The organism is Mycobacterium sp. 1164985.4, from assembly GCF_001668575.1.
Taxonomy (GTDB): Bacteria; Actinomycetota; Actinomycetes; order Mycobacteriales; family Mycobacteriaceae; genus Mycobacterium.
In genome coordinates, this window is record NZ_LZMD01000070.1 from 57,672 (window position 1) to 114,309 (window position 56,638).

Here is a 56,638-nt window from a genome sequence, read left to right on the forward strand (position 1 = left end):
CCTGACACGATGACGGAGTGTCCGGCGGGGATGACCGGCGAGATTTGGGTGCATGGCGACAACGTCGCGCTCGGCTATTGGCAGAAGCCTGAGGAGACCGAAGCGACGTTCGGGGGACGGCTTGCGGACCCGCCGGCGGGCACGCCAGAGGGGCCGTGGCTTCGGACGGGGGATCAGGGCTTCATTTTCGATGACGAGTTGTTTGTCATCGGTCGCATCAAGGATCTGCTGATCGTGTACGGGCGTAACCATTCCCCCGATGACATCGAGGCAACGGTCCAAGAGATCACGCGCGGCCGGTGTGCGGCGATCGCGGTTCCGGATCGTTCGGCCGAGAAGCTTGTCGTCATCATCGAGGCCAGGAAGCGTGGGTCCGATCAGGAGGCTGCCGAGACGCTTGCCGAGGTCAGGCGTGAAGTCACCTCGGCAATATCCGAGTCGCACGGCCTGAACGTCGCCGACCTGGTGCTGGTGCCGCCCGGGTCGATACCGATCACCACGAGCGGCAAGGTCCGGCGCGCGACATGCGTCGACCAGTATCAGCAGCGTCAGTTTGCCCGTATAGACGCGTAGTCGGTCATCAGCCGCGGACGCCTGCGCCCCGATAGGGGAGTCCGGCCGAAAACCTGGGTACTCCGTATGTGCCCTGGTCAGCGGCCGCGGGAAGCCGTTGACCTCATCCATTGTTGAGGTTCTACGGTGATTTCATGAGCATGGAAACGGTCGCGCGGCAGGCGCTCTACCGGCAGTCGCATGCCCGCGGCGGTGACCTGCGGTCGCTGCTGAACTCGGCATTACTGGGCCGTATCTGGCGGTTCGCCGGCCGCCACCATCGCCGGCTGCGCGCATTCGTCGCAGTCAGCATCGTCTCCGCGCTCCTCGGCGTCGCCACTCCGGTGCTGGCCGGCAAGGTCGTCGATGCCATCACGGCCGGGTCGGCGCGCACGGTTCTGCTGTTGGCCGGCGTCATCGCAGCGGTGGCCGTCGCCGAGACCGCCGCCTCCCTGGTGACGAGGTGGCTGTCGTCGACGATCGGCGAGGGTTTGATCCTCGACCTGCGCACCGCGGTGTTCGACCACGTGCAGCGCATGCCGGTCGCCTTCTTCACCCGTACCCGCACCGGCGCGCTCGTCAGCCGGCTCGGCAACGACGTGATGGGCGCGCAACGCGCCTTCTCCGACACCCTCTCCGGCGTGGTGGCCAACCTCGTGACGCTGACGCTGACGTTGGTGGTGATGCTGTCGATCTCGTGGCAGGTGACCCTGCTCTCGCTGGTGCTCATGCCGCTGTTCATCGTTCCCGCCCGCCGGATCGGCCGCACCATGGCCCGGCTGTCCCGTGAGGCCGCCGCCCACAACGCGACCATGAACACGCAGATGACCGAACGGTTCTCGGCGCCAGGCGCCACGCTGGTCAAGCTGTTCGGCAATCCGGCGACCGAATCTCGCGAGTTCGCCGTGCGCGCCGGCCGTGTCCGCGACATCGGCGTGAAGACCGCGATGCTGCAGTCGGTCTTCATGAACTCGCTGACGTTCATGTCCGCGTTGGCGCTCGCGCTGGTCTACGGGCTCGGCGGTGCGCTGGCCATCGGCGGCCACCTGCAGGCGGGCGCGATCGTCTCGCTGGCGCTGCTGTTGACTCGTCTGTACGCACCCCTGACCGCGCTGGCCAACGCCCACGTCGAGATCGCCAGCGCGCTGGTGTCCTTCGAGCGGGTCTTCGAGGTGCTCGACCTCGAGCCGCTCATCGCCGAGAAGCCGGGCGCCGTCGCCGTGCCCGCCGGCCCGGTCGCGGTGCATTTCGAGGACGTGCGGTTCTCCTACCCGTCGGCGGACAAGGTTTCGCTGGCCTCGCTGGAGGAGGTCGCCGAACTCGACATCCGCGGCGGTGACGAAGTGCTGCACGGCATCTCGTTCACCGCGCCACCCGGAAAGATGGTGGCACTGGTCGGCTCGTCGGGCGCGGGCAAGTCGACGATCGCGTCGCTGCTCGCCCGCCTTTACGACGTCGACTCCGGTGCAGTGAGGCTCAACGGCGCAGATGTGCGCGACGTGTCGTTCGCGTCGCTCAAGGACACAGTCGGCGTGGTGACCCAGGACGGTCACCTGTTCCATGAGTCGATCCGGGCCAACTTGAAGCTCGCGTCGCCCGAGGCCACCGACGGCGAACTGTGGGACGCGCTGGACCGGGCGCGTCTCGCCGATGTGGTCGCGGAGATGCCCGACGGCCTCGACACCGTGGTCGGCGAGCGCGGTTACCGGCTGTCCGGCGGGCAGCGCCAACGGTTGACGATCGCGCGCCTGCTGCTCGGTTCATCCCGGGTCGTCGTGCTTGACGAGGCCACCGCGTCGCTGGACTCCGAGTCGGAGGCCGCCGTCCAGCAGGCGCTCACCGAGGCGCTTTCCGGCCGGACATCGATCGTGATCGCGCACCGGCTGTCCACCGTCCGCGCGGCCGATCTGATCCTGGTGGTCGAGGACGGTCGCATCGTCGAGCGGGGCACCCACTTCGAACTGCTCGCCAACCGGGGTCGGTATGCCGAACTGTACGAGACCCAGTTCGGGGCCCAGGAGACGGCGGCCGCGTGATCGGCCGTTATCCGTTTGCCCCGCATGGGAACATGGACTAAGTGGTCGCCCCCGGAACCCAGGCCCTGCGCTCAGCGCCGGCCATCGCCCCGCCACCGCAACGCCGACGAGCGAGCTCGGATCTGTGGCGGATGCTGCCGTATCTGCTGCCGTATCGGACGCGGTGGATCGCGATGGTCACCGTCGCCATCGCCAGCCTCGCGGCGACGGTGTCGATTCCGTTGATGACCAAGGCCGTCATCGACGGTCCGGTGCGGCATCAGGATCAGCTGGGACTGTGGCTGCTCGGCACCGCCGCGATGGGCGTCGGCCTCACGGAGGCGGTGTTGTGGTTCATCCGGCGTTGGTTGGCCGCGCGCGCCACCATGGGCGTCGAGGCCGACATCCGCAAGGACCTCTATGCCCGGCTACAGGTTCTGCCGATGAGTTTCCACGGACGGTGGCAGTCCGGACAGCTGCTTTCGCGGATCATGAACGACCTGAGCACAATTCGGCGTTTCATGTCCTTCGGCATGCTGTTCCTGTTGCTCAACGGCCTGCAGATCACCGTCGTCACGGCGATTCTGCTGACGATGTACTGGCCGCTGGGCGTGGTCGTGGTGGTGTCGATCGTGCCGATCACGCTGACGGTCATGCACTTCCAGCGGGAGTACACCCGCCTGTCGCGACTGGCGCAGGACCAGGCGGGCCACGTCGCCACCCACGTCGAGGAGTCCGCGCTGGGGTTGCGGGTCGTGAAGTCCTTCGGACGCGAGGACTACGTCTACGATCGGTTCGACGAACAACTCACCAATCTTTATGAGACGCAAATCGATCGCGTGTCGGTCTCGGCGAAGTTCTGGACGCTGCTCGAAGTCATCCCGAACCTGACGTTGATCGTCGTGCTCGGGTTCGGCGCATACGCCGCGGGCGAGGGCCATGTGAGCATGGGCACGCTGGTCGCGTTCATCACGATGATGTTGTCACTGGTCTGGCCGATCTCCTCGCTCGGCTTCCTCTTATCGATGACGCAGGAGTCGTTCACCGCCGCGAACCGGATCGCCGAGATCTTCGACAGTCCAATCGACATCGCCGACGGACCGGTCGACCAGACGCCGCGCGGGGGACGCCTTGAGCTGGTCGATGTCGGTTTCCGATTTCCCGACTCCGAGGATTGGGCTCTGCGCGATGTCAGTGTCACCGTCGAACCGGGGGAAACGCTTGCGCTGGTCGGTTCGACGGGCTCCGGCAAGTCCGTGTTGGCCGCGCTGGTGTCGCGTCTATACGACGTCACCGAGGGATCCATCCGTATCGACGGCCGCGACATTCGCGACTTCACGCTGCCCGCGCTGCGAGAAGCGGTCGCGACGGCCTTCGAGGACCCGACGCTGTTCTCGATGTCGGTCGCCGAAAACCTCAGGCTCGGAAGGCCCCCAGAGAATCCAGTGTCCGACGACGAGCTGGCCCAGGCCATCGACGTCGCGGCGGCGCAGTTTGTCTACGACCTACCGTTCGGGCTCGACACCCGCATCGGTGAGCAGGGCATGAGCCTGTCCGGCGGACAGCGTCAGCGCCTGTCGCTGGCCCGCGCGATCCTGGCGGCACCGCAAATCCTCGTGCTCGACGACACGTTGTCCGCTCTCGACGTGCACACCGAGGCGGTCGTCGAGGAGGCGCTGCGGCGCGTGCTGCACTCGGTCACCGGAATCGTTGTGGCGCACCGCGCATCGACGGTACTGCTCGCCGACAAGGTCGCTCTGCTGGAGAACGGCACGATCACCCACGTCGGCACGCACGCCGAACTGCTGGCTGCGGTGCCTCAGTACCGCTACCTGCTCGCCGCCGACGACGAACTCGACGACGGCACCGAGCGGGCGTGCGCATGGGAGGACGACCGGGACCGCAGCCGCCTCGACCACGCCGTCGAGGAGCAGGAGGCGCTGGAACGCGACCGCGCGCGGCGACGATACGTCACCTCGGAGGCCGAGCGCCGATGACCGCCACCGACACCTCGGACACCGCGACCGCCGAGTGGCGCGGCAAATTCGAAGAGCATCACGACGACTCGCCGATCGACGAGAGCATCGATAGGCGCCGGGAGGCGCGCTTCCTGCTCGGTGACCTGCTCCGCCCGTACCGCGTCGCCGTCGCGCTGCTCGCCCTCGTCGTCGTGGCGGAGAACGTCGCGCGCCTGTCGGTGCCGATCCTCGTTCGGCGCGGCATCGACGACGGCATCCCACCCATCATCGCGGGCGAGACGGCGCACGCGCTGCTGACGATCGTCGGCGTCCTCGCCATCGTCGTGGCGGTGCAGGCCACCAGCCGGATGTTCTTCCTTCGCCGTTCCGGGCGCATCGGTCAGAAGGTGCTTCTGGAGTTGCGCCGCAGGGTGTTTCGGCATTTTCAGCGCCTGGACATCGCGTTCCACGAGCGCTACACCTCCGGGCGGGTGGTGAGCCGGTCCACGAATGACGTCGAAGCCATCCAGGACATGCTCGAGACCGGCTTCGACAGCCTCGTGACCGCGGTGCTCACGCTGTTCGGCACCGCCATCCTGCTCGTTGTGCTCGACTGGCGGCTCGGGTTGATGTGTCTGGGCGCCTTCCCGGTGTTGATCGGGCTGGTGTGGTGGTTCCGCAACGAGTCCGCGAGGACGTATCGGCGGGTCCGCGAAAGCGCCGCGTTGGTGATCGTGCAGTTCGTCGAGACGATGACGGGAATCAAGGCCGTGCAGGCCTATCGTCGTGAGCCGCGCAACCAGCAGATCTTCGACGACATCGCCGATCGCTACAAGGCCGACAACGAGCGCACCTTCCAACTGCTGGCGATCTTCATGCCCGGCGTCAAACTCGTCGGCAACCTCACCACCGGCGTGGTGCTGCTCTACGGCGGCTACCGCGTGCTGCACGGACAGATGACCATCGGAACGCTGACCGCTTTCCTGCTCTACCTCCGCATGTTCTTCGAACCCATGCAGGAGATCTCGCAGTTCTTCAACACGTTCCAGTCGGCGGCGTCGGCGCTCGAGAAGCTGGCGGGCGTACTGGCCGAGCGGCCGGGTATCTCCGACCCCGAGCGTCCCCTCGAGCTGGCCGATGTGCGCGGCGATATCGCCTTCCACGACGTGCGATTCCACTACGTCGCCGACCGTTCGGTGCTGCCGCACCTGACGCTGACGGTGCCCGCGGGTCAGACCGTCGCCCTGGTCGGCACCACCGGCGCGGGTAAGACGACGATCGCCAAGCTGATCGCGCGGTTCTACGACCCGACGTCCGGCTCGGTGACGCTGGACGGCGTTGATCTGCGCGATCTTTCGCAGACCGAACTGCGTCGCCATGTCGTGATGGTCACCCAGGAGAATTTCATGTTCGACGGGACCATCGCCGACAACATCCGGTTCGGCCGCCCCGACGCGACCGACGCCGAGGTCGCCGCCGCGGCCGAGGCCGTCGGTGCCGACCGCTTCATCGCGGCGCTGCCCGACGGCTACGACACAGACGTGGCCAAACGCGGCGGCCGACTCTCGGCCGGACAGCGGCAACTCGTCGCGTTCGCGCGGGCGTTCCTCGCCGACCCGGCGGTGCTGGTCCTCGACGAGGCGACGTCATCGCTGGACATCCCCAGCGAACGCATGGTCCAGCGCGCGCTGGAAACGGTGCTCGCGGATCGGACCGCGCTGGTCATCGCGCACCGGCTCTCGACCGTCCAGGTCGCCGACCGGGTGCTGGTCCTCGAACACGGCCGCATCGTCGAAGACGGCACGCCCGCCGAGCTGATCACCCGCGCCGACGGCCACTACGCCGCCCTGCACCGCGCGTGGGTGGAATCGCTGGCCTGATCAAGCCTGCGCCAGCAGGGCCTCCAACTTCTCATTGATCGCCGGCAGCTCGGAGCTGAGCATCGAGATGACCCGGGCCCGCGCGCGCTCGCTGACGTTCGCCGTCACGTGGTGCAGCGCGTTGAGTCGCGCCGCGTCGGCCCATGCCATCATGTCCGGGTCGGAGAACCACTTCAATTGATTCTCGTTGAAGATCAGCATCATTCGCAGCCAGTCGACCGGCACATGCGGGTAGGGCACCGGCTTGCAGAACGAGTTGCGGGTGTCGTCGTCGGCGTACGCGGTCTCGACATGGGCGATGACGGCAGCGCTGAAGGCCGGCTGACACGTGCGCACGGTCTGCAGCGCGATGTGATCGCCGTCGAATATGGCCGTCACCGGCTCCTTGCCCAAACCGTCTGCGGTGCAATCGATGTAAAGCACCGAACTATCGACATCGCGCACACCGCCGGCGAGCGTGATGCGACCGGGCTCGAGCGCATGGACGTAACCCATCCGCACGACGTCGGTGACGCGACGCAGCTCTGCCAGCTCGGCCTGCGACAGGATCGCGCACCGATACATCGTCGGTTCGACGGACCGGTCGATGCGCTGCAGGCAACCCTTGTCCTCCAGCAGTTCGAACAGATGCGGGAGCGACTCCGCCTCGCGTACCGCCGCCAATTGGTTGCCGAAATCGCGCAACGTGTTCTTGGCGAACTGCCGACCGGGCTGGATGGCGGCCCGGTCCAGCACCCAGGACTCGCGGGGCTTGATCCACGTGACCCGCTCCGCCGCGACGCCGTGTCGCAACAGCCAGAGGCAGGAGTCCATCGCCGTCTTTCCTGCTCCCACAACCACATAGCGGTCGCGTGGTTCGCGTATGCGCGGAAGGCTGTTCGGCGGCACGACGTCGACGCCGTCGGCTATGGCGTAGTTCGGGCACCGCATCGACGGCACGACGACCTCCACCCGGGTGGTCACCACCCGCGGCGCCACCACCTCGATGTCCTCACCGCCGAACGTGCGCACCCGACCGTCGCCGAGATACTCGCTCATCGGCAGGTACGTGACGCGGCCGGTCGGCAGCAGATGCTGAGACATCACCGCGTCGAAGTACGCGCACACCTCGGCTCCGCTGGCCAGCTCGTAATAGCCTGCGTTGAGACCGAATTGGTCGACGCTGTCGCTGCCGAGCCCGCGGGAGTTCACGCCGTAGTAGGCCGACGGCTGGTGCAGTCGCACGAACGGATAAGCCGTCGTCCAGTGCCCGCCGGGCTGATCGTTTCGGTCGACCACCACGACCGTCGCATCCGACTCGTCAATCAACGTGTCGGTGAACGCGAGCCCCATCGCACCCGCACCCACCACGAGGTAGTCGGCTTCCAGCGTGCGCCCCATCTATCGCACGCTAGCGAAGAACTTCGCGACGTCGTCGACGTAGAGGTCGGGCTGCTCGAACGCCGCGAAGTGGCCGCCGCGCGGCATCGGCGTCCAGTGGGTGATGTTGTATCCCTTCTCGCACCAACTGCGCGGGGCTTGCAGGATCTCCTTGGGAAATGATGCGACCCCGGTCGGAAGCCGCACCGGTCCGCCGCCACCCCACGTGGAAAAGCTCTCCCAGTACAGCCGCGCCGAGGAGGCGCCCGACGCGGTCGCCCAGTACAGCATCACGTTGTCGAGCATCTCGTCACGGCTCAGCACGTTCTCCGGATGTCCCTCGCAGTCCATCCACGACCAGAACTTCTCGACAATCCACGCCATCTGCCCGACCGGCGAGTCGACCAACGCGTAGCCCAGCGTCTGCGGACGCGTCGACTGTTGCTTCATGTAGCCCGAATCCATCGTCCGGTAGTAGTGCAGACGCTTTAGTGCGGCCCGCTCCTCATTCGTCGGATTCTCGAGCTTGCCCGGCGGGAAACCGAGCGGCATGTTCAAGTGGATCCCCACACAGCCGCCCTCGTTGCGGCCGATCTGCGTGGTGACCGCGGCACCCCAGTCGCCGCCCTGCGCACCGAACCGCTCGTAACCGAGCCGGCCCATCAGGGTGTCCCACGCCGAGGCGATCTTCTCGATGCCCCACCCCGCCGCGGCGGGCTTTCCGGAGAACCCGTAGCCGGGCAGCGACGGGCAGACCACGTCGAAGCCGCGCTCGGTGAGCGGTTCGATCACCTTGTGGAACTCCACGATCGACCCCGGCCAGCCATGGGTGATCAACACCGGAAACGCGTCGGGCTGCGATGAGCGCTGATGGATGAAGTGGATGTCGAGGCCGTCGATCTCGGTGGTGTAGTGGTCGAAGCGGTTCAACGCCTCTTCGCGGGCCCGCCAGTCATATCCGTCGGCCCAGTACTCGGCCAGTTCGCGGGTGTAGTCCAGCGGGATGCCCTGGCTCCAGTCGTCGACACATTCGGCCTCCGGCCACCGCGTTCGGCGCAAGCGAGACTTCAGGTCGGCGAGATCGTCGTCGGGAATCGCGATTCGGAACGGGCGGATGGCTGCCATGTCCGGATCCTGTCACGGGATGAATTTCCGCGACGGCGGGAGTCGATATCTGTATGACGATGGTCGGGACAGTGGCGCGACGGGTGTGTGCCGTGCTCGCGGCGGGATCGGCCCTGCTGCACGTGGCCATGCTCGGTCACGCGCAGACCCCGTTCGCGGCGGCGCTGATGGCGTCCATGGCCACCGCATGTCTGTACTGCGCGCGCGACCTCTGGCGCGATGGGCGACAGCGCGCGTGGGCGATCGTCGCACTGATGAACCTCGCGATGATCGCCATTCATCTGCCTGCGCCCGGCCATCACCACGGCGCCGCGGCCGCCGCGCCGTCGTCGGTCATGGGGGTGGCGACCGTGGTCGCCATGATCGAGGCCGGCGCCGCCGCGGCCGTGCTCTACGTGCACAGCCGCGGCAGGGCGGTGGTGCTCAGCGGTACACCAGACCGCTGAGCCGGCGCGCCAGGCCGTAGCGCACCGCGGGCACCAGCCCGGCGAGCCGGATCGCGGTGTTGCGGATCGGCCGCGCGGCGCGGGGAAGCGTAGCCAACCGGGTGAGGCGATCAGTCATCTCGACCACCTCCTTCGCGACCGGGCGTCGCGACTGGCTGTACTCGTCGAGCCGCGTATCGGGCTCGCCCGCGAGGACTGCGGCCACCGCGTCGGCCAGTGAAACCGCGTCCTGGATGCCCAGGTTCATGCCCTGACCGCCGGCCGGGCTGTGCACGTGCGCGGCGTCACCGGCCAGCAACAACCGGCCCGCGCGGAACGCGTCCGCGACCCGGTGGTGGATCCGGAAGCGCGAACCCCAGATCACCTCGTCGACAGTCAGTGCTCCTGCTCCGATGCGGGTGTCGAGGATCTGCTGGACGAATGCGGCCGACGGTTCCTCGGGCGCCTCAGCGACGGGCGCCACGATGCGATACACGCCGCCGGGCAACGGGGCCACCACCGTCAGACCCTCCTTGGCCCAGTACAAGATGACCTCGTCTTCGGGCGCGCTGCCGGTGAGTCGGACGTCGGCCAGCGCGAACGACTCGTCGTACACGCTGCCGACGAAGCCGATGCCGGCCTGCTCGCGTACGACACTGTGGATCCCGTCGGCGCCGACGACGTAACGCGCGCGAATGGTGTCGCTGTCGTCGAACGTGGCGGTGACACCGTTCGCATTTTGTTCGACGGAGGTCAGCGTCTTCGGGCGCAGCACGGATCCGCCCAGTTCCTCCAGCCGCTCGAGCAGCAGGCGCTCGGTGGTCGCCTGGGACACCATCAACGAGTAGGGGTAGTCGGTGGGCAGGCCGCTGAAGTCGACGGGGATCAGGATGCGTCCCCGGTCACGGATGGTGAATCGCGGGGCTTGCACTCCTTCCTTGACCAGTCGCCGCGCCACGTCGAAGCCCTCGAGCACTTCGAGCGTGCGGGCGTTGACCACGGCGGCGCGCGAGGTGTTGGCCCCGGCGGCCTGGCGGTCGACGACCGTGGCCGTCACGCCGCGGGAGTGCAGCGCAACTGCCGCGGCCAACCCGGTGGGGCCTGCCCCGATGATGAGAACGTCTGTGTTCATCTCCTTCTCCTTCCGCCAGCCGTCTTTGCCAACGCTTGTTGGCATAAGTATGCAGCCGAAGGCTTCGCAATGTCAACACCCGCTGGCCTACAATTGTTGGCATGCGTAGATCCTCTGAGCAGACCAAGGCGGTGATCCTGGCGGCAGCTCGGGAACGGTTCGCCAAATCGGGGTTCGAACGGGCCACTATCCGGGCCATCGCGGCGGACGCCGGCATCGACCCGTCGATGGTGATGCGGTACTTCGGCAACAAGAACCAGCTGTTCGCGGCGGCCGCCGACTTCGACCTGCAGATCCCCGACGTGTCCGGCGTCGCTCGCGGTGAGATCGGCGCCCGCCTGGTCGCGCACTTCATGGACCGGTGGGAGCGCGACGAGGCGCTGATCGTGCTGCTGCGGTCCAGCGCGACCAACAGCGATGCGGCCCAACGGATGACCGAGATCTTCACCCGGCAGCTGCTGCCCGCCGTCGCCGCGATCAACCCGGACGCCCCGGAGCGGCGGTCCGCGCTGATCGCGACGCAGACGCTTGGTCTGGCGCTGTGCCGGTACGTGCTGCAGTTGCCGCCGATCGTCGCGCTGACCCACGAGGAGATCGTCGCGGCGATGGGGCCGACCGTGCAGCGCTACCTCGACGCCCCGCAATAATCAGCGGTGATGTGGACCCCGACGCTCATCCTGATCGCCGCCACCACGCTGACGGCCTGCGTCCTGCTCGGAGGCGGACTCTACGAAACCATCGTCGTCGACCCGGCCTGGCCGAAGCGGCCGGGCATCATTCAGGCGCACAACGGCGGAATCTCCCGACGCCGGTTCTGGATTCCGGCGCACACGGTCTTCGAGCTGCTGCTCGTCGTGTCGCTGATCGTCGGGTGGTCGGACGCCAACGTGCGCACCGCGGTGCTGGTGGCGCTGGTCAGCCATGCGCTGGTGCGGGTGTGGTCGCTGGTCGATTTCGTACCGAAGGCGGTGGCGTTCGAGAAGGCCGACCCGGCCGAGGTCGACGAGGCCGCGGCCGTGCGTTGGATTCGGCGCAGCCTCCTACGGTTGCCGCTGGACCTCGTCACCTGCATCGCAATGCTCGCCGCGCTGGCGGTCGCATAGACCGGTTGGACAGCGGGCATAGCTACGGCATGAGTGAGGACGCCGGCCGCGCGCCGCAGGAGAATCCGCAGAAGGACCGCTCAGACTGGGTCACCGGTGACGAGCCGATGACGGGTCCGCAGCGCAGCTATTTGAGGACGCCGGCGCAGGAGTCAGGTGAACAGGTTCCCGACGACCTCACCAAGGCGCAAGCTTCCGAGATGATCGACCGGCTGCAACAACAGACAGGACGGAATTCATCATGATCTCGACCGAGGATGTACGCACGCTCCTGCAGTCCGAGGAGAAGAACGCCGTGCTGGTCGTGGTCGAGGGCCGTGTAGACGTGATCGGCGCGGGCAGGCTGGCTTCGGCCGACTATCGCGGCGCGCTCGAGGTGGTGTCGCGCGAGGACCTGGTGAACCGCATCGGCGAGACGCCGTCCGATCGCGAAATCGAAGAGCAGGCAGCGCAACTCGACACCGCGGTCACCGAACTGGGCGGCTGAATTCGGCTCAGGCCTCGATCTCGCCGACGATCTTGCGTTCGATGCTCGCCCGGGTAGTCGCCGGCAAGGCGATGAGACCGTCGAGTTCTCTCTGCGCGCGGGCATAGGCGGCCTTGCGCTCCTCAGATGTCGCGGCCTCGTCGGAGGCCAGGCGCAACAGGTGCTGAGCTCGATCGATGCGCGCCTGGTCCTCGGCCGAGAAGTCGCTTCGGCGGCGGCGAATCGCATCGGCCTCGGCGACGTCGAACGCCGCGACGTACTCGTGCACGGCGTCGCGGTAGTCGACCTGCGCGGCACGGTCGCCGACAATGTCGTCGACGGATTCCGGGCGCAGCAGATCCGCATGCCTCTTGGCTTTGTGGAAGGCGATGGTCAACGGTGCGCGCATGTCGGTCATCAGCGGAAAGTCCAGCAGCTTGGCGACATCGATCTCGTAGTCGAGCCAACGGGCGTCGGTCTCGGCATGGCGTTGCATGACCTTGGCCAACTCGCGCCGATTAGCCGCCTCGTTGGTGTGGGCCCGCCGCGATGCCTCCGCGAGCGCCACCTTGGTCTCCTGCTTGATGCGGTACCGCTCGAGGCGACGTTGGGCACGACGCTCGTTGGCCGCCGCCACCGCACGCACCGTTCCGCCGATCGCGCCACCCAGCGGGAAGATCAGCCACCAGAAATTTCCGGCGAAATGGAGCAGTGCTTCCATTCAACCCAGCATGCCACCGGACGGTGGCCGGGCATCACAGGCCGATCCTCCGGTAGCGCGCCAGTCGTGCCTGCAGTCGTTCCTCGCCGACCGCCGAACGCAGTGAATGCAGTTCGTTGGCGATCACCGCCGACAACCGCTGCGTGAACTGCATCGGTTCGTCGGCGGCATCGGGGTCCTCGGGAACCACCACGTCGACGATGCCGTTGCGCAACAGATCCGCAGACCGAATACCCTGTGCCACAGCCAGTTCCGGGGCGTGGTCCAGATCCCTGAACACGATCGCGCTCGCTCCTTCTGGTGGAAGTGGCGCGAGCCAGCCGTGCAGCGCGGCCAACACCCGATCGGCGGGCACCATGGCCAGCGCGGGCCCGCCGCTGCCCTGACCCAACAGCACCGACACCGTCGGCGTGTCCAGCGTGACCAGTTCGGCCAGGCAGCGCGCGATCTCGCCGGCCAATCCGCCCTGCTCGGCCTCGACGGTCAAAGCGGGTCCGGCCGTGTCGATCACGAGCACGAGCGGCAGTTGCAGACCCTCGGCCAATGCCATGCCCCGGCGCGCCTCGCGGAGCGCCGCGGGCCCGACCATGCCGCCGACGACGCGCTGTTGTCCGAGCACCACCGCCGGTTGACCGCCGAAGCGCGCCAGCGCCAGCAGCGTCGTCGCCGCCTCGCCCTGTCCCGTTCCCGACAGCAGCACCCGGTCGGTCGTCCCGTGCCGCAGCAGGTATCCCACACCCGGGCGGTCCGGCCGCCGCGACGCCTCCACCGAATCCCAAGCGGGCACGTCGGGCAGCGGTCCCATCTCGGGCGGTTCAGGCGGCGGGTCCGGGGGATCGGCGACGACGGTCAGCGTCCGGTTCAGCGTGGCGCGCAGCGCCTCGAGCGGCACCACACCGTCGATGACGCCGTGCCGGTGCAGGTTCTCGGCGGTCTGGATGCCCTCGGGGAACGGCTCACCGTAGAGGTGTTCGTACACCCGCGGCCCGAGAAATCCGATCAGCGCTCCCGGCTCGGCGCCGGTCACATGCCCCAAAGATCCCCATGACGCGAACACCCCGCCGGTCGTGGGGTGCCGCAGATAGACGAGATAGGGCAGATGCGCGCGCTTGTGCAACTCGACGGCCGCGGCGATCTTGACCATCTGCAGGAATGCGACGGTGCCCTCCTGCATCCGCGTGCCGCCCGAACTCGGCGACGCCAGTAACGGCAGCCGCTCGGCCGTCGCCCGCTGCACCGCCGCGGTGATCCGCTCGGCCGCCGCCACCCCGATCGATCCGGCCAGGAAGTCGAACTCGCAGAGCACCAGCGCGACTCGACGGCCGAATACCGTGCCCTCGCCGGTCACCACCGACTCGTCGAGGCCCGTCTTCGCCGCCGCGGCGTCCAATGCCCGTCGGTAATCGGCGCCGGCGCCGACGTCGCGCGGAGGCCCGTCCCAACTGCGAAACGATCCGTCATCGAGCACGGCATCGCGCACCTCGAGGGCACCGATCCGGCTCATCAGGCGAGCCTATATAGGCTGGCGACATGATTGGTGTGACCCGCGACGGCCACGTGATGACCCTGGAGATGCAACGCGCCGAGCGCCGCAACGCCCTCAACGCCGAACTCGTCGACGGTCTGCGTGAAGCGATCGAGAAGGCCGGCGCCGAGGACATCCGCGCGATCGTGCTGACTGGGCAGGGGCATGTCTTCAGCTCCGGTGCCGACCTCTCCGGCGGCCAGGGCGTCGCCGACGAACTGCCCGACAAGGCCCGCGCGCTCAACCTGGCGATCGACGCCGCGCCCGTCCCCGTCATCGGCGCCATCAACGGCCCCGCGATCGGTGCCGGCGTCATCCTGTCGATGATCTGCGACCTGAGGGTCGTCGCGCCCGAGGCCTACTTCCAGTTCCCGGTCGCGAAATACGGTATAGCCCTGGATAACTGGAGCATTCGCCGGCTGACGTCGCTGGTCGGGGCGGGCCGGGCCCGGGGCATGCTGCTGGCGGCGGAACGACTCAGCGCCGACGTCGCGCTGCAGACCGGAATGGCCAACCGTATCGGCACGCTGGAGGACGCGCAGGCCTGGGCTCAGGAGATCGCCGGCTTCGCACCGCTGGCCTTGCAGCACGCCAAGCGGGTGCTCAACGACGACGGTGCCTACGAGGATCCGTGGCCGGCGCACAAGGAGCTGTTCGACCGAGCGTGGTCGAGCGAGGACATCATCGAAGCGCAGGTCGCCCGCATCGAGAAGCGTCCCCCGAGGTTCAAGGGCGCCTGATGATCCGGGCGGCGCTGCGCATCGGCTTCGGCACGGCCTCACTGCTGGCGGGCGGGTGGCTGCTGCGCGCCTTGCAGGGTGCGCCCGCGGCGCTCGGCGCCTCACCCACAGAGATCGAGCGGGTCGCGCGGCGCTCCGAGAACTACCGCGACGGGGTGTTCGTCAACCTCGAACCGGCGTCGATGATGAGCATCGACCAGGAGCAGCAGCGCCTTTTGGTGCGCGAGTTGATCGGGTCGCGCGGCGTCTCGAAGCCTGCAGGAGAGATCCCCGTCGTCACTCCGTCGCCCACCGAACCCGACGCGACGCTGGTCTCGACGTGCTGGTTCGGCCACTCGTCGGCGCTTGTCGAACTCGACGGCTACCGCGTGCTGGCCGATCCGGTGTGGAGTCGGCGGTGCTCACCATCGCAGACGGTCGGCCCGGAACGCATGCACGAGGTGCCCGCCCCGCTCGAGGCGCTGGCCGCCGTCGACGCCATCGTCGTCAGCCACGACCACTACGACCACCTCGACATGGACACGATCACCGGGCTCGCGCGCACTCAACGCGCGCCGTTCGTCGTGCCGCTCGGAATCGGAGCCCACCTGCGCAAATGGGGGATACCGGAGGGCCGGATCGTCGAGCTCGACTGGCACGAGAGCCACACGATCGGCGAGCTGACCCTGGTGTGCACGCCAGCGCGGCATTTCTCGGGCCGGCTGCTGTCCCGCAACACCACGTTGTGGGCGTCGTGGGTGATCATGGGCCCGCGGCACAAGGCCTTCTTCGGCGGCGACACCGGATACACCAAGAGCTTCGCCCAGATCGGGATGGACCACGGGCCGTTCGACCTGACGCTGCTGCCCGTCGGCGCCTACCACCCGGCGTGGCCGGACATCCACATGAATCCCGAAGAGGCGGTGAAGGCGCACCTCGACGTCGCCGAATCCGACAAGGGCCTGCTGGTGCCGATCCACTGGGCCACCTTCAGGCTCGCCCCGCATCCGTGGGCCGAACCGGTCGAGCGGCTGCTGCGGGCCGCCGACGCCGAGCGGGTGCAGATCGCGGTGCCCAAACCCGGGCAGCGGGTCCGGCTGGACGCGGCCCCGCCGCTCGACCACTGGTGGCGGTTCTAGCTCCTTCCGCCCAGCGCACACTTATTTGCAAGTGGACCCGCGGTTTGCGTACCGCAACCGTGCGCTCGCCGAGTTACCGTTCACGCATGAACGCACTGGCCAGGGTGGCTGTTGTCGCATTGCTGCTCGTTGCGGGTTGCGGAGCGGAGCCACCCGAACCCGCGCCGCATGGCTCGCAATCCGACGTCCCGCCGCCGCTGGTGCCCGCGATGCCTCTACCGGAGAACGCCGTCGACAACGCGGTGGTCAAGATCGACGGCATTGTCGAGGACCTCATGAGGAAGTCGGACATCCCCGGCATAGCGGTAGCCGTGGTGCACGGCGGAAAGACGATATTCGCCAAGGGTTACGGCAAACGGGACGTCAGGACTCAGGAGAAAGTCAACGCCGACACCGTCTTCCAGCTGGCCTCAGTGTCCAAGTCGCTGGCGGCGACGGTCGTCGCGCACGAGGTGGGGGTGGGCGCCGTCGGCTGGGACACCCCGATCGTGTCCAAACTGCCGTGGTTCGCCCTGTCCGAACCGGCGGTCACTCCGATGGTGACCGTCGGGGACATGATGTCGCACCGTTCAGGGCTGCCCGACCACGCCGGTGACATGCTTGAAGACTTGGGCTACGACCGCAGGCAGGTGCTCGACCGGCTTCGACAGCTGCCCTTGGCCCCGTTCCGAATCTCTTACGCCTACACGAACTTCGGGTTCACGGCGGGGGCTGAGGCAGTCGCGGTCAACGCGGGCAAACCGTGGGAAGTGCTCGCGGATGAGGTGCTGTTCAACCCCCTCGGCATGGGCGTGACGAGCTACCGGTTCGCTGATTACGAGGCCGCGACGAACCGCGCCGTCGGCCATGTCCACATCGATGGGCGCTATGAGCCGTACTATGTGCGCAACGCCGACGCGGAGGCCCCAGCGGGCGGAGCGAGTTCGTCGGTGAACGACATGGCCCGCTGGTTGGCGATGGTGCTGGCCAACGGAAGCCATGAGGGCAAACAGATCGTGAACGCCGACGCCCTGCTACCGGCGCTCACACCTCAGGTGGTATCGAGTCGGGCCTCCGAACCCGCGATGCGTTCGGGCTTCTATGGATTCGGCTTCAACGTCAGCTCGACTTCGGCAGCACGTACGGAACTGAGTCACTCTGGCGCGTTCGAACTCGGCGCGGGAACGAATATCCTGATCCTTCCGTCGGCCGACGTTGCGATTGTCGCGCTCACCAACGCCACCCCTTCCGGGGTGCCCGAGGCGTTGACCGCGCAGTTCGCCGATCTCGTACAGTTCGGCGAGGTGCGCGAGGACTGGTACGGGCTCTACAGCGGAATCTTCGCCGATATGGAGAAGCCGGTCGGTTCGCTGGTGGGCAATCAGCCGCCGGCCAATGCCGCGCCGCCGCTGCCACTGTCGTCGTACGTCGGAACCTATGGCAACGACTACTGGGGGCCCGCGAGGGTCACCGAACGTGACGGCCGGCTTCGGCTTGCGTTGGGCTCGACGCTCGACGTGCCGCTCATGCACTGGGCAGGCAACATATTCACGTTCGAATTCGTCAATGAAAACGCTCCTCCTGGGACCGTCTCCATGGCGCAGTTCGACGGCAACAAGCTCACTCTGGAGTACTACGACACGTTCAAGAAGGGGACGTTCGTCAAGTGACCACCGCACCCGAAGTGCAGGTCGCCGGGCTCACCGAAGTCGAGGTCGCGCAACGCATTGCAGATGGCAGGACCAACGACGTCCCGACGCGGGCGGCGCGCAGCGTCTCCGACATCGTGCGGGCCAACGTGTTCACCCGCATCAACGCGATCCTCGGCGTCCTGCTGATCATCGTGCTCTCCACCGGGTCGGTGATCAACGGCGCCTTCGGGTTGCTGATCATCGCCAACAGCGGAATCGGCATCATCCAGGAGCTGCGCGCCAAGCGCACGCTCGACAAACTTGCGATCGTCGGTCAGGCGAAACCGTTGGTGCGCAGGCAAACCGCGACCGGATCGGCCGTACAGCAGCTGAGCCCCAACGAGATCGTCCTCGACGACATCATCGAACTCGGACCCGGCGACCAGATCGTGGTCGACGGCGAGGTCGTCGAGGAGGTCAACCTAGAGGTCGATGAGTCGCTGCTGACCGGAGAAGCCGATCCGATTGCGAAAGACGCCGGAGATCAGGTGATGTCCGGCAGCTTCGTCGTCGCCGGCTCGGGCGCCTACCGCGCCACGAAGGTCGGGCGGGAAGCGTACGCGGCCAAGCTCGCGGAAGAGGCGAGCAAGTTCACGCTCGTGAACTCCGAACTGCGCACCGGCATCAACAAGATCCTGCAGTTCATCACATACCTGTTGATTCCCGCCGGGCTGCTGACCATCTACACCCAGCTGTTCACCACCGAATCCGGTTGGCGGCGATCGGTGCTGGCGATGGTCGGCGCGCTGGTGCCGATGGTGCCCGAAGGGCTGGTCCTGATGACGTCGATCGCGTTCGCGGTCGGCGTGATCCGGCTGGGCCGCAGGCAGTGTCTGGTCAACGAACTGCCCGCGATCGAAGGCCTTGCCCGTGTCGACGTCGTGTGCGCCGACAAGACCGGCACCCTTACCGAAAACGGTATGCAAGTCTCCGATCTCGAGCCGCTCGACGAGGCTGGGCCCACGCGCGAGCTGGGGAACGTCGGAAACATCCTGGCGCAGCTGGCCGCCGACGACGCCCGGCCCAACGCGAGCATGCAGGCCATCGCCGAGGCGTACAAGATGCCGCCCGGTTGGACGGCCACGGCCGTCGCGCCGTTCAAATCCGCCACCAAGTGGAGCGGTGCCTCCTACGGTGAGCACGGCAACTGGGTGATCGGCGCGCCCGACGTCCTGTGCGAACCGGGCTCGCCGATCGCGGACCAGGCCGAACAGATCGGCTCGTCCGGACTACGGGTGCTGCTGCTCGGGTCCAGCGACATGCCCGTCGATCACCCCGACGCCCCCGGCTGCGTCACCCCCGCCGCGCTGGTCGTGCTCGAGCAGCGCGTCCGGCCTGACGCCCGTGACACCCTCGATTACTTTGCCTCCCAGAAGGTCTCGATCAAGGTGATCTCCGGCGACAACGCGGTATCCGTGGGGGCCGTCGCGGGGTCGCTGGGCCTGCACGGCGAGTGCATGGATGCCAGGAACCTGCCGGAGACCACCGACGAGCTGGCCGACGCGCTCGAAACGCACACAACGTTCGGCCGCGTGCGCCCCGACCAGAAGCGCGCGATGGTGCACGCCCTGCAGTCGCGCGGGCACACGGTCGCGATGACCGGCGACGGCGTCAACGACGTGCTCGCGCTCAAGGACGCCGACATCGGCGTGGCGATGGGCTCGGGCAGCTCGGCGTCGCGCGCGGTGGCGCAGATCGTGTTGCTGGACAACAAGTTCGCGACGCTGCCGTACGTGGTCGGCGAGGGCCGGCGGGTGATCGGCAACATCGAACGCGTCTCGAACCTGTTCCTCACCAAGACCGTCTACTCGGTGCTGTTGGCGACGTTCGTCGGCCTGGCCGGATTGGCGTCGAAGATCTTCGGCACCGACCCGTTGCTGTTCCCGTTCCAGCCCATCCACGTCACAATCGCGGCGTGGTTCACCATCGGCATCCCGGCGTTCATCCTGTCGCTGGCGCCGAACAAAGAACGCGCGCATCCGGGTTTCGTGCGCCGGGTGATGACCGCGGCCCTGCCGTCGGGTCTGGTCATCGGCGTCGCGACGTTCATCTCGTACCTGGCCGCCTATCAGGGTCGCGAGGCCACACCCGTCGAGCAGACTCAGGCGTCGACCGCTGCGCTCATCACGCTGCTGGTCGGGGCGATCTGGGTGCTCGCGGTCGTGGCGCGGCCGTACCAGTGGTGGCGCGTGGCGCTGGTCGCGGTGTCGGGCCTGGCCTACGTGGTGATCTTCTCGCTGCCGCTGGCTCAGAAGCTGTTCATGCTCGACATCTCGAACGTCAAGACGACTCTGATCGCCATGGGCATCGGAGTGGTCGCCGCCGCCGCGATCGAGGTGATCTGGTGGGTGCAGGGAGCGGTGTTGGGAGAGCGCCGGCGGCTGTGGCGTTCCGAGTAGGGTTGGGCCCATGGCATTCCTCGACAAGGTGAAGAATCTGCTGGCCAAAAACGCCGACAAGGTGGACACCGCGATCGACAAGGCCGGTGACATGGTCGACAAGAAGACGCAGGGCAAATACGCCCAGCACGTCGACAAGGCTCAAGACGCTGCGCGCAACTACGTGAACAAGGACAACCCGTCCGCGCAGAGCGCCCCGCCGCAGCCGCAGCAGCCGCAGCAGCCGCCGCAGCCGGCGCAGCCGCAGCCGCCCCAGGCTCCGCCGCAGCCGCCCCAGCAGCCCTGAGACATGGCCAAACTCTCCGTATCCGTCGACGTACCCCTGCCGCCGGAGCAGGCGTGGTCGTGCGCATCCGACCTCGCCCGCTACAAGGAGTGGTTGAGCATGCACCGGGTGTGGCGCAGCAAGCTGCCTCAGACGCTGGAAAAGGGCACCACGCTGGAGTCGATCGTCGAGGTCAAGGGCATGCCGAACCGGATCAAGTGGACGATCGTGCACTACCGTCCGCCGGAGGCGATGACGCTCAACGGCGACGGCAAGGGCGGCGTCAAGGTGAAACTGATCGGCAAGGTGAAGCCCGCCGAGAAGGATGCCGCCGGATCGACCGTTACGTTTGACGTCCATCTCGGCGGTCCCGCGCTGTTCGGTCCCATCGGGATGGTTGTCGCCGGAGCGCTCAAGGGCGACATCCAGGAGTCCCTGAACCGGTTCAAGTCGATTTTCGCCCCGGCCTGACCACTCGCGAGCAGACGCGTACCTGACGCATTTCGCGCGATTTCAGGCAGTTCTATGTCTGCTCGCCGGGGAAGGGGCGCGCGTCAGAGCGAGCCGCCGGCCAAGGCGTATTCGCCCAGCGGGCTCACGGAGGGGTCGTGGCCTTGCCGACGCTTTTCGAGGCTGCCGTCGAGGACGAGGCTGGCCCGGGCGCCGACGAGGTGCAGCACCGCGAGCACACCGGCCACGATGGCGATCGTCGACTGACCGACGAGGAAAGCGGCCAGGCAGGCCGTGGAGGCCAACAACGCGCCCGCATGCAAGAACAACGCCGACGTCGCCAGCCAGTCGGAGGCGGGCGAACTGCCGGTGGTCAGCATGTGCTCGGTCATCGATTTCCTTCTCGCAGGTAGCAGAGCGCTTTGTACCCCTGCGAATCCGGCTCCAAACCGACGGTCTCTTGTGATCGTGCGCACAGCGCTCAGCGCAACCGGTCGCGCAACTCCCGCTTGAGCACCTTGCCATAGCTGTTCTTCGGCAGTTCGTCGATGAACTCGTAGCGCTTCGGGCGCTTGAACCGGGCGATGCGCTCGAGCAGATGCGCATCCAGCTCCTCAGGCGACACCGACCCGACGATGAACGCGACCACGACCTCACCCCACTCTTCATCGGGTGCGCCGACGACACCGGCCTCGACCACCGCCGGATGCTCGAGCAGCACCTCCTCGACCTCGCGCGGATAGATGTTGCTGCCGCCGCTGATGACCACATCCTTGGACCTGTCGCGCAGCGTGAGGTAGCCGCGGTCGTCGAACGAGCCCATGTCACCGGTGTGCAACCAACCGTCCTGCAGCGTCGCGACGGTCGCGTCGGGGTTCTGCCAGTAACCCGACATGACGACGTCGCCGCGGCAGACGATCTCACCGATCTCGCCGACGTTCGCGGGCGTCCCGTCGGCGCGCAGCACTGCCACGTCCACCCCCGACCGTGCATAGCCCACCGACCCGAGCACGGCGTCGTCCGCTGCGGCGTGGTCCGCACGACGCAATCCGGTGATCGTCATCGGCGCCTCGCCCTGGCCGTACAGCTGCACGAAGACAGACCCGAACGCGGCCATCGCCGTCTTCAGGCTCTCGACGTACATCGGGCCGCCGCCGTAGACAATGGTGCGCAGGTTGTGAGGGCATGCGCGGCCGGTCTGCACCAGGCGTTGCACCATCGTCGGCGCCAGGAACGCGCTGCACCCGGGATGGCGCTCGCACAGGTCGAGGAACTCGTCGGCCTCAAACGCCCCCGACTCCGGGATCACCTGGCGCGCCGCGCGCAGCACGTACGGCGGGATGTAGAGGCCCGAGCCGTGTGACATCGGAGCGCCGTGCACAAGCGTGCAGTTCTCGTCGGGTGAATCGAAGTCGGCCAGGTGTGACACCGTCATCGCCAACAGATTGCGGTGCGACAGCATCGCGCCCTTGGATTTGCCGGTCGTCCCGCTGGTGTAGAACAGCCACGCCAGCGTTTCGGGATCGGTGGTGGGCGGCGGTGACGGCTCTGCGGTGAACCACTCGTCGTAGCCGTCGCTCCCGATGACCGCGATCGGAACCTCGGTCTCGGGCCCGAGGGTCGCGGCGATCTTCGGCGAGGCGAACACCTGTGTGGCGCCGGAATCCTCGAGAATCTGCACCATCTCACGCGGGTGCAGCTTGTAATTGATGGGCACATAAACACATTCGGCCGCCCACACCCCGAACATCAGCTCGATGATCTGCGGGCAGTTCTCGCTGGCGACCGCAATCCTCGCGCCACGATCGCGCAGCGACGCGCCCAAGCGCAGGGACCGCGCACGCAGCTGCGTCCACGTCTGATGTTGCCGCTCACCGTGATACACCGCGCCGCGGTCACCGAAACGGCTCGCGGCCTGATCGAGCAGGGAAAACAGGTTCACTGCCGCGCCACCCATTCGGAGTTCAGCGCGAAGTCCGACAGATATTTCGTCGAACTCCACCCGCCGTCGACCACAATCGTCTGCCCGTTGATGAAACTCGCGCCGTCCGAACACAGGAACGCCACGGTGCTGGCGATGTCGTTCACCTCGCCGAGTCGCGGGTACGGTGTCATCTCCGTGTTGATCTTGCGGAACCGCTCGTCTTCGAGGCGTGTGGACACCATCGGTGTCAGGGTGACCCCGGGAGCCACTGCGTTGCAACGGATTCCCTGAGGTCCGTACTGACACGCGATGTGCTGCGTAAGCGAGGTCAACCCGCCCTTGGCCGCGGAGTACGCACCACCACGCAAACCGCCGACGACGGCGAAAGTCGACGTCACGTTGACGATCCCGGACCCCGCCCCCATATGCACGATCACGTCGCGAGCCAGCCGGAACGGCGCCCGCAGCATCAGTCCCAGAAAGTAGTCGAGGGACTCGTCGTCGGTCTCGTGCAACGGCTTCGGGCTGCCCACCCCGGCGTTGTTCACCAGGAAGTCGATGTGCCCCCACCGGTCGAGCGCCGCCTGCACGATCCGCTGCGGTGCATCGTCGGCGGTCAGGTCGACAGCGACGGTGGCAATACGGTCGGCGTCACCGACGGCCTGCTCCAGCTCGGCAAGCCGGCTTTCGTCGCGGCCGGTACCCAGCACGGCCATGCCGGCCTCGGCCAGCTTGGTCGCACATCCGAAGCCGATACCGCTGCTTGCCCCGGTCACGATCGCTACCTGCATTCCAGCTCCGCTCGTATCCGATGCTTCAACACTTTCCCGGCGTCGTTCTTCGGCAACGCCTCCCAAACCACCACCTGCTCAGGCGCTTTGAACCGCGCCACACCGTGCTCCTCGAGCAGGGCCCGCATGTCCGCCACGTCGGGAGGTGGCCGGTCGGTGGCGACGACGACGGCGCACGCCCGCTCACCGGTGCGCTCATCCGGTACGCCGACGACCGCGATCTCCGCGATGCCCGGATGCCCGATGAGGATGTCCTCGATCTCCTTGGGGGAGATGTTCTCGCCGTTGCGGATGATGATGTCCTTCGCGCGACCGGTCACGACCAGGAAGCCGTCGTCGACCCACCGGCCGAGATCACCGGTGCGGAAGTAACCCTCGTCGTCGAAGGCGGCGGTCTCGTCGTCGGGATGCAGGTAGCCGACGAGCATCTGCGGTCCTCGGGCGCGGATCTCGCCGTCGACCAGTTTGACGTCGGCGATGCCCGGTCTGCCGTCGGTGTCCGCCGCGTGCTCGGTGTTGTCCAGTGAGCCCACGGTGGTCACCGGAACCTCGGTCGACCCGTACACCCGCGACACCGCCGCCTTGTCGAAATAGGCGGTGGCGCTGCGGATCAGCGACGGCGGTACCGATGCGCCCCCGCAGATGAACACCTTCAACTCGGGTAACCGCGTGGCGGCGCGCTCGGCCGCGAAGAGCAGTCCGTCGAGAAACGGTGTGGCCCCCGCCATGTGCGTGACCCGCTCGTCGAGCATCAGCGCCACTGCCGCGTCCGGGTCCCAACGCTGCATCAGCACGGCGGTGCTTCCGAGCAGGAGGGGACACTCGAATGCGTAGATCGAACCGCCGATGTGCGCGATCGGGGACGGCACCAGGAAGGTGTCTCCGGCCTCGATGCGCCAGTGCTCTCCGATCTGACCGATCAGGGCATGGATCGAATTGTGCGTGTGCAGGACGCCTTTCGGCCGGCCCGTGGTCCCCGACGTGTAGAGGATCATGCGCACCGTGTCGGCATTCAGCACCGGCAGCACGCCCGGTCCCTCACCGCCGAACAGCGACTCGTACGGGGTGTGCTGACCCGCGCCCCCACGCACCACGATGACCTCCGGCGGGGCGGCCATCGCACCGGTGACCCGGTCGAGCATCGCGACGTAGTCGTGCTTGTTGAAGCCCGATGGCACGAAGATCGCACGGACGTCGGCGTCGCGCAGGATGAACGACAGTTCGTGATCGCGCAGCGAAGGCAGGATCGGGTTGACCACCATGCCTGCCAACGTCGCCGCGTAGTAGACGACCGCGGCCTCCTGCCAGTTCGGCAGCATGAACGACACCACGCTTCCGGCAGGCATCCGCGACATCAACACCTGCGCCAGCGTGAGCGCCCGGTCGTGAAGTTCCCGGCAGCTGACCCGAACGTCGCCGTCCACCAATACGGTTCGGTCGGGTGTCGAGGTGGCCGCATCGCGCAGCGCGTCGGCCAGCGTGTCGTGCACCCACAGCCCTCGCCGATAGGCGTCAGCGCTGCGCTTCTCGTCGACACGCACGGGTAGGCCTAACCCTTGATCCGGCGCATGGTCATCGAATGCCGGTACCGCGACGACGGATGGGTGTTGACGGTCACCTGTGCGACCTCCCCGTCGGAGGTGGTGTAGGTGCGGCGCATCTCCAGGGCGGCGCTGCCCGCCTCGACCTTCAGCGCGCCGGCGAGTTCCGGCGTCACGGTGATGGCCGCCATCTCCTGATGCACCTCGACGACGCTGACCCCGAACAGGTCCTCGATGAGCGGGAAGATCGGCCCCGAATGCCGTTGCAGTAGACGGCCGACCGCCGCGAACGCCCGGTTGATGTAGTACTCGGTCGTGCAGACGGGCGTGTCGCTGCCCTCGGCCTGCCGACAACCGCGGACCGCGAGCCACTGCGAACCGGCCTGCAACCCGGTGCGGTCCGCCAGCTCGTCGTCGACGGTGACCATCGCGTTGGACTCGATCGTCAGCTGTGCCCCTGCGGCGAACGCCAGCAGGTCGTCGATCGAGACCACGTCCTGGGCATAGGAATTCGATGCCGGGCGGGGGACCACCAGCGTGCCCGCCCGCGGTCGCGACGCGATCAGGTTGTCCTCCCGCAGCCGGCGCAGCGCCTCGCGCACGGTGTAGCGGCTGACCGCGAAGCGTTCGCACAGCTGCTGTTCGGTGGGCAACTGCGAGCCGACGGGATAGATCCCGTCGACGATCTCCTTGCGCAGGGTCCGCGCCACCTGCAGGTAGCGATGGTCGGTGGGGCTGACGGTCATGTTCGTCGCAGCGCCAGCACGCTGCCCTCACCGTCGGCCGACACATACAGCGTGCCGTCGCGGCCGACGGTGATACCCGCGAACGGTCCCTGCGGCCCGGAGAACGGCGGCATTCCCTTGAGCGGCTTGGGTTCCACGCCCGGTGGGGGACCGACCGGCAGATCGGATGCGATGGTGGTGCGCTCGCCGCCGGCCAGGTCCACCGCGACGACCTCCTTGGCGCCCGCGTCGACGATGTAGAGCACACCCTCGGCGATCGCGACGCCCTGCGGCTTCTGCAAGCCGTCGACCACTGTCTCCGTCCCGCCGCCGACCGCGACCACGCGCCCCGCTCCGGACTCGGCGACCAACACGCGGCCGTCGTCGTCGAACACCACGCCGACGGGGTCCCGCAGATCCGTCGCCAGCACCTCGGTGCCGCCCGAGCCCAGCGCGTGCGCCCGTCCTGTGCCGAGTTCGGTGAACACGATCCGCTCGCCCGGCCCGGCCGCCACACCGTAGAGCTGGTCGAAACCGTCTGCCAGATAATCGGTCTCGCCGTCGGCCGGACGGTAGCGCGCGATCTGGCCACCCGAGGTGGCGACCACGAACGCACCGCCGGCGACGGGCGCCAGGCCGCGCAGGAAACCGGGATAGCCGGGGGAGAACAGCATCCCGACCGTCTGCAGCGATCCGTCGTCGCCGACGGTGTAGAAGTAGGTGCCGTCGGCGACGTAGAGCCGGCCGTCCTCACCGACCGCAAGATCGAGCGGCCAGTTCAAACCGCCGCCGAGCAGAGTGCGGGTCTCGCCGACGCCCACGATCTCGGTGATCTCACCGGTGAAGTTCGAGACGAACAACCGGTCCCCGACGAACGTCAGGTTGTCCAAACCCGGGTTGAGCTGGGCCAGAAGCGTTTTCTCGCCGCTGCGCGGGTCGATCCTCAGTACCTGCCCGCTGGCCACCTGCGTCGAGACCAGATTGCCCTGCGCATCGAACTTCACGGCGTCGGGAACACCCAGGTCGGCGGCCACCCGTTGCGGTTCGCCGCCCGCGGGGTCGATGCGCCAGATCTCATTGGCCGTCATCAACGGGTAGTAGAGGAGGCCGTCCGGGCCCACCTCCATGGCGTTCGGCGACGGCAGGTTCTCGAGCAGAATCCGCTCCGCGCCGGTGGCACGGTCGAGTTCCATCAGCCGTCCGCCGTCGCGGCACTCGTTGATGAACAGGCGATCCTGATGCACGGTGATGCCGTTTGCGCACGGCAGGTCGTCGCGCAGCACCCGCGTGCGGCCCGAGGCGTCACGCACGCTGACCCGCCCGTCCATCACCTCGGTGGCGAAAAGGTTGCCGTCACCGTCGAACGCGACATCGTCGGGGGCGATGATGTCGCCGCCCTTGGCGCTGACCGTCTCCAGGTTTCCCGTGCCCAGATCGAGCGCGCTGATCTGGCTGCCCGTCACCTGGGCGACGTAGACGCGGCTGTCCGGGCCGGTGCGCAGACCGTTCGCGCCGAACAGGCGGCTCGGTGCGGTGATCCGCTCGACGCGCCACCCCTGCGCTGCCGTCGGGCTGCCACCCGGATAGCGAGACTGCTGCAAGGACCCCGTCGCCGATCGCGTCATGACCTGGCACGTTAGCAAGCTCGCTTAGTCCAGACAATAGGCCGCGAAAGAAGCCATGCGGGCCTTGACGGCTTGATTCGCGCTGGGGAATAGTGTTCTGCAACATGGAGAGCAGTATTCGTTGTCCGGACAAATAACAATGGGCGACCTGTTGAGGCTGGACGGCCGCGTTGTGGTGGTATCGGGTGCCGGCGGTGGCGGGATCGGCACCACCGTGACCCGGATGGCCGCCGAGGCGGGTGCGACGGTGGTGGCCGTCAGCCGGTCGAAGGAGAACCTCGACAAGCACGTCGGGCCTCTGGTCGATGCGGGCCTGCCGGTCGTTCCGGTCTCTGCCGACGCTTCCACCGACGACGGCATCGCCGCGGTCATGGATCAGGTCCGCCGGACCGACGGGGACCTGTACGGGTTGGTGAACATCGCCGGCGGCGCGGCGCCGGCGACCTGGATGCCGTCCACGCGGGTGACGCGGGAGGACTGGCGGGCGCTGTTCACCGCCAACCTCGAGACCGCGTTCTTCATGAGCCAGGCCGTCGCGGCAGAGATCCGCACCGGCGGCAATCCCGGATCGATCGTCTCGGTGTCGTCGATCAGCGGGATGAACACCGCACCGTTCCACATCGCGTACGGCACGGCGAAGGCGGCGGTGGTCGCGATGACGCGCACCATGGCCGCCGAATTGGCGATCGACAACATCCGCGTCAACGCGGTGGCGCCGGGGGTGACCGAGACCGCCGCGTCGCGCACCTACGTCGACGTCGACCCCGACCGGGATCGGCGCGCGATCGCGATGGGTAGGCGCGGCCGCCCCGAAGAGCAGGCGGGCGCGATCCTGTTCCTGCTGTCGGACCTCTCGAGCTACATCACCGGACAGGCGTTGCTCGTCGACGGTGGGCTCAACCTGAAGTGGACACACCTCGGCGCCGACAACACGTCGCTGTTCTTGAAAGACGAAACCTTCCGCGCAGAGATCAGTCGGTTCTAAGGAGTTGAGATGACCGAGACCCAGCCCAGAGTCGAAGCGCCAGAAGAACTCTGCGAGCCGATGACGATCCCTGTCGAGGCCTACGTCTCTGAGGAGTATGCGCGCGCCGAGCGGGACAAGCTGTGGCGCAAGGTCTGGCAGCAGGTCGGACGCGTTGAAGAGCTTCCGGAGGCCGGTAGCTACCTGACCTACGACGTTCTCGACGATTCGATCATCGTGGTGCGTACCGGACCCGACGAGTTTCGGGCCCACCACAACGTGTGCATGCACCGCGGCCGCCGTCTCGTCGACACACCGGATGGCGAGAAGAACGCGTGTGGTCGCGCCCGCAAGTCGTTCGTCTGCGGATTCCACGGGTGGACATACGGTCTCGACGGCGCCTGCACTCACATTCGCGAACAGGACGACTGGAACGGCGCGCTCACCCAGCAGAACACCCACCTCGCGCCCGTGCAGGTCGACACGTGGGGCGGTTGGCTGTTCATCAACATGGATCCCGACTGCGAGCCGCTGGCCGACTACCTGTTTCCGGCCGCCAAGATCCTCGACCCGTTCGGGCTGGAGAACATGCGCTACAAGTGGCGCAAATGGCTGTACTTCGACTGCAATTGGAAGGTCGCGCTGGAGGCCTTCAACGAGACCTACCACGTGTTCACCACCCACCCGGAGTTCAACAAGTTCGGCGAGTTCAAGGGCTGGGCCAAGGTGCAAGGCAAGCACAGCAACATCGGGTACGACGCGCCGAAGGACATGGAGGCCACCAAGTCCAAGATTCGGCTGGGCATCGGCGACGACCCGCGGGTCTCCACCGCCGAGATGCAGATGTACACCTGGGAGCAGACCAACGCGACCACCACCGAGACGCTGGTGAACGCTGCCAAGCGGCTGGTCGACGAACTACCCGAGGGCACACCTCCCGACAAGGTGCTCGAGCACTGGCTGGCGTCGGCCAGGCGCGACGACGAGGCCCGCGGCGTCATCTGGCCCACCATCCCGCCCGACATCCTCGGTCAGGCGGGCACGGCCTGGCAGATCTTCCCGAACTTCCAAGTCGGACAGGGGTTGACGACCGCGCTGTGCTACGGCGCCAAGCCGCATCCGAGCTATGACCCGAACAAGTGCATCTTCGAGGTGGCCACGTTGGAACTGTTCCCGAAGGGCCAGGAGCCGCAGACGGAATGGGAGTACACGCCCAAGGACAGTCCGAACTGGCTTTCGGTGCTGCCCCAGGACTTCTCGAACATGGCAGCGGTGCAGCAGGGCATGAAGTCGCTCGGCTTCCCCGGCACCAGACCCAACCCGTACCGCGAACGCAGCACCGTGAACCTGCACTATCAACTGTCCAAGTACATGGGCACCGGCGAACCGAAAGAGCTCTGAGCAATGACAATGTTCGACACCTGCGGGCCCACGCAGACGCCCGACGACATCGACATCGACGCGCTGCGGGAGAAGTACGCCCAGGAGCGGGCGAAAAGGCTTCGTCCCGAGGGCTCCAAGCAGTATGTCGAGTTGTCCGACGACTTCGCCGGCTACTACGAGGTCGACCCCTACACCCCCGTCGCGCCGCGTGACCCGATCGTCGAGGACATCGACGTCGCGGTGCTCGGCGGCGGGTTCGGGGGTCTGCTGTCGGCGGCGCACCTGAAGAAGGCCGGTGTCGAAGACGTCCGCATCATCGAGCTGGGCGGCGACTTCGGCGGCGTTTGGTACTGGAACCGCTATCCGGGCATCCAATGCGACAACGAGTCATACTGCTACATACCGCTTCTGGAGGAGCTCGACTACATCCCGAGCAAGAAGTTCGCCGACGGGCCCGAGATCTACGAGCACTGCAGGCGGATCGGCAAGCACTTCGGGCTCTACGACTCGGCGATCTTCTCCACCCAGGTCCGCGACATGCGATGGGACGAGGACATCAAACGCTGGCGACTGGCCACCAACCGCGGAGACGACATCCGCGCGCGGTTCGTGGTGCTGGCATCCGGGCCGTTCCACCGGCCCAAGCTTCCGGGGATCCCGGGCATGAAGGACTTCACGGGGCACAGTTTCCACTCGTCGCGATGGGACTACGACTACACCGGCGGGGACTACACCGGCGGCATGGACAAGCTCGCCGACAAGCGCGTCGCGATCATCGGCACCGGCGCGACCAGCATTCAGGTCGTGCCGTTCCTGGCCCGAGACGCACAGCACCTCTACGTGTTCCAGCGCACGCCGTCGACGGTCGACGCACGAAACAACGCGCCCACCGATCCCGAATGGGTCAAGACGCTGGGGCCCGGTTGGCAGAAGGAGCGCCAGCGGAACTTCCATGCGTGGACGTTCGAGGGCATGGCGTTGGGGCAGCCGGATCTGGTGTGCGACTTCTGGACCGAGCTCGGCCGCAACACCGCGGCGCGGGTGCTGTCGCTCGAGGACCCGGCCTCGTTGACGCCCGAGCAGTTCATGGCGATCCGCGAGGAAGAGGACTACAAGATCATGGAGCGGCTGCGCCGCCGGATCGCCGAACTCGTGGAGGACCAGGACACCGCGGAAGCGCTCAAGCCGTACTACCGGTTCCTCTGCAAGCGCCCGCTGTCCAACGACGACTACCTGCCCACCTTCAATCGGCCGAACGTCACGCTGGTCGACGTCTCCGGATCAAAAGGCGTGGAACGGATCACCGAAAAGGGCCTGGTCGCCAACGGTCAGGAGTATGAGGTCGACTGCATCATCTACGCCAGCGGGTTCGAGATCACCACGGAGATCAGCCGGCGCTACTCGATCGACGCGATCGAAGGCCGTGACGGTCTGTCTCTCTACGAATACTGGCACGACGGCTACAAGACCCTGCACGGCATGACGAGCCGCGGCTTCCCCAACCAGTTCTTCACCGGCTTCACCCAGGTCGGCATCTCGGCCAACATCGCGGCCAACTACGAACTGCAGGGCGAGCACATCGCCTACATCGTCGCCGAGGCATTGAAGCGGGGCGCGACGGTCGTCGAGCCGACGTCCGAGGCCCAGGAGGACTGGTGCAAGACCATCCGTGAAACCGCCGTTGACAACTCGGCTTTCGACGCGTCCTGCACGCCGGGCTACTACAACAACGAAGGCGGCGGAGGTGGCGAGGGCATCCGCTCACACCTCGGTGAGCCCTACGGGCCGGGCTTCTACGCGTTCGGCGACCTGCTGAAGGAGTGGCGCGATAAGGGCGACCTCGACGGGCTGGAGCTGCGGTCGTGATCCCGACACCGCGACCGCACGGTTGTTCGCGCCTCGCCCCGCGGTTCGCGTACGGAAGCGTGCTCTCGGCGGATGGGTGAGTCGCGCTTCGACGGCCGGGTAGCGGTCGTCACCGGCGGCGGCAGGGGACTGGGCCGCTCATACGCCATGCTCCTCGCGGAGCGCGGCGCCAAGGTCGTCGTGAACGACCCGGGCGGCGGCCTCGCCGGCGACGACTACGACCCCGTACATCCGCCGTCCGAAACAGCCGGCCCGGCCGAGGAAGTCGTGCGAGAGATCATCGCCGCCGGCGGGCAAGCCGTAGCGAACACCGACTCCGTAGCCAGCCCGGCCGGAGGCAAGGCGATCGTCGACTCCGCCCTCGAGCACTACGGGCGCATCGATATCCTCATCCACAACGCGGGGATCGTGCGTCGCGCGCCGTTGTCCGAGATGACGTACGAGGACTTCGAAGCGGTGCTCGACGTTCACCTACGCGGTGCGTTCCACGTTGTGCGCCCGGCGTTTCCGTCGATGTGCGATGCCGGCTACGGCCGCATCGTGCTGACGTCGTCGATCGGCGGCCTGTACGGCAACCACGAGGTCGCCAACTACGCGGTCGCGAAGGCCGGCGTCGTCGGGCTGTCCAACGTCGCGGCGATGGAAGGCGCTGCGCACGGGGTGACGAGCAACGTGATCGTGCCCGCCGCGGTGACCCGGATGGCCGAGGGTATCGACACGTCCGCCTACCCCCCGATGGGCGCCGAACTGGTCGCCCCCGCGGTGGGATGGTTGGCGCACGAATCCTGTTCGGTCACGGGTGAAGTGCTGATCGCGTTGGCCGGCCGGATCGCGAGTGCCGTGATCGCGGAGACGCCGGGGGTCTACCAGCCGTCGTGGTCGATCGAGGAGGTCGGCGCGCACATCGCAGAGATCCGAGACATCTCCGAACCCGTCGTGTTTCCGGTGGTCCCCGACGGGCACGGCGACCACATCAGGTACAGCTTCGCAATGGCGCAGAAAGGTGGTGTCCATGCCTAGCGGCCCGCTGGCCGGCGTGCGCGTCGTCGACCTCACCGCGATGGTGATGGGGCCGTACTGCACACAGATCATGGCGGACATGGGTGCCGACGTGATCAAAGTCGAGCCACCCCAAGGCGATAACACCCGATTCATCTCCGTCGGTCCCGAATCCGGGATGAGCGGGGTGTTCGTCAACGTCAACCGCGGTAAGCGCAGCGTCGTGCTCGACCTGCAGACCGAGCGCGGGAAAGCCGTGATGCGGGCACTCATCGAACGGGCCGACGTGTTCATCCATTCCATGCGGGCCAAGGCGATCGCCAAGCTGGGCTTCGGCTACGGCGACGTCGCCGCCATCAATCCGGCGATCGTCTACACCAACTGCTACGGCTACGGCCGTCGCGGACCCGACCGGGACCGGCCCGCCTACGACGACACCATCCAGGCCGAGGCTGGATTGCCGGCTGTACAACAACAATTGACCGGTGAGGCCGACTTCGTCGGCACGATCATGGCTGACAAGGTGGCCGGGCTGACCGCCCTCTACGCGACGACGATGGCGCTGTTTCATCGGGAGCGCACCGGGGAGGGGCAGGAGGTCGAAGTCGCCATGTTCGAGACGATGGCCTCCTTCATGCTGGTCGAGCATGCCAACGGCGCCATGTTCGACCCCCCTCTGGGCCCTGCCGTGTATCCGCGGACGGTAGCGCCGAACCGCAGGCCGTACCGCACCAGCGACGGGTACATCGCCGCACTGATCTACAACGACAAGCACTGGAACGCATTCATCGACGCGGTGAGTCCGGCGTGGAACAACGAGTCGTACGCCACCCTCGAACAACGGGCGCACAACATCGACGCCGTGTACGGCCTGCTGGCCCAGACGATGACGGAGCGAACCACCGCCGAATGGCTGGAGCTGTTCCGGGAACTCGAAATTCCCGCCGCGGCTCTCAACACTCCCGATGCCCTGTTCGAGAACGAACACCTCAATGCGGTCGGACTTTTCGAGACGGTCGAGACCGCCAACGGACCCGTTCGCTTTCCCGGAGTGCCGACGTGGTTCTCTCGCACCCCGGGCAAGGTGGCTGGCCCAGCGCCGACGCTGGGCGCCGACACCGACAGCGTTCTACAGGAACTCGGTCTCGCCGAACTCGGCCTCATCGACTCCGCCGAGCCCGCGGTTTCTGCCGGAAACGGGGCCGAACTCGTCAAGAACCGCGGCGTCGGCGCTTCGGGGCTGGGGTGAGCATGAATTTCGAGATGGGGCAGGAGGCCGCGGAACTGCGCAGTGACCTGCGCGCTCTGGTCAAAGAGCATGTGCCGCAGGATTATCTCGGCGCCTTCACCGACGACCCCAACGACCTCGAGATCGCCCAACGGTTCTGCCGCACGCTTGCCGAACGCGAATTGCTCTGCCTGGCTTGGCCCAAGGAGTTCGGCGGTGGCGGGGCTTCGGTATGGGAGCAGACGGTGGTCCGCGAGGAGATGTGGGCACACCACGAACCGCGCGGCGCGCAGTACATGGGCGTCAACTGGGTCGGTCCGATCATCATGCGGCACGGCACCGAAGAGCAGCAGCGCAAACACCTTCCGCCGATCGCGCGTGGTGAAGTGATCTGGTGCCAGGGATTCTCCGAACCCGAAGCCGGATCCGACCTCGCCTCACTGCGTACCGCCGCCCGGCGCGATGGTGACGGATGGCTGGTCAGCGGGCAGAAGATCTGGACGTCCTACGCCACCATGGCGCAATGGTGCTTCCTGCTTGCGCGGACCTCTCGGGGCGAGAAGAAACAGCAGGGTTTGACGATCTTCCTTGTGCCCATGGATGATCCGGCGATCCAAGTGCGGCCGATCCGGTGCATGATGGGTCCGCACCACCTCAACGAGGTGTTCTTCGACGACTTGCGCGTCACCGAGGCCGATGTGCTCGGGACGGTGGACCAGGGCTGGACGGTGGTACAGGACGTGATGGCCTTCGAGCGCGTCGGCATCGCCCGCTATGCGCGCTGCGAACGGCTGCTCGCGGCGGCGCCGGCGGTTCTCGGCGACCGGTGGGATGAACTGCCCGCCGAACTGCGCGGGCGATGGATCCGGATGTTGACGCACTGCCGGCGGGCCCGTCTGATGGCCTACCGGGTGGTGTCGCTGCAGAGCAGCGGCCGCATTCAACCGGGCGACGCCGCGGCCTACCGGATCGCGGTCACCAAACTCGACCAGGACAGCGCGGAAGTGCTGATGGACATAGCGGCAGAAGTGCCGCGCGAGGATGATGCGGCCGAGGTGTCGCACGACCATCCGAAGGCCTCGTGGTTCCTCGGCGAAGTCGAGGACCATTGGAAGTACTCACAGGCTTCGACGGTGTCGTCGGGCAGCATCGAGATGCAGCGGATCCTGCTGTCGCGTGCGTTGTTGGCGGCCACGAAGTGAGCGAGATGATCCTGGACCTGTCCGACGACGCCAAAGAGTATGGCCGCGAAGCGCTTCGGGCGTTCGAGGCCGCCGGTGGCGATCAGCTGGTCCAGCAGGCCGAGGCCAAACCCGAAGCGCGCGAGTCGTTGGTCGGTCCTAGCCTCGCGGGGATCGGCGCCTGGGAACTCGATGCGCGCAACGACGCCGACGGCCTGGAAGCAGCGGCCGCGCTCTGCCGCAGCGCCGGATATTGGGCGCTGCCCTATCCGGTCGCCGAACGACTGGCCGCCCCTACCGACCTCGACATCGACGGCCTGATCGTAGTGTCGGGTACCCGACCCGCCGGCGCAGTGGCCGGGCTCAAGAACCGTTGGACGACAGTCACACTCGATGGTATGCGCGGCACGGTCACCGACGTCGGACCCGCCGGGCCGGGCTTCGTCTCAGAGCTGCAGACGGCCGCCGTCGATGAGCAGGGCGCCGCCGATGTCGCACTCGGGTTGGTGCTGCCCTGCTGGACGCTGCTCGGCATGCTCGACCGGGCGATCGAGCTGACGGTTGCCCACGTCAGGCTGCGCAAGCAGTTCGGCCAGACGCTCTCGTCGTTTCAGGGCGTGCAGTTCCAGCTGACCGACGCCGAGGTCGAACGCAACGGACTCGACATCCTGGCCAAGTATGCGCTGTGGAGCATCGCCACCGCACGTCCCGAGGCGCTCACCGACGCTCTGGCGCTGCGGATGTCGGCGCTCGAGGCCGCCGAAGTCGTCTTCCGCGTGTGCCATCAGCTGCACGGCGCGGTCGGATTCTGCGACGAGACCACTCTGTCGTGGCTGTCGCGCTACAGCCAACCGCTGCGGCGGCTGCCGCTCGGGTTGTCCGCGACACGCGACGCGCTGACCCGCGCGGCGGGAGGCGCAGGACTGACGGGGTTGTACGCATGAAGATCGCGGTGATCGGCACCGGGTTCGGCAAGCACGCTGCGGCACCCGCATACGCCGGGCTCGGCTTCGATGTCGAGGTCGTCAGCCCGCGCGACGGGGCCGCAGTCGAGGCGGCGCTGGCCTCAGACGTCGACCTGGTCTCGGTGCACTCACCTCCGTTTCTGCACCTCGAGCACGTCACCGCCGCGATCGAACACGGGCATGCGGTGTTGTGCGACAAACCGTTCGGGCGAAACGCCGACGAGGCGGCGCTGATGCGCGACAGGGCCCGCGAAGCGGGCGTGCTGCACTTCCTCAACTTCGAGTTCCGATTCAACGAATCGTGGACACGGCTCAAGGAACTGGCCGCCGACGGGACGATCGGCACACCCAAACATCTTCAGTGGACGTTCTTCGGGAGCGGACTGCGCGGCCGCAAGTTCGGCTGGATCAACGACCGCGACCTCGGCGGCGGATGGGTCGGCGCCTACGGCTCCCATCTGATCGACTTCACCCGTTGGCTCTTCGACAGCGAGATCACCGACTGCGGCGGAGTCACCCGCATCGACGGATCGCCCGAGTCGGCCACTGCAGAAGACGCGTATGCGGCGTGGTTCGCGATGGCGAACGGCTGCACGGCCACTCACGACACCGGCTTCGCCGCGGCAGTGCCGACGGCTCCGTCGGTCACGCTGCTCGGCAGCGACGGCACCGTCGAGCTCGCAGGCGACACGACGCTCGTGGTGCGCCGCGCACGTGTCGACCCCGAGACCGTCGAGTTCGCTGCACCGCCGCGGCGCTCACCACCGCCCGCGCTGTCGGCGTTCTTCGGCCACGTCGCCGACGCCTTGCGCACCGGCACACAGATCGCCCCGTCCTTCGACGACGGTCTGGCCGTCGCGCGCGCCATGGACCTCCTGCGCACCAAGGCGGTTCGTCTATGAGCGCGGCCCTCGATCGTTTTCGGCAACACGTGCGGCAGTGGTGCGTCGAGCACATCCCACCGGACTGGCGAGAAACCCAAACGGGCACAAGTGACGAGCAGTTCGTGGCATTCCAGAAGGCGTGGTTCGCCGAACTGCACAGCGCGGGCTTCGCCGTCCCTCACTGGCCCGCCGAATGGGGCGGCGGCATGTCAGTGGCCGAGCAGGTGGTGCTGTACCAGGAGTTGGCCGCACACGATGCGCCGCGACTGGTCCTCGCCTTCGTCGGAATTCACCACGCCGCCTCCACGCTGTTGGTCGCCGGGACCGACCAGCAGCGGCAACGGCACCTACCGGCGATCCTCGACGGCGAGATCTGGGTGCAGGGCTTCTCCGAACCGGAGGCGGGTTCCGACCTCGCGAGCTTGCGCACCACCGCGCGCAAGGAGGGCGACTACTTCGTCGTCAGTGGCCAGAAACTCTGGGCGAGCGGCGGCAAGCACGCGGACTGGTGTCTGCTGCTGGCCCGCACCGACCCCGATGCACCCAAGCGCAAGGGCATTTCGTACTTCCTGCTGGACATGACGACGCCAGGCGTCGAGGTCCGACCCATCCGCAACGCGATCGGCGACTCGCACTTCTGCGAGATCTTCCTCAACGACGTTCGTATCCCCGCCGTCAACCTGATCGGCGCGGAGCACGACGGTTGGCGGGTTGCCCAGGCGACCCTCGGCGCCGAGCGCGGGATGACGATGCTCGAACTCGCCGAGCGGCTGGGCAACGCGGGGTTCCGCTGGCTGGCCGAGGGTGCTCCGGTCGATGACCCCGTCGTCGCCGACCGGCTCGCGCAGTTCGAAACCGAACTCACCGGCCTACGGGGATTGTGCCGAAAGCTCGTCGAGGACAACGAGAAAGGGTCGGCGAGCCCCGCCGACGCCTCGATCGTCAAGCTGTTCTACAGCGAGCTCCTGCAGCGCATGACCGACTTCGGCGCGGAGATCGGCGGGTTGCCCGCCCACACCGAATTGGCCAAGCCGATGTCGAGCGGCTGGGAGTCCGGCGCCTGGGTTCTCGACTTCATCGGGTCGTGGGAGTGGACGATCCCCGGCGGGGCGAGCGAGATCCAGCGCACCATCATCGGCGAGCGCGGACTGGGGCTGCCGCGAGAACCGATGCCCGAGCGGGACCTCGTGTCACCGCGAGAATCGGGTGGGGCCCGATGACTGACTTCACCGAATTCCATGACGAGTTGCGCTCCGTGGCGGGCGATCTGCTCGCGAAGGACCGCACCGTTGAGTGGGCGACGCTGGTGGACGCGGGCTGGGCCGGGCTCGAGGTGCCCGAGGAGTTCGGCGGGGCCGGCGCGTCGTTCGCCGAAGTAGCGGTGATCTGCGAGGAGATCGGCCGTGCCGCGAGCGCGACCAGCTTCCTCGGCAGCGCCGTGCTCGCCGTCGGTGCCCTGAACGCGGTGCAGCCGAGCGCTTCTCGCGACAAACTGCTGACCGGGATCGCCGACGGCACGGCCCGGGTGGCCGTCGCGATGGAACCATACGACTTCGTACTCGACGCCGAGGGCGCCGACCGCATCCTGATTGTCACGGACCGCGGCGTCGCGGTAACGGAGCGACAGGCCACGCCGCGGCCGGTGGTCGACGAGACGCGCAGGCTCGCCGCCGTTGAACTGGACGCCGCGGCCACCGAAACCCTGCCGTTCGTCGGCGACGACGGCCCGCAGCGACTGCGCGACCGGGCGTCCGCGGCCATCGCCTGTGACAGCCTCGGCCTCAGCGAGGCCATGCTCGCTGCGAGCGTCGGGTATGTGAAGGTTCGACACCAGTTCGGCAGGGCCATCGGCTCATTTCAGGCCGTCAAGCACGCATGCGCCGACATGCTGGTCGCAGTCTCGGTGTCCCGCCAACTCGTCAGCGCCGCGGTACGGGCCGTCGCGGAGGACTCGCCGGACTCCGCGGTCGCCGTCGCCATGGCCAAGTCGTACGCGTGCTCGGCCGCCGTCGACATCGCCGGCAAGGCCATGCAACTGCACGGTGGCATCGGATACACGTGGGAGAGCGGCATCCACGTCTACCTGAAACGCGCCACCCTCAACCGATCACTGTTCGGCGCCCCGTCCGAACACCGAAAACGACTAGCACAACGCTATCTATAGAGAAGGCAAGGAGTTTCCCCGTGGGCGTACCCGTATACAAGCGCATTCTCGACCTCTTCGAGGCCGAGGGCGTCAACACACTGTTCGGCATCCCAGACCCCAACTTCGTGCACATGTTCACCGAGGCCGACGCCCGCGGCTGGTCGGTCGTCGCGCCGCACCACGAGCTGAGTGCAGGGTTCATGGCCGAGGCGGCGTCACGGATGACCGGTAAGCCGGGGCTGTGCATCGGAACGCTCGGACCCGGCATGGCCAACATCGCGGGGGCGATCCAGTGCGCGCTCGTCGAGAACTCGCCCGTCATCTTCCTCGGCGGACAGCGCGCCCGCATCACCGAACGCAGGGTCCGGCGCGGTCGCATCCAGTTCGTCCAGCAGGAGGGGCTTTTCGCGCCGTCGGTCAAGTACAGCAGCTCGATCGAATACGCCGACCAGACCGACGAAATCATCCGCGAAGCCATCCGCCAGTCCATGTCGGGCACGCCGGGTCCCAGCTACATCGAATATCCGTCGCACGTCATTCTCGAAGAACTCGACGTGCCGGACCCGTTGCCGCCACACCGGTATCGGCTCGTCAACCAGTCCGCGGGCGATCGTGAGGTCGCCGAGGCGGTCGCGCTGATCAAGGCGGCGAAGAACCCGATTCTGTTGGTGGGCCACGGCGTTCACACCTCGCGCACCCAGGAACAGGTCAGGGAGCTCGCCGAACTGATGGCGTGCCCGGTGATCCAGACGTCGGGCGGGACTTCGTTCATCCCGGGTCTGCAGGACCGCACCTTCCCGTACCTGTTCTCACCGGCCGCCAACGAAGCCGTCGAGACGTCCGATCTGTGCCTGGCGCTGGGCACCGAACTCGGCGAACCCATGCACTACGGCCGCACTCAGCACTGGGCGGACAACGACGCTAACCGCAAATGGATTCTAGTGGAACAGGATCCGACCGCCATCGGTGTCAACCGGCCGATCGACGTGCCGCTGGTCGGCGATCTGCGCGGGGTGGTGCCACAATTGGTCGAGGCCCTGCGCGACGCCCCGCGCACCCCGTCGGCCGAACTCGACGCCCTGATCAAGGCCGACGCCGCCGAGATTGCGCGCGTTGCCGAAGAGGCCCCCAGCGGCCGAGCGCCGATCCACCCGGCCCGCTACGTCGTCGAGGCCACCAAGGCGTTCGACGAATGCACCGAGGACGGCATCCTCGTGCGCGACGGCGGCGCCACTGTGATCTTCCAGTGGACGTACTCGCAGACCAAACCGCGAGACGTGATCTGGAACCAAAACTTCGGTCATCTCGGCACCGGCCTGCCGTATGCCGTCGGCGCCTCGGTCGCCGAGGGCCGCAACCGCCCGGTCATGCTGCTCACCAGCGATTCGGCGTTCCTGTTCCACATCGCCGAACTCGAGACCGCGGCCCGCGAGAACGTGCCGCTGGTCTGCGTCGTCGGCGTGGATCACCAGTGGGGCCTGGAGGTCGGCGTCTACAAGCGCACCTTCGAACAGCCGTCGCCGCAACCCGGTGTGCACTGGAGCAAGGACGTCCGGCTCGACAAGGTCGCCGAGGGCTTCGGATGCCACGGCGAGTATGTCGAGAAGGACGACGAGATCGGCCCGGCGATCAAGCGGGCGTTCGCCAGCGGCAAGACCGCCGTCGTGCACGTCTGCATCGACCCGAAGGCCAACTCCGAGGAGATGCCGAAATACGACCGATTCCGCACCTGGTATGCGGAAGGCACCCAGTAGGGCCGCGATCTAGGGAAGAGTAGGGGCATGCGCGAATATCTCAAGTTCTACATCGACGGCCAGTGGGTCGACCCGATCCGGCCCAACACCCTCGAGGTCGACAATCCGACCACCGAACAGGTCTCCGGCAAGATCGCGATCGGTTCCTCGGCCGACGTCGACGTGGCGGTGCAGGCCGCCCGCCGGGCCTTCGACACCTGGTCGCAGTCCAGCCGCGACGAGCGTCTCGACCTGCTGCAGGCGATCATGGGCGAGTACCAGAAGCGCGCGGGCGACCTCGCCGACGCGGTCAATGAGGAGATGGGCGCGCCGGCGTCGCTGGCCTCCGGACCCCAGGTCAACCTCGGGCTCGGGCACCTCGCCACGGCTATCGAGGTGTTGAAGAACTTCGAGTTCGAGGAGCAGCACGGGGCCACGTTGGTGGTCAAGGAGCCGATTGGGGTGTGTGGGCTGATCACGCCGTGGAACTGGCCGATCAACCAGATCGCCTGCAAGGTGTTCCCCGCGTTGGCCACGGGTTGCACGATGGTGCTCAAACCGTCGGAGGTCGCACCGTACTCGGGTCAGATCTTCACCGAGATCCTCGATGCGGCAGGCGTTCCCGCCGGGGTGTACAACCTGGTGTTCGGCGACGGACCCGGTGTCGGCGCGGCGTTGTCGTCCCATCCCGACATCGACATGGTGTCGTTCACCGGGTCGACGCGCGCCGGTGTCGACGTCGCGAAGAACGCCGCGCTGACGGTCAAGCGGGTCACCCAGGAACTCGGCGGCAAGAGCCCGAACATCGTGCTCGACGACGACGACTTCGCCAAGAGCGTCACCGCTGGCGTCTCGGTGATGATGATGAACAGCGGCCAGAGCTGCAACGCGCCGTCGCGCATGCTGGTACCGAACTCACGTATGGACGAAGCGATCACGATCGCCCGCGAGGTGGCGGGCGCGGTCAAGGTCGGCGACCCTGGCGACAAGACCGCGATCGGCCCGGTCGCGTCCAAGGCGCAGTTCGACAAGATCCAGGGCCTGATCCAGAAGGGCATCGACGAGGGCGCGACCGTCGCCATCGGCGGCACCGGACGACCCGACGGGTTGAGCAAGGGCTACTACGTCAAGCCGACGGTGTTCGCCAACGTCACCAACGACATGACGATCGCCCGCGAAGAGATCTTCGGCCCGGTGCTGTGCATCCTCGGCTACGACGACCTCGACCAGGCACTCGAGATCGCCAATGACACGGAATACGGTCTCGCCGGCTATGTTTCGGGAGCCGACCTGGAGAAAGCGCGCGCGGTCGCGCGCAGGATCCGGGCCGGTTCGGTGGCCATCAACCACGGCTTCGACATGGCCGCACCGTTCGGCGGGTACAAGCGCAGCGGCAACGGTCGCGAATGGGGACACTTCGCGTTCGACGAGTTCCTGGAGATCAAGGCCGCGCTGGGCTACGCGCCGGAGGCCGCCGCCGGGTGACCGTCACGGCTTGAGCAGCGGCCGCAGGTCGTCCAGGCGGTCGAACAGGTGCCAGATGTAGGACGATGACCCGTTCTCCCGGTGGGCGTGGAGGTCGGCGAGTTCGGGGTCGTTGCAGTAGCCGTCGAACGCGTCGCGGGAGTCCCACTCAACGAGGATCAGTACTTTGCGGGGCTCGATGTCGCCGAGGACGGCCTCGCTGAATTGCCCGAGGGCGACGACGCGACCGCCGTGCTTGGCGACCTCCGCGGGGGAGCGCCGCGAATAGGCGAGATACTCGTCGCGGTCGGCGACGTCGAAGAGGTTCAGCGCATATATCGTCACCTAGGTGACGGTACGCGGCGAGAAGTACGAATACGGCATCGATTTCGCGAGCATCGCAGCGGTCGACATCCACACCCACGTCGAGATCGACGGTCATGGCCACAGGGCCTACGTCGACGAGCTCGTCGAGGCGACCTCGAAGTATTTCAAGATGCCGCCCGGCGCGACAGCCGGCGTCGACGCGATCGCCGATCTGTATAGGCGGCACAACACCGCTGCCGTGGTGTTCACCATCGACGCGCGGACCGCGATGCGGCACACCCCGAACTCGATCGAGGACCTCGTCGCGGGCGCCGCGCGCAACAACGACGTGCTGATCCCGTTCGGCAGCGTCGACCCGTGGCACGAGCGTCGTGCCGTGCACCGGGTCCACGAACTCGTCCGCGACTACGGGGTCAAGGGCTTCAAGTTCCATCCGAGCATGCAGGCGTTCGAACCCAACGATCGTCGCTTCTACCCCATCTACGAGGCGATCACCGAGGCCGGCCTGCCCGCGTTGTTCCACACAGGTCAGACCGGGATGGGGTCGGGGCTGCCCGGCGGGCACCGCATCAAGCTGCGCTACTCCGATCCGATGCTGCTCGACGACGTCGCCGCCGACTTCCCGGACCTGACGATCGTGATGGCTCACCCCGCGGTGCCGTGGGTCGACTCGCAGATCGCGATCGCCACCCACAAGGCCAACGTGTACATCGACCTGTCCGGCTGGAGCCCGAAGTACTTCCCGCCGCAGCTGGTCCGTGCGATGAGCAGGCAGCTGCGAACGAAGGTCCTGTTCGGGACGGACTTCCCGTACATCCAGATCGACCGATGGCGCAGCGACTTCGAGACCCTCGACGTCGACCCGGCGGTGCAATCGTTGATCTACAAGGACAACGCGCTGCGCGTCCTCGGCGTCACCTCTTGACCGCGAGCAGACGCAAAACAGTCCCTTTTCGCGGGCGATTTTGGGCAGTTTGACGTCTGCTCGCCAACGACAGCGATGAGTTTTCGAGCCGACGGCGGTCTGCACCGGTGACTGACCACTCGCCGCGAAGGAGACCGCCGTGCCCGTCCGCAATTCCGCCCCTGTGGGCGCCCCGATCTGGATCGACCTGGCGTCCTCGGACGTCGAACGATCGCAAGCCTTCTACGCAGAGGTGTTCGGCTGGACGTTCGAGTCGGCGGGCCCCGAGTTCGGCGGCTACGTCACCGCGTCCAAGGACGGCAGGCCGATCGCCGGCGTGATGCCAAACGATCCGCAGTGGAACAGCCCCGACGGCTGGACCACGTACTTCCACACCACCGACGCCAAAGCCACGCTCGATGCCGCGATCGCCGCGGGAGCGTCCACCTGCGGAGCACCCGTCATGGAGATCCAGGACAAGGGTTGGATGGGAATGCTGTCCGACCCCAGCGGGGCGTTCGTCGGGCTGTGGCAGACAGGCGGGCACCGCGGATTCGAGATCGTCAACGAGCACGGCGCGCCGGTGTACTTCCAGTGGACCGGCCGCGACTACGCCGTGACCCAACGGTTCTATCGCGAGCTGTTCGGGTGGCAGTTCGACACGGTATCCGACACCGACGAATTCCGGTACAGCACAGTGAGCTTCGACGGCGAGGCGCTACTGGGCCTGATGGACGGCAGCGCGTTCCTGCCCGCGGAACAGCCGTCGAACTGGAATTTCTTCCTCGGCGCCGATGAGGTCGACAAGACCGTGCAACTGGTACTCGACAACGGTGGCAGCGTTATCCGCGACGCCGAGGACACACCCTACGGGCGTTTGGCCGCGGTGGCTGATTGCACCGGCGCGGCCTTCAACCTGAGCTCGTTGCAGTGAGCGAGCGTCAGGCGGTCATCAAGTAGTCGGTCCTGCCGACGAACACGATGCTCGCCGGGTTCGGCGTGGTGGCCGCTTCGACGACCGCGTCGGCGAACGTCATGTGGCTCATGTCGCCGGACACCACCGTGAGCTGAACGCCGGCTTGGCGGAACTCCGAACGCCTTGTCAGCAGGGCGGTCTCGCCGGCCCGCATGCTCGCCGCGACGGCGGTATAGCCCTTGGGCACCGCTTTGTCGGGGAAGAAGTGGGCCTGGTGGCTGGTGACGAACACGATCCGACCGCCGACCGGCATCAATGGCAGCGCCGCCAGCGCGAGGCGCCGTTGGGCGTCGCGGTTCAGACGCATCGCGCACTGGGGATCCGCCCCGGTGTCGAGCGCATCCGAGGAGTTGAGGATCAAGGTGTCCAACCGGCCGAAGCGCGATGCGATGCCGTCGATCACCTCCGCGGATTCGACCTCGTCGGAGACGTCGCGCGTCACGACGACGTGAGTGTCCACGCTGCCGAGCTGGCGCGCGACCCGTGCGCCGAGGCCCCTCGAGCCGCCGGTGACCAGAACGATGCGTTCGGGATCGTGATCCATGTCGGGCTCCTTCCGTCGCTGAGCGCCCGCGTGGACTCACCGTACACCTCTTTCTAAGAAAAATAAGGCAGAAATAAGGTCACAATAAGGTCGCCGTCGAGGGTTCATGATGGTGACGTGGAGTCGACCCGCATAGACAGGTGGTTGTGGTCGGTCCGGCTGGTCAAGACCAGGCCAGATGCCGCGGAGGCATGCCGCGGCGGGCACGTCCGGGTCAACGGTCGACCCGCCAAGCCGGCGACCATGGTGTCGCCCGGCGACGAGGTTCGGGCTCGAATCGGGCAGACGACCCGCGTCGTCGAGGTGCTGCGCGTGATCCAGAAGCGGGTGGGCGCGGCTGACGCGTCGACGTGTTACCTCGACCGGACGCCGAAGCCACCGGTGACCGAGACGGTGCAGTTTGCGGCCCGCGACCGCGGTGCTGGGCGGCCGACCAAGCGGGACCGCCGGATGCTCGACAGGCTGCGCGCGGGCTTGCGATGACGTTCAGCCGGTAGGAGCCGCGAGTTCGAAGTCGGCGAAATCGAAGCCCGGCACCACCACGCAGCTGACGAGGCTCGGCTCGTCGTCGCGGGGGCGGGCGCGCTGCCAGTGGCCCGGCGGAACGACGAACTGGGGCTGCTCACCGGCGAGGATGTCGGTGCCCAGCAGATGCGCTGCGGCACGGTCCTGTTCGGGTCCGACCTCGAGCAGCAGTGGGCTGCCCGTGTGGAACAACCACAGTTCCGCGCTGCGTACGGTGTGCCACGCCGACTGCTGACCCGGCATCAACAGAAAGAGGATCGCGGTGCCCGCACTGCGCGGGCCGGTGTACGCCGGCGGCAGCGCGGACTGCGGCACCGTGAGGTCGCTGCGCCACGTCTCCCTGTACCAGCCGCCCTCCGGATGGGGCGACAGGTCGAGGCGTTGTGCCCAATCCGGAAGATCGGTCATTGAAGTACCTGCCTTTTCGGTGTCGGACACTCAAGACTAGAGACCGTTTCGGCGCGATCCAGCCGATAGGCTCGTGGCATGTCGCGCGTGCGCCCCGGATGGCTGGTCGCCTTGTGCGGGGCGATCGTGTCCGTGAGCGCATGGCTGCCGTGGTTGACTGCCAATGGCGGCCGGGTCAGTGCGATCGGTGGGATCTTCGGTGACCTGCCGGCGCCGAAGCCGGGCTTCGGGGTGGGCCAGCTGATCGTGCTGCTGGCGTCGTTCTTGATCGTCGCGGGGGCGATGTCGGCCCGCGGCTTCTCGGCTCGCCTCGCATCGACTGCCGCGCTGGCGATTTCGGTTCTGTTGGTGGTGCTGGCGGTGTGGTATTACCGCCTCTACGTGTACTCGCCCGTGTCCGCGGGTTACGGGCTCTATATCGGCGCTGCCGTGGCTGTGGTCGCGGCCGTCCTGTCCGTCTGGGCGATGGTGGCCTCGTGGGCGACGGTCGGGTAGACGGCGGAAGCGGTTTCGTCCAGCCTGTCGGTCTGACCGGCGACCGCTGGGTGACCCTGGAACCGCTGCGCCGCGAGCATGTCTCGGAGATCGCGGCGGTCGCCGCCGACGGTGAACTCGGCCGGTTGTGGTTCACCGCAGCGCCCGCACCAGAAGACGTCGAGCGGTGGGTGGACGCCCGACTGGCGGTGCAGACCCCCGACACCGGGTTGACGTTCGTGGTGCGGCGTCCCGACGGAACACTGGTGGGGTCGTCGAGTTTCATGGCCGTCGACGCACCCAACCGGCGGCTCGAGATCGGCAATACGTGGTACGTGGCCTCGGCGCGGCGTAGCGGTGTCAACTCCGAGACCAAGCTGCTGATGCTCGGTCACGCGTTCGACGAACTCGGTTGTGTCGCAGTTGAGTTCCGCACCCACTTCTTCAACATGATCAGCCGCGCGGCCATCGAGCGGCTCGGTGCCAAGCTGGACGGAATCCTGCGCAGCCACCAGGTGCTGCCCGACGGGTCGCGCCGCGACACCGTCGTGTACTCAATCCTCGACGTCGAATGGCCGGCCGTGCGAAACAACCTGCAGTACCGGTTGAGCCGTCACGCGTGACGCGCGGCCTCTTGGATCAGCTGGATTCGTGAGGCGCATCCGAGCTTGGCGTAGACGTGGGTCAGATGTGTCTGCACGGTGCGCGGCGAGATGAACATGCGCTCGGCGATGTCCTTGTTGCCCAGGCCGTCGACGGCGTGGCGCACGACGTCTCGCTCGGTTGGCGTGAGCGACTCCCAACCGCTCGAGGGTCGCCTGCGTTCTCCCCGTCCGCGCTGGGCGTAGGCGATGGCCTCCTCGATGCTCAGCGCCGCACCCTCCGACCAGACCTCATCGAAGGCGTTGTCGCCCAGTGCTTCTCGGGCAGCGGCGACCGCTCCGTTGTAGCCGATCGCGTATACCGGCCACCGCGCTACGCTCATCACGCTGCGGCCGGCTGTGGCCGCGCCGAAGAGCCGGGCCGCGTGCCGGTGGTTGCCGTCATGAACCGCGCACCGCCCTAGGGCTTCGAGCACTTCGGGCACGTGCACGAACGAGCCGGTGTCTTTGGCGAGTATCAGGGCGTCGTGGCCGTCCCGCTCGGCTTGGTCGACCTCCCCCTGGGCCAGCGCGACGTGGGCTCGCGCCACGGTGACGTTCTGTCGGTAGTTCCCGGCCGTCAGGGCGATGGTCTCGTCGGCCCACTTGCGAGCGGCGGCCAGTTCGCCGCAACCCAACAGCGCGAGGGTCATCGGGGTCAGTGAACGTATATAAGAGATTCGCTCGGGGGTGGCAAGGGCCAGCGCCGCCTCGAAAGCTGCCTTCGCCTCGACGTGGTCTCCAGCCGCCAAGGCTGCGATTCCCGAGGTGGTGTGCATAAGCTCTTCGTGGAATCCGCCCATCGCGATCGACGTTTCGCGCGCGTCTTCGGCTCTGAGCCGAGCCTCCGAAGCCTTTCCCTCGTACGCGAGCCAGCTGCTCTCACAGACCTGTGCGAACAGCTCGAGCATCCGCTCGCCGGCCGCGCGCGCCTCAGCGCTGACTCCCCGGATCACCTCGTCGGCTCCCGGTATCCCGCCGCACCACGCCATCGCGGTGGCGAGCCAGATCCGACAATGCCGCGACACGAAGCCGTCGCCGATGGCGTCCGCGACCTCACGACCTTCCTCCGCAGCCATCCGCGAGGCGATGGGAATCCCAGCTACGTTGGTGGCGACGGCCAAGCAGCTCAGAAAGTAGCACAGCCTCGATCGATCGCCGATGTTGCGCGCAATATGGATCGCTTCGGACCAGTACGCTTGGGACACGTCCGGCTTGTAGTAGGCAAGTCCACCGCAAGCGGCCAGGCAGGACGCAATGAGCCCCGGATCTCCCAAGGCCCGGGCTGCCGCCAGCGCCTCCTCGCCGCGCTCCAGGCTCGCCTCGTCGGCGGTCCAAGCAGTCAGGATGCTTCTGTCCGCGACGGCACGCGCCCAGACGGCAGGACCGACGTCGTCGTCCCGGTAGCGCTTGTCGTTGAACGCCACATCAAACGCGGCGATCCCCTCGCGCATTCTGCCGCGCGCCTCCCACAGCCGCTGCAGAGCCGAGGTCAGCCGCAGGGCGGGCGCGAACTTTCCGCAGTCGATGCTCCAGGCATGCGCCGCCCGGAGGTTGCCGGTCTCCCGCTCGGCCCAGTCGAGGAGCCGTTCGTCGCCTTCCAGCTGGGTCGCCGTCGTGACGTAGTGGTCACGATGGCGGCCGCGCATCGAATTGGCCTCGCCAGACTCGGTCAGCTTTTCGAGTGCGTATTGGCGAACGGTCTCGAGCAGGCGATACCGCATCGTGTCCGATTCTTCGTCGGCGGTCACGAGCGACTTGTCGACGAGCAGGGTCAGCTGGTCGAGAATCTGAAACTCCTCGGCCTCACTGGTGGCCGCGACAGCGCGCGCAGCGCCGAGGTCGAAGCCGTCCATGAACACGCCCAGACGGCGGAGCAGGACCTGCTCGGGCTCCGTCAACAGCGCGTGCGACCAATCCACTGAGGCGCGCAGGGTCTGTTGGCGTCGCATGGTGTTTCGGGCGCCGCCGGTGAGGAGTCTGAACCTGTCGTGGAGGCTGTCCGCGATCTGGCGCAGCGATAAAGCGCGACTACGCGCCGCCGCCAACTCGATCGCGAGCGGCATACCGTCCAGGCGCCGACAGATGTCCACCACCAACTCAAGATCGTCACCCGCGGCATGGAATGTGGGCCGCGCCCGTTGCGCGCGTTCCGTGAACAGTGCGACGGCTTCGTCCTCCAACGACAGCGAGGGCACCCGCCAGGTGATCTCGCCGGATACCCCGATTGGCTCGCGGCTGGTGGTCAGGATCGTCAGTCGGGGGCAGGTGTTCAGCAGTCGCGTGATCACGTCGCCGCACGCGTCCAGCAGGTGTTCGCAGTTGTCCAGCAGCAGTAGGACTTCGCGATCACCGATGAAGCGCTGAACCGTCTCCAGCGGGGACCGTCCCGGTTGATCGGGTAGGCCGAGTGTGCGGGCGATCGTCAGGGTGACGACAGCTGGATCGGCGATAGCCGCCAGATCGACCCACCACAGGCCGTCCTCGAAGTCCTCGGACAGGACGTTCGCGGCCTCGATGGCGAGGCGGGTCTTACCGGCCCCACCCGCTCCGGTCAGGGTGACGAAGCGGTTGTCGGCAAGCAGCCCACATACCTCCTCGAGCTGTTGAGCCCGGCCTATGAAGCTGGTCAGCAGGGCCGGAAGATTATGTGAGCGCTTGTTTTTCGCTGTGCGGAGCGGCGGAAACTCGTTACGGATGTCCGGATGGCAGAGCTGCACCACACGTTCGGGTCGGGGCAGATCGCGTACGGGATGGGTCCCGAGCTCTGCCAGCCAGGCGTCGACAGGCAACCGGTCGGCCACCAAATCGGTTGTCGTAGCGGTTAAGACGGTCTGTCCGCCGTGCGCGAGGTCTCGGATCCGCGCGGTGCGGTTGATGGTGGGTCCGATGTAGTTGGCCTCGTCGCGCAATTGCACTTCGCCGGTGTGCAGGCCGATGCGCAACCGGATCGGCGCCAGGGCGGTCCGCTGGAGATCGAGGGCGCATGCCACCGCATCGCTGGCGCGGCCGAAAGCGATGACAAAACTGTCGCCTTCACCCTGCTCGATGGGCCGAACGCCATTGTGGACGCGGACGACCTCGTCCAACGTTCGATCGAGGTTCGCGAAGGCTGCCGTCATCTCATCGGGCTCGGTCTCCCAGAGACGGGTCGACCCCTCGACGTCCGCGAGCAGCAGCGTCACCGTTCCGGTCGGTACCAGCTCGCTCACGCCCAAGTCGCTCCAGTTCAACGGCGCCGCGTCGATTCCAGTCATGCTAGCCAGCGTGCGGCCGTCGGCACCGCAAAACATCGGCACGGATGCGTAGATCCGCCGCTGAAGGGTGCGTAGATGCGCCGAAACTGCGGTCAGATCGCAGGACCGGACCGGAACGCGATCTGACCGCAGCCTCGACTAGGTGCGGTTACCCGGCTTCGACGGTCGTGGTCTCGATCGACTTCTGGCCGCCGCCGTGGGCGACGTCGATCTTCCGCGGCTTGGCGCGCTCGGCCAGCGGGATGGTCACGGATAGCACGCCGTTTTCGTAGGTGGCCGAGATCTTGGACGCATCAATGCCTTCACCAAGGCTCAGCTGCCTGCGGTAGGTGCCGAAGAACCGCTCGTTTGCCAGCCACTGCACCCCGTCATCCGAGCGTGCCGTGCGGTGTGCGGAGATGGTCAGAGTGCCGTTGTCGACGCTGACATCGACCGAACCGGGGTCGACGCCCGGGAGGTCGGCGGTCAGCAGGTAGTGGTCGTCGACCTTGCAGAGGTCCATCGGCATGAACCGAGGGGAACGGTTTGATCCGGTCTGGCTGGTCAGCAGGCCCCGGGTCAGAGCGTCTAATTCGGTGAACGGATCAAAGCGAAGCACAGTAATCCACCTCCTACATATGTCAGAGCCCGCCACCCTGGCGGGCAGCCAAATCACTGTGCGCACCAGCGAGTTTAGCACTCACATCAAGAGAGTGCTAGAAGAATTTCTAGGTAATCACGGCGGTCGAGACCTGGGCGCCGGCCAGCGGTCGACGACATCGGTTGCACCCGAGAACGGCGGTGAAAGGGCTCCCGCAGGGAGTGTGGGTCAGCAGGACGGCGGGCCCCTCGGGGGCCGGGAACCACCGCTGGGCCCACTGCAGCGCAGAGATCAGCACCGGGAACAGCGCGCGACCCTTCTCGGTGAGTTCGTATCGGTTGCCGGTGTCGATGAGCACGCCGTTGGCGGTGAAGATCGCCAATCGGTCGGCGATAGACCCGGGCGGCGCGCGGAGCTGGGACTGGAAGTCGGTGAACCGTCCTACGCCGACGAACGCCGCGACCAGCAGTGCGAAGCCCCAGCGGTTGCCCATGACGCTCATCGTCTGCGGGAAGAGGCCGGCCGCGGCGTGCTGGTCGGACTCCGAGCGTCGACGCGTCGATGTCGCTGCGGGCACCGACCGCTCCCACGATCCGCTCGGACCCCACTGTGGGACAACGTCTTTGTCGTCGGCCCGCTCGCCGCAGGAACGGCAGATCACCACCGGGACGAAGTCGGCGCCGCACGCGGCGTGGCGCATGGCGGGTAACGGCTCGGCGTGATCGGGAACCCAGTGGCGTTCCCACTCCCAGATCGACAGCAGCACCGGCCACAGCGACCGACCGCGGGGCGTTCCGGTGTACTCGAAACGTTGTGGCCGGTCCTGGTATTGACGCCGCTCGAGCAGTCTCGCGGTGGTCAGCGTTCGCAGCCGACCGGCAAGCACCGAGTTCGAGATCGGCAACCGGGCCTTGAAATCCCCGAACCGTGTCGCCCCCAGCAGCGACTGCTGCATGACGAGCAGCGTCCACTCGTCTCCGAGCAGCCCGAGCATGCGGGCGACGGCGTTAGGTTCGGGTGCGGGCACTCAGAGACCGACGGCCTCGGCTGCCCCATCGGTCTCCCGCCACCGCCGCAGCTCGGATCCCGAAGCCCACGTGGAGTGCGTCCCGCTCGAGACTCGCTCTGGCAGAGGGAGTTTGCAGACGGGACCGTCGGCGACCCTGGCGGCGTCGAACACCAGACAGTAGGAGGCGTCGGCGTTCATGTCCGTCGTGAGCGTGACGAGGTATCCGTCGTCCTCGGCGGTGGCTCCTCGCGCCGGAGCCGGGACGGCGACCTTCGATCTGGGCGCCATGGCGGTCTCGCTGCCGTACACCCCTTCGGGGAAGCTGAACCGTTGTTCGGCACCGGTGCGCAGGTCGTGCTTGACCAACCCGTCGAACAGGAACCACCCCGGCTTGCCGGTGGCCGCATATGTGTAGCGGTAGGGGAGACCGGCGTAACCGCCGTTGATCATGCCGAACTCGGTGATCGTGTCGGTCAGCTGTTCCTCGGTGGTCTGCCCGGTGACGAGGTTGAACCGCCAGCGGTGCAGCCGTGTCTGCAGCCGGTCGAGCGCCAGGAACCGGAAGGCCCGCTGCCACTTGTCACCTGCCCTGGTGTCGACGGGCGACGGGTCACCTTGGAAGAAGCCGTCGAGGACGATTTCGTCCCCGTCTTCGTACGCGTTGGTGAAGTGCAGCACGAACGTCGGATCCGCCTCGAACCACCGGATATCGGAAGGTCCACCGCGGCGGGGGATCACGGCGAACCGCGACGGCATGTCCGGGTGGAACCCCGGGAAGTGGATGTCGGCTTCAAGCAACTTCGGATCCCAGAACATGGGGAAGTCGTTGAGGATCGCGTAGTTCTCGGTGAACGCCATGTCGTGCGGTAGCCGCGGGCCGGGCAGCCGGACATCGGTGAGGTGGACGAAGTTGTTGTCCTCGTCGACGACGCCGTAGCGCATGTACGGGTCCTGCTTGCTATAGGAGAAAAACAGCAGCTCGCCGGTGCGATCGTCGACCTTGGGGTGCGCCGAAACGCCCCAGTCGACGGGGAATCCGCCCCGCCAGTCCTCCTTACCCAGGGTGTCGCCGGTGAACGGGTCGACGCGGTACAGGTCGCCGCACTGGTAGTGGCTGGTGAGCGCGACCCCGCGGTGCACGAGGACGTCGGTGCTCGACGCGTCCTTCATCAAAGTGCGCGCACCCCAGCCGTAATCGCGCTTGGCCAGCTGGATCGGCTCGGCCAGCCCGGGCCACAGTGGCCCGCCGGCGTCGTTCTCCTCGATGAAACCGTCGGTACGGACGAACCGGTTGCGGTAGAACGCTTTTCCGTCGCGGAAACCGACGACGTGCACCATGCCGTCCCCGTCGAACGGGTGATAGAACTTCAGCGCCGGATGGAGCGGGTTCTCCGTGTTGCGCAGGTAGACGCCGTCGAGGTCGGCCGGGATCTCGCCCTCGACAGGCTGGAGGTCGTCGGCGTCCCACTCGGTGTTCTGCGGGCGCCACGGCCCGGTGCGGTACGGATGGTCGTCGTCGTCCGGAAGTGTCGTCAGGTACTTGCCGACGATCTCCACATTCGCGCTGCCCATGTCATGCCTTCCCGACGATGAAACTGATGGTGGTGGCGGTGCTGCCGCCGAAGTTCAAGGTGCCGAACGTGTTTGCGCCCTCGACCTGATAGTCGCCCGCGGTTCCGCTGACCTGTTTGGCCGCGTCCAGCAGCATGCGCACCCCGGAGGCGCCGACCGGGTGGCCGCCACCGATCAGGCCGCCGCTGGGATTGATCGGTAGGCGCCCATCGATCTCGATTTCGCCGTTCTCGATGGCCTTCCACGACTCGCCGGGCCCGGTGAGTCCGAGGTGGTCGATCGCAAGGTACTCGCTGGGGGTGAAGCAGTCGTGGACCTCGAAGCCGTCGACGTCGTCGAGCGTGACGCGGGCGCGGTCGAAAGCCTCGAGAAGCGCGCTTCGAACGTGTGGCAATACGTACGGGTCGTCAGCGGCGCGATCGAGTTTCTGCTGCAGCCCCAACCCGACCGTGCGGTGACCCCATCCGGCGATGCGGCCCAGCGGCCGCAGGTCCGGGTGGTCGCGCAGGAACTCGTCGGTGGCGAGCACCACGCCCGCTCCACCGTCGGTCAGCTGGCTGCAGTCGAATCGGCGCAACCGGCCCTCCACAACCGGGTTGGTGGCGTCGTCGTCGGTCAGGGGATCGGGGACAGACCACGCGCGGGTCTGCGCATTCGGGTTCGCGCGGGCGTTGGCGAAGTTCAGCGATGCGATGGCGCGCAGGTGCGTCTCGTCGATGCCGTAGCGCCGGTCGTATTCGGCGGCCACCCGGTCGAACATGTGGGGCCACATGAACTTGGCGTCGGCGCCCTCGTGGCCGGTCCATGCGGCCGCGCCGAGGTGCCGCGAGCCCGTGTCACCGGGAACAGTCTTCTCCAGCTCAACCCCGAGCACCAGGGCTGACTGATAGGCCCCGGACCGAAGATCGGCGATGGCCGACAGAACGGCCACGCTGCCGGACGCGCACGCCGCCTCGTGTCGTGCGGCCGGTGTGTCCCACAACCCGTCGTGCACCGAGGCGGGCATTGCTCCGAGATGGCCCTGAAAAGCGAACAGTTCGCCGAACGCGTTGCCGACGTGCACCACCCCGATGTTGTGAGCGTCCACCATGGCGGCCGAGAGCGTCGACTCGACTACGTTCGTCGTCAGATCCGCGTAGTCCAGGCCCTCGCGGCTGAAGTTCCTGGCGAAGTCGCTCTGGTAACCGCCGAGGATCCAGACATCGGGTGCGTCCATGTCGAAGACCGTACTACAACTAAGAGAGTGACTCCACCCAGGTGGTGAAGAAGGGCGGCCCCGTCGGCTGCCTGTCTGAACCGACGAGACCTCAGCGCGAGTAACGGTCGACCGTCACCCGAGCTTCCACACGACATGCCCAATAGGGCGAACGACAAACAATCGTGTAGTCGGCGGCCCTAAGGGGAAGACTCCCGGCATGACGCAGCCGCGTACCCATGAGCTGGCCGAGCGGATGGCCGAGCTGGCGCGTATGTCCGCCTCGCCGCGCACCGTCGACGACGTGCTGAACGACGTCACCGAGACGGCGTGTGAGCTGATACCGGGCGCGGAAGCAGTCGGAGTGCTACTGATCGGCAGGGGCGGCAGATTCGAATCGCTTGCCGGGACCTCAGAGTTGCTGAATACGCTCGACGAAATCCAGATGCAGTTCGGCGAGGGACCGTGCGTGGAGGCGGCCCTCAACGAGCTAATCCTGCGCACCGACGACTTCCGGAATGAGGATCGCTGGCCGTTGTATGCAGCCGCGGCGGTGGATCACGGCGTGCTCAGCGGGCTCTCGATCAAGCTCTACACGGCCGACCGCACCGCAGGCGCCCTCAACATGTTCAGCTCGAATGCCCGCGCCTTCGACGCCGAAGACGAAGTGATCGGCACGGTCCTGGCCGCACACGCCGCCGCGGCGATACTGGCCAGCCGGCAGGGCGAGCAATTGCAGTCGGCGATGGCCACCAGGGACCGTATCGGCCAGGCCAAGGGCATCATCATGGAGCGTTATGGCGTGGACGAGGTGCGCGCGTTCGAGATGCTCAAACAACTCTCGCAGGACAGCAACGTCAAACTCGCCGACGTCGCGCAGCGCGTCATCGATACGCGCAGCGGCGCTGAATAGCGGCTCGACGGGGCGCTGGGTCAGTTCGCTGATAAGGATATGCGCGCCAGTCAATGTCCGAGACTCACCTGAACGCCGTGTGCTTGAAGTTGTTGAAAGGTGTAGCTGAACTCACCCCGGTGTCCCACGGAGACGACATAGCGATCTTGGCCTTCGGTGACTGGGAAACTGAACGAGAAGGTGCACTGCGCGCTGTCGCCGTGCCCGTCTCCGAGCGTGGTGGTGGCCAGTATCTCGTTCTTGCCGTTCTTGACGGTTACCTGTGTTTGCTTGCTTATGTCGGCATAGCCGCTGGTGCCTTCACATGCCGTCCCGTCGGAGGCGATTGCGCCCACACCGGCGCTGTCCATGAGGACGAATTTCCCTGCGGCAGTTGTCCTGTCGAGGATATGGAAGCCCTTCGCGAATTGCGGACAGAAAGCTTCGACGGCGAATTTGTCGGCCAGCAGACCCTGCTCAGGACCGCCCTCTTCGAGTTGGCGGCAGACTTGTCGTCCGTGGGCGACGGCTCCGGCGTCGGAATTGAATTCGGTGGCAAGTCCGGCATCCTTGAGCGCGGCGAGATATCCGGCTTCCGGAGATGGCGGAGTTGGGGTGCCCCCACGTGGTAGCGCCCAGACGACTGCTGCAGTCAGAACGATGATCGCTGTCATCGCTCCGGTCGTCGGCCAGCTCATTCGGATGCTCGACCTTGCCACCGAAACCTCGACATAGTCCGGCAGCATCTGACCTCCGACGGGGTCTGCAGCGCGGTGCCTGCCGTTGCGCACGCGATTCGTCGGACGGCCTGCGACGTAGAAACGCCCTTCGTAGCGTGCCGTGGGATCGGGTCGCCAGCCCGATAGTGTCGTGGGAGCGTATACGGCTCCGCATCGGTCGCATGTGACGTCGGAAGCGAGTTTCGAGCCGCAATATGGGCACGTTCTCTTCGCCGGACTCCGACCGTCGGCCGACCGCCTGGATAACGTCACTAACTCATCATCGACGTTCC

Annotated in this window: 53 protein-coding genes (1 of these 53 running past the window's edge); 33 read left to right on the top strand and 20 right to left on the bottom strand. The window is 66.9% G+C overall.

Annotated elements, in window-relative coordinates; genetic code table 11:
* From A5650_RS14065 to A5650_RS14080, 4 genes are all read left to right on the top strand, one after another.
* Positions 1-573, top strand: partial view of an AMP-binding protein gene (locus tag A5650_RS14065; RefSeq protein ID WP_067292219.1) — the 3' end only. It extends 1,164 nt beyond the left edge of the window; only the last 573 of its 1,737 coding nucleotides appear in the window; the start codon falls outside the window, past its left edge; the stop codon is at positions 571-573.
* A gap of 134 nt (positions 574-707) precedes the next feature.
* On the top strand, positions 708-2,588 hold the full coding sequence (locus A5650_RS14070) for an ABC transporter ATP-binding protein (RefSeq protein WP_067292223.1): 1,881 nt from the start codon (positions 708-710) through the stop codon (positions 2,586-2,588).
* Between the two features lie 41 nt (positions 2,589-2,629).
* The gene (locus A5650_RS14075) at positions 2,630-4,564 is read left to right on the top strand and encodes an ABC transporter ATP-binding protein (protein ID WP_067292226.1); all 1,935 of its coding nucleotides are present in this window, start codon (positions 2,630-2,632) and stop codon (positions 4,562-4,564) included.
* The gene (locus A5650_RS14080; RefSeq protein ID WP_067292229.1) at positions 4,561-6,405 is read left to right on the top strand and encodes an ABC transporter ATP-binding protein; all 1,845 of its coding nucleotides are present in this window, start codon (positions 4,561-4,563) and stop codon (positions 6,403-6,405) included. Before A5650_RS14075 ends, A5650_RS14080 begins: the two co-directional genes overlap by 4 nt.
* Here the strand turns inward: A5650_RS14080 and A5650_RS14085 are convergent, their stop codons facing one another.
* Complete coding sequence (locus tag A5650_RS14085; RefSeq protein ID WP_067292233.1) at positions 6,406-7,785, bottom strand: NAD(P)-binding protein; 1,380 nt, start codon at positions 7,783-7,785, stop codon at positions 6,406-6,408. It lies immediately after the preceding gene.
* Entirely contained in the window at positions 7,786-8,889 is a 1,104-nt protein-coding gene (locus tag A5650_RS14090) for an epoxide hydrolase family protein (protein ID WP_067292236.1), read from the bottom strand. It abuts the gene before it with no gap.
* A 53-nt stretch (positions 8,890-8,942) separates the two neighbouring features.
* Between A5650_RS14090 and A5650_RS14095 the strand changes: the two genes are divergently transcribed.
* Entirely contained in the window at positions 8,943-9,335 is a 393-nt protein-coding gene (locus tag A5650_RS14095; protein WP_067292239.1) for a hypothetical protein, read from the top strand.
* On the opposite strand, the gene A5650_RS14100 is transcribed toward A5650_RS14095, so the two are convergent.
* On the bottom strand, positions 9,313-10,446 hold the full coding sequence (locus tag A5650_RS14100; protein WP_067292243.1) for an FAD-dependent oxidoreductase: 1,134 nt from the start codon (positions 10,444-10,446) through the stop codon (positions 9,313-9,315). The genes A5650_RS14095 and A5650_RS14100 overlap by 23 nt on opposite strands.
* Before the next feature lie 101 nt (positions 10,447-10,547).
* Here A5650_RS14100 and A5650_RS14105 point away from each other — a divergent pair, with 101 nt between their 5' ends.
* Genes A5650_RS14105 through A5650_RS14120 form a run of 4 tightly spaced genes read left to right on the top strand, consistent with a single transcriptional unit; the run spans position 10,548 to position 12,036 of the window.
* Complete coding sequence (locus tag A5650_RS14105) at positions 10,548-11,093, top strand: TetR/AcrR family transcriptional regulator (protein ID WP_067292246.1); 546 nt, start codon at positions 10,548-10,550, stop codon at positions 11,091-11,093.
* A 9-nt stretch (positions 11,094-11,102) separates the two neighbouring features.
* Complete coding sequence (locus tag A5650_RS14110) at positions 11,103-11,549, top strand: hypothetical protein (protein ID WP_067292248.1); 447 nt, start codon at positions 11,103-11,105, stop codon at positions 11,547-11,549.
* A 29-nt stretch (positions 11,550-11,578) separates the two neighbouring features.
* A complete protein-coding gene (locus A5650_RS14115) occupies positions 11,579-11,794 on the top strand; it encodes a DUF3072 domain-containing protein (protein WP_067292251.1) in 216 nt (71 codons plus the stop codon).
* Positions 11,791-12,036: a hypothetical protein gene (locus tag A5650_RS14120; RefSeq protein ID WP_067292254.1), complete on the top strand. Its 246-nt coding sequence runs from the start codon at positions 11,791-11,793 to the stop codon at positions 12,034-12,036. Before A5650_RS14115 ends, A5650_RS14120 begins: the two co-directional genes overlap by 4 nt.
* A gap of 7 nt (positions 12,037-12,043) precedes the next feature.
* On the opposite strand, the gene A5650_RS14125 is transcribed toward A5650_RS14120, so the two are convergent.
* Positions 12,044-12,736, bottom strand: coding sequence for a hypothetical protein (locus A5650_RS14125; protein ID WP_067292257.1), 693 nt, complete (start codon positions 12,734-12,736; stop codon positions 12,044-12,046).
* A 34-nt stretch (positions 12,737-12,770) separates the two neighbouring features.
* Positions 12,771-14,240 (bottom strand): acetyl-coenzyme A carboxylase carboxyl transferase subunits beta/alpha, encoded by a 1,470-nt coding sequence (locus A5650_RS14130; protein WP_067292261.1) that lies wholly within the window; start codon positions 14,238-14,240, stop codon positions 12,771-12,773.
* A 26-nt stretch (positions 14,241-14,266) separates the two neighbouring features.
* Here A5650_RS14130 and A5650_RS14135 point away from each other — a divergent pair, with 26 nt between their 5' ends.
* From A5650_RS14135 to A5650_RS14160, 6 genes are all read left to right on the top strand, one after another.
* Positions 14,267-15,001, top strand: a complete 735-nt coding sequence (locus A5650_RS14135) for an enoyl-CoA hydratase (RefSeq protein WP_067292264.1) — start codon at positions 14,267-14,269, stop codon at positions 14,999-15,001.
* Positions 15,001-16,119, top strand: a complete 1,119-nt coding sequence (locus A5650_RS14140) for an MBL fold metallo-hydrolase (protein ID WP_067292269.1) — start codon at positions 15,001-15,003, stop codon at positions 16,117-16,119. The genes A5650_RS14135 and A5650_RS14140 overlap by 1 nt, the downstream gene beginning before the upstream one ends.
* 86 nt (positions 16,120-16,205) lie before the next feature.
* A complete protein-coding gene (locus tag A5650_RS14145) occupies positions 16,206-17,768 on the top strand; it encodes a serine hydrolase (RefSeq protein WP_067292273.1) in 1,563 nt (520 codons plus the stop codon).
* A gap of 14 nt (positions 17,769-17,782) precedes the next feature.
* A complete protein-coding gene (locus A5650_RS14150; protein ID WP_231992622.1) occupies positions 17,783-20,188 on the top strand; it encodes a cation-translocating P-type ATPase in 2,406 nt (801 codons plus the stop codon).
* A 10-nt stretch (positions 20,189-20,198) separates the two neighbouring features.
* Positions 20,199-20,474: an antitoxin gene (locus A5650_RS14155; protein ID WP_067292279.1), complete on the top strand. Its 276-nt coding sequence runs from the start codon at positions 20,199-20,201 to the stop codon at positions 20,472-20,474.
* A gap of 3 nt (positions 20,475-20,477) precedes the next feature.
* Positions 20,478-20,924: a type II toxin-antitoxin system Rv0910 family toxin gene (locus A5650_RS14160; RefSeq protein ID WP_067292283.1), complete on the top strand. Its 447-nt coding sequence runs from the start codon at positions 20,478-20,480 to the stop codon at positions 20,922-20,924.
* A gap of 83 nt (positions 20,925-21,007) precedes the next feature.
* Here A5650_RS14160 and A5650_RS14165 read toward each other — a convergent pair whose 3' ends face one another.
* From A5650_RS14165 to A5650_RS14190, 6 genes are all read right to left on the bottom strand, one after another.
* Positions 21,008-21,295, bottom strand: coding sequence for a hypothetical protein (locus tag A5650_RS14165; RefSeq protein WP_156744133.1), 288 nt, complete (start codon positions 21,293-21,295; stop codon positions 21,008-21,010).
* Between the two features lie 89 nt (positions 21,296-21,384).
* Positions 21,385-22,845: an acyl-CoA synthetase gene (locus tag A5650_RS14170; RefSeq protein ID WP_067292539.1), complete on the bottom strand. Its 1,461-nt coding sequence runs from the start codon at positions 22,843-22,845 to the stop codon at positions 21,385-21,387.
* Positions 22,842-23,618, bottom strand: coding sequence for an SDR family NAD(P)-dependent oxidoreductase (locus A5650_RS14175; protein WP_067292289.1), 777 nt, complete (start codon positions 23,616-23,618; stop codon positions 22,842-22,844). Before A5650_RS14175 ends, A5650_RS14170 begins: the two co-directional genes overlap by 4 nt.
* Positions 23,609-25,159 carry an AMP-binding protein gene (locus A5650_RS14180; RefSeq protein ID WP_067292292.1) on the bottom strand — a complete coding sequence of 517 codons (1,551 nt, stop codon included), beginning with the start codon at positions 25,157-25,159 and terminating at the stop codon, positions 23,609-23,611. Before A5650_RS14180 ends, A5650_RS14175 begins: the two co-directional genes overlap by 10 nt.
* Before the next feature lie 8 nt (positions 25,160-25,167).
* Positions 25,168-25,905, bottom strand: coding sequence for a GntR family transcriptional regulator (locus A5650_RS14185; protein WP_067292295.1), 738 nt, complete (start codon positions 25,903-25,905; stop codon positions 25,168-25,170).
* Entirely contained in the window at positions 25,902-27,509 is a 1,608-nt protein-coding gene (locus A5650_RS14190; protein ID WP_067292299.1) for a Vgb family protein, read from the bottom strand. Before A5650_RS14190 ends, A5650_RS14185 begins: the two co-directional genes overlap by 4 nt.
* Before the next feature lie 139 nt (positions 27,510-27,648).
* Here A5650_RS14190 and A5650_RS14195 point away from each other — a divergent pair, with 139 nt between their 5' ends.
* The 12 genes from A5650_RS14195 (at position 27,649) to A5650_RS14250 (ending at position 42,343) form a co-directional block, all read left to right on the top strand.
* Positions 27,649-28,494 carry an SDR family NAD(P)-dependent oxidoreductase gene (locus A5650_RS14195; RefSeq protein WP_067292302.1) on the top strand — a complete coding sequence of 282 codons (846 nt, stop codon included), beginning with the start codon at positions 27,649-27,651 and terminating at the stop codon, positions 28,492-28,494.
* A 9-nt stretch (positions 28,495-28,503) separates the two neighbouring features.
* Positions 28,504-29,874: an aromatic ring-hydroxylating oxygenase subunit alpha gene (locus tag A5650_RS14200; RefSeq protein ID WP_067292306.1), complete on the top strand. Its 1,371-nt coding sequence runs from the start codon at positions 28,504-28,506 to the stop codon at positions 29,872-29,874.
* A gap of 3 nt (positions 29,875-29,877) precedes the next feature.
* The gene (locus A5650_RS14205) at positions 29,878-31,722 is read left to right on the top strand and encodes a flavin-containing monooxygenase (RefSeq protein WP_067292310.1); all 1,845 of its coding nucleotides are present in this window, start codon (positions 29,878-29,880) and stop codon (positions 31,720-31,722) included.
* 72 nt (positions 31,723-31,794) lie between these two features.
* Positions 31,795-32,742 carry an SDR family NAD(P)-dependent oxidoreductase gene (locus A5650_RS14210; protein WP_067292314.1) on the top strand — a complete coding sequence of 316 codons (948 nt, stop codon included), beginning with the start codon at positions 31,795-31,797 and terminating at the stop codon, positions 32,740-32,742.
* Positions 32,743-32,749: 7 nt separating this feature from the next.
* Positions 32,750-33,970 carry a CaiB/BaiF CoA transferase family protein gene (locus tag A5650_RS14215; protein ID WP_197501880.1) on the top strand — a complete coding sequence of 407 codons (1,221 nt, stop codon included), beginning with the start codon at positions 32,750-32,752 and terminating at the stop codon, positions 33,968-33,970.
* A gap of 2 nt (positions 33,971-33,972) precedes the next feature.
* A complete protein-coding gene (locus A5650_RS14220) occupies positions 33,973-35,151 on the top strand; it encodes an acyl-CoA dehydrogenase family protein (RefSeq protein WP_067292317.1) in 1,179 nt (392 codons plus the stop codon).
* A gap of 5 nt (positions 35,152-35,156) precedes the next feature.
* Positions 35,157-36,074, top strand: a complete 918-nt coding sequence (locus A5650_RS14225; RefSeq protein ID WP_067292547.1) for an acyl-CoA dehydrogenase family protein — start codon at positions 35,157-35,159, stop codon at positions 36,072-36,074.
* Positions 36,071-36,997: a Gfo/Idh/MocA family protein gene (locus A5650_RS14230; RefSeq protein ID WP_067292320.1), complete on the top strand. Its 927-nt coding sequence runs from the start codon at positions 36,071-36,073 to the stop codon at positions 36,995-36,997. The genes A5650_RS14225 and A5650_RS14230 overlap by 4 nt, the downstream gene beginning before the upstream one ends.
* On the top strand, positions 36,994-38,199 hold the full coding sequence (locus tag A5650_RS14235; protein ID WP_067292322.1) for an acyl-CoA dehydrogenase family protein: 1,206 nt from the start codon (positions 36,994-36,996) through the stop codon (positions 38,197-38,199). Before A5650_RS14230 ends, A5650_RS14235 begins: the two co-directional genes overlap by 4 nt.
* The gene (locus tag A5650_RS14240; protein WP_067292325.1) at positions 38,196-39,143 is read left to right on the top strand and encodes an acyl-CoA dehydrogenase family protein; all 948 of its coding nucleotides are present in this window, start codon (positions 38,196-38,198) and stop codon (positions 39,141-39,143) included. The genes A5650_RS14235 and A5650_RS14240 overlap by 4 nt, the downstream gene beginning before the upstream one ends.
* 20 nt (positions 39,144-39,163) lie before the next feature.
* Complete coding sequence (locus A5650_RS14245; RefSeq protein WP_067292328.1) at positions 39,164-40,879, top strand: thiamine pyrophosphate-binding protein; 1,716 nt, start codon at positions 39,164-39,166, stop codon at positions 40,877-40,879.
* Positions 40,880-40,906: 27 nt separating this feature from the next.
* Positions 40,907-42,343: an aldehyde dehydrogenase family protein gene (locus A5650_RS14250; RefSeq protein WP_067292332.1), complete on the top strand. Its 1,437-nt coding sequence runs from the start codon at positions 40,907-40,909 to the stop codon at positions 42,341-42,343.
* Positions 42,344-42,346: 3 nt separating this feature from the next.
* On the opposite strand, the gene A5650_RS14255 is transcribed toward A5650_RS14250, so the two are convergent.
* Complete coding sequence (locus A5650_RS14255) at positions 42,347-42,667, bottom strand: DUF1330 domain-containing protein (protein WP_067292335.1); 321 nt, start codon at positions 42,665-42,667, stop codon at positions 42,347-42,349.
* A gap of 4 nt (positions 42,668-42,671) precedes the next feature.
* Between A5650_RS14255 and A5650_RS14260 the strand changes: the two genes are divergently transcribed.
* A complete protein-coding gene (locus tag A5650_RS14260) occupies positions 42,672-43,574 on the top strand; it encodes an amidohydrolase family protein (RefSeq protein WP_067292339.1) in 903 nt (300 codons plus the stop codon).
* Positions 43,575-43,713: 139 nt separating this feature from the next.
* Complete coding sequence (locus tag A5650_RS14265; protein WP_067292343.1) at positions 43,714-44,487, top strand: VOC family protein; 774 nt, start codon at positions 43,714-43,716, stop codon at positions 44,485-44,487.
* A 7-nt stretch (positions 44,488-44,494) separates the two neighbouring features.
* On the opposite strand, the gene A5650_RS14270 is transcribed toward A5650_RS14265, so the two are convergent.
* Complete coding sequence (locus A5650_RS14270; RefSeq protein ID WP_067292346.1) at positions 44,495-45,073, bottom strand: SDR family oxidoreductase; 579 nt, start codon at positions 45,071-45,073, stop codon at positions 44,495-44,497.
* A gap of 117 nt (positions 45,074-45,190) precedes the next feature.
* Between A5650_RS14270 and A5650_RS14275 the strand changes: the two genes are divergently transcribed.
* Positions 45,191-45,556: an RNA-binding S4 domain-containing protein gene (locus A5650_RS14275; RefSeq protein ID WP_067292350.1), complete on the top strand. Its 366-nt coding sequence runs from the start codon at positions 45,191-45,193 to the stop codon at positions 45,554-45,556.
* 3 nt (positions 45,557-45,559) lie between these two features.
* Here A5650_RS14275 and A5650_RS14280 read toward each other — a convergent pair whose 3' ends face one another.
* Entirely contained in the window at positions 45,560-46,006 is a 447-nt protein-coding gene (locus A5650_RS14280) for a cupin domain-containing protein (RefSeq protein ID WP_067292355.1), read from the bottom strand.
* 78 nt (positions 46,007-46,084) lie between these two features.
* Between A5650_RS14280 and A5650_RS14285 the strand changes: the two genes are divergently transcribed.
* Both A5650_RS14285 and A5650_RS14290 read left to right on the top strand, forming a co-directional pair.
* Positions 46,085-46,501 carry a hypothetical protein gene (locus tag A5650_RS14285; RefSeq protein ID WP_067292358.1) on the top strand — a complete coding sequence of 139 codons (417 nt, stop codon included), beginning with the start codon at positions 46,085-46,087 and terminating at the stop codon, positions 46,499-46,501.
* On the top strand, positions 46,483-47,103 hold the full coding sequence (locus A5650_RS14290; protein ID WP_067292362.1) for a GNAT family N-acetyltransferase: 621 nt from the start codon (positions 46,483-46,485) through the stop codon (positions 47,101-47,103). The genes A5650_RS14285 and A5650_RS14290 overlap by 19 nt, the downstream gene beginning before the upstream one ends.
* Here the strand turns inward: A5650_RS14290 and A5650_RS14295 are convergent.
* From A5650_RS14295 to A5650_RS14315, 5 genes are all read right to left on the bottom strand, one after another.
* Entirely contained in the window at positions 47,094-50,378 is a 3,285-nt protein-coding gene (locus A5650_RS14295) for a LuxR family transcriptional regulator (protein ID WP_067292365.1), read from the bottom strand. The genes A5650_RS14290 and A5650_RS14295 overlap by 10 nt on opposite strands.
* 148 nt (positions 50,379-50,526) lie before the next feature.
* On the bottom strand, positions 50,527-50,976 hold the full coding sequence (locus A5650_RS14300; protein ID WP_067292369.1) for an Hsp20/alpha crystallin family protein: 450 nt from the start codon (positions 50,974-50,976) through the stop codon (positions 50,527-50,529).
* A gap of 109 nt (positions 50,977-51,085) precedes the next feature.
* Entirely contained in the window at positions 51,086-51,952 is an 867-nt protein-coding gene (locus A5650_RS14305) for a winged helix-turn-helix transcriptional regulator (RefSeq protein WP_067292550.1), read from the bottom strand.
* Positions 51,953-51,985: 33 nt separating this feature from the next.
* Positions 51,986-53,539: a carotenoid oxygenase family protein gene (locus A5650_RS14310; protein ID WP_067292373.1), complete on the bottom strand. Its 1,554-nt coding sequence runs from the start codon at positions 53,537-53,539 to the stop codon at positions 51,986-51,988.
* A 1-nt stretch (position 53,540) separates the two neighbouring features.
* The gene (locus tag A5650_RS14315; protein ID WP_067292376.1) at positions 53,541-54,755 is read right to left on the bottom strand and encodes an acetyl-CoA acetyltransferase; all 1,215 of its coding nucleotides are present in this window, start codon (positions 54,753-54,755) and stop codon (positions 53,541-53,543) included.
* A gap of 199 nt (positions 54,756-54,954) precedes the next feature.
* Here A5650_RS14315 and A5650_RS14320 point away from each other — a divergent pair, with 199 nt between their 5' ends.
* A complete protein-coding gene (locus A5650_RS14320; protein ID WP_067292379.1) occupies positions 54,955-55,647 on the top strand; it encodes a GAF and ANTAR domain-containing protein in 693 nt (230 codons plus the stop codon).
* A 50-nt stretch (positions 55,648-55,697) separates the two neighbouring features.
* On the opposite strand, the gene A5650_RS14325 is transcribed toward A5650_RS14320, so the two are convergent.
* The gene (locus A5650_RS14325; RefSeq protein ID WP_067292383.1) at positions 55,698-56,618 is read right to left on the bottom strand and encodes a DUF732 domain-containing protein; all 921 of its coding nucleotides are present in this window, start codon (positions 56,616-56,618) and stop codon (positions 55,698-55,700) included.
* Between the last annotated feature and the right edge of the window lie 20 nt (positions 56,619-56,638).

Coding starts and splice junctions, on each gene's coding strand:
- A5650_RS14070 (WP_067292223.1), top strand. CDS start 708: ATGAGCATGGAAACGGTCGCGCGGCAGGCGCTCTACCGGCAGTCGCAT.
- A5650_RS14080 (WP_067292229.1), top strand. CDS start 4,561: ATGACCGCCACCGACACCTCGGACACCGCGACCGCCGAGTGGCGCGGC.
- A5650_RS14085 (WP_067292233.1), bottom strand. CDS start 7,785: ATGGGGCGCACGCTGGAAGCCGACTACCTCGTGGTGGGTGCGGGTGCG.
- A5650_RS14090 (WP_067292236.1), bottom strand. CDS start 8,889: ATGGCAGCCATCCGCCCGTTCCGAATCGCGATTCCCGACGACGATCTC.
- A5650_RS14095 (WP_067292239.1), top strand. CDS start 8,943: ATGACGATGGTCGGGACAGTGGCGCGACGGGTGTGTGCCGTGCTCGCG.
- A5650_RS14100 (WP_067292243.1), bottom strand. CDS start 10,446: ATGAACACAGACGTTCTCATCATCGGGGCAGGCCCCACCGGGTTGGCC.
- A5650_RS14105 (WP_067292246.1), top strand. CDS start 10,548: ATGCGTAGATCCTCTGAGCAGACCAAGGCGGTGATCCTGGCGGCAGCT.
- A5650_RS14110 (WP_067292248.1), top strand. CDS start 11,103: ATGTGGACCCCGACGCTCATCCTGATCGCCGCCACCACGCTGACGGCC.
- A5650_RS14115 (WP_067292251.1), top strand. CDS start 11,579: ATGAGTGAGGACGCCGGCCGCGCGCCGCAGGAGAATCCGCAGAAGGAC.
- A5650_RS14120 (WP_067292254.1), top strand. CDS start 11,791: ATGATCTCGACCGAGGATGTACGCACGCTCCTGCAGTCCGAGGAGAAG.
- A5650_RS14125 (WP_067292257.1), bottom strand. CDS start 12,736: ATGGAAGCACTGCTCCATTTCGCCGGAAATTTCTGGTGGCTGATCTTC.
- A5650_RS14130 (WP_067292261.1), bottom strand. CDS start 14,240: ATGAGCCGGATCGGTGCCCTCGAGGTGCGCGATGCCGTGCTCGATGAC.
- A5650_RS14135 (WP_067292264.1), top strand. CDS start 14,267: ATGATTGGTGTGACCCGCGACGGCCACGTGATGACCCTGGAGATGCAA.
- A5650_RS14140 (WP_067292269.1), top strand. CDS start 15,001: ATGATCCGGGCGGCGCTGCGCATCGGCTTCGGCACGGCCTCACTGCTG.
- A5650_RS14145 (WP_067292273.1), top strand. CDS start 16,206: ATGAACGCACTGGCCAGGGTGGCTGTTGTCGCATTGCTGCTCGTTGCG.
- A5650_RS14155 (WP_067292279.1), top strand. CDS start 20,199: ATGGCATTCCTCGACAAGGTGAAGAATCTGCTGGCCAAAAACGCCGAC.
- A5650_RS14160 (WP_067292283.1), top strand. CDS start 20,478: ATGGCCAAACTCTCCGTATCCGTCGACGTACCCCTGCCGCCGGAGCAG.
- A5650_RS14165 (WP_156744133.1), bottom strand. CDS start 21,295: ATGACCGAGCACATGCTGACCACCGGCAGTTCGCCCGCCTCCGACTGG.
- A5650_RS14175 (WP_067292289.1), bottom strand. CDS start 23,618: ATGCAGGTAGCGATCGTGACCGGGGCAAGCAGCGGTATCGGCTTCGGA.
- A5650_RS14185 (WP_067292295.1), bottom strand. CDS start 25,905: ATGACCGTCAGCCCCACCGACCATCGCTACCTGCAGGTGGCGCGGACC.
- A5650_RS14190 (WP_067292299.1), bottom strand. CDS start 27,509: ATGACGCGATCGGCGACGGGGTCCTTGCAGCAGTCTCGCTATCCGGGT.
- A5650_RS14195 (WP_067292302.1), top strand. CDS start 27,649: ATGGGCGACCTGTTGAGGCTGGACGGCCGCGTTGTGGTGGTATCGGGT.
- A5650_RS14200 (WP_067292306.1), top strand. CDS start 28,504: ATGACCGAGACCCAGCCCAGAGTCGAAGCGCCAGAAGAACTCTGCGAG.
- A5650_RS14205 (WP_067292310.1), top strand. CDS start 29,878: ATGACAATGTTCGACACCTGCGGGCCCACGCAGACGCCCGACGACATC.
- A5650_RS14210 (WP_067292314.1), top strand. CDS start 31,795: ATGGGTGAGTCGCGCTTCGACGGCCGGGTAGCGGTCGTCACCGGCGGC.
- A5650_RS14220 (WP_067292317.1), top strand. CDS start 33,973: ATGAATTTCGAGATGGGGCAGGAGGCCGCGGAACTGCGCAGTGACCTG.
- A5650_RS14225 (WP_067292547.1), top strand. CDS start 35,157: ATGATCCTGGACCTGTCCGACGACGCCAAAGAGTATGGCCGCGAAGCG.
- A5650_RS14230 (WP_067292320.1), top strand. CDS start 36,071: ATGAAGATCGCGGTGATCGGCACCGGGTTCGGCAAGCACGCTGCGGCA.
- A5650_RS14235 (WP_067292322.1), top strand. CDS start 36,994: ATGAGCGCGGCCCTCGATCGTTTTCGGCAACACGTGCGGCAGTGGTGC.
- A5650_RS14240 (WP_067292325.1), top strand. CDS start 38,196: ATGACTGACTTCACCGAATTCCATGACGAGTTGCGCTCCGTGGCGGGC.
- A5650_RS14250 (WP_067292332.1), top strand. CDS start 40,907: ATGCGCGAATATCTCAAGTTCTACATCGACGGCCAGTGGGTCGACCCG.
- A5650_RS14270 (WP_067292346.1), bottom strand. CDS start 45,073: ATGGATCACGATCCCGAACGCATCGTTCTGGTCACCGGCGGCTCGAGG.
- A5650_RS14280 (WP_067292355.1), bottom strand. CDS start 46,006: ATGACCGATCTTCCGGATTGGGCACAACGCCTCGACCTGTCGCCCCAT.
- A5650_RS14285 (WP_067292358.1), top strand. CDS start 46,085: ATGTCGCGCGTGCGCCCCGGATGGCTGGTCGCCTTGTGCGGGGCGATC.
- A5650_RS14295 (WP_067292365.1), bottom strand. CDS start 50,378: ATGACTGGAATCGACGCGGCGCCGTTGAACTGGAGCGACTTGGGCGTG.
- A5650_RS14305 (WP_067292550.1), bottom strand. CDS start 51,952: ATGCTCGGGCTGCTCGGAGACGAGTGGACGCTGCTCGTCATGCAGCAG.
- A5650_RS14310 (WP_067292373.1), bottom strand. CDS start 53,539: ATGGGCAGCGCGAATGTGGAGATCGTCGGCAAGTACCTGACGACACTT.
- A5650_RS14315 (WP_067292376.1), bottom strand. CDS start 54,755: ATGGACGCACCCGATGTCTGGATCCTCGGCGGTTACCAGAGCGACTTC.
- A5650_RS14320 (WP_067292379.1), top strand. CDS start 54,955: ATGACGCAGCCGCGTACCCATGAGCTGGCCGAGCGGATGGCCGAGCTG.